Annotated in this window: 45 protein-coding genes, 6 tRNA genes and 1 riboswitch (1 of these 52 cut by a window edge); of the genes, 22 read left to right on the plus strand and 29 right to left on the minus strand. The window is 71.4% G+C overall.

Annotation, left to right across the window (positions count from 1 at the left end; genetic code table 11):
* Positions 1–354: 354 nt before the first annotated feature.
* On the minus strand, positions 355–903 hold the full coding sequence (locus AC07DF_RS11530; protein WP_399028345.1) for a MarR family winged helix-turn-helix transcriptional regulator: 549 nt from the start codon (positions 901–903) through the stop codon (positions 355–357).
* Positions 904–1,025: 122 nt separating this feature from the next.
* Here AC07DF_RS11530 and AC07DF_RS11535 point away from each other — a divergent pair, with 122 nt between their 5' ends.
* Positions 1,026–2,291 (plus strand): MFS transporter, encoded by a 1,266-nt coding sequence (locus AC07DF_RS11535; RefSeq protein ID WP_478970936.1) that lies wholly within the window; start codon positions 1,026–1,028, stop codon positions 2,289–2,291.
* Positions 2,292–2,306: 15 nt separating this feature from the next.
* Here the strand turns inward: AC07DF_RS11535 and AC07DF_RS11540 are convergent, their stop codons facing one another.
* Both AC07DF_RS11540 and AC07DF_RS11545 read right to left on the minus strand, forming a co-directional pair.
* On the minus strand, positions 2,307–3,974 hold the full coding sequence (locus AC07DF_RS11540; protein WP_478969535.1) for an ATP-binding SpoIIE family protein phosphatase: 1,668 nt from the start codon (positions 3,972–3,974) through the stop codon (positions 2,307–2,309).
* 173 nt (positions 3,975–4,147) lie between these two features.
* Positions 4,148–5,527: an NAD(P)/FAD-dependent oxidoreductase gene (locus AC07DF_RS11545; RefSeq protein ID WP_478969537.1), complete on the minus strand. Its 1,380-nt coding sequence runs from the start codon at positions 5,525–5,527 to the stop codon at positions 4,148–4,150.
* Between the two features lie 375 nt (positions 5,528–5,902).
* On the opposite strand from AC07DF_RS11545, the gene AC07DF_RS11550 reads away from it, so the two are divergent.
* Both AC07DF_RS11550 and AC07DF_RS11555 read left to right on the plus strand, forming a co-directional pair.
* Positions 5,903–6,673: a TetR/AcrR family transcriptional regulator gene (locus AC07DF_RS11550; RefSeq protein WP_478969539.1), complete on the plus strand. Its 771-nt coding sequence runs from the start codon at positions 5,903–5,905 to the stop codon at positions 6,671–6,673.
* Between the two features lie 195 nt (positions 6,674–6,868).
* Complete coding sequence (locus AC07DF_RS11555; protein ID WP_478969541.1) at positions 6,869–8,863, plus strand: sigma-70 family RNA polymerase sigma factor; 1,995 nt, start codon at positions 6,869–6,871, stop codon at positions 8,861–8,863.
* Here AC07DF_RS11555 and AC07DF_RS11560 read toward each other — a convergent pair.
* Together AC07DF_RS11560 and AC07DF_RS11565 are read right to left on the minus strand one after the other, a co-directional pair.
* Positions 8,860–12,141: an AfsR/SARP family transcriptional regulator gene (locus AC07DF_RS11560; protein WP_478969543.1), complete on the minus strand. Its 3,282-nt coding sequence runs from the start codon at positions 12,139–12,141 to the stop codon at positions 8,860–8,862. The two genes, AC07DF_RS11555 and AC07DF_RS11560, sit on opposite strands and share 4 nt — an antisense overlap.
* Positions 12,142–12,502: 361 nt before the next feature.
* On the minus strand, positions 12,503–14,617 hold the full coding sequence (locus AC07DF_RS11565) for an asparagine synthase-related protein (RefSeq protein WP_478969545.1): 2,115 nt from the start codon (positions 14,615–14,617) through the stop codon (positions 12,503–12,505).
* A 724-nt stretch (positions 14,618–15,341) separates the two neighbouring features.
* On the opposite strand from AC07DF_RS11565, the gene AC07DF_RS11570 reads away from it, so the two are divergent.
* From AC07DF_RS11570 to AC07DF_RS11585, 4 genes are all read left to right on the plus strand, one after another.
* Entirely contained in the window at positions 15,342–16,766 is a 1,425-nt protein-coding gene (locus tag AC07DF_RS11570; RefSeq protein WP_215120504.1) for an NsdA family TPR-like regulatory protein, read from the plus strand.
* 70 nt (positions 16,767–16,836) lie between these two features.
* On the plus strand, positions 16,837–18,042 hold the full coding sequence (gene lhgO, locus AC07DF_RS11575) for an L-2-hydroxyglutarate oxidase (protein WP_478969547.1): 1,206 nt from the start codon (positions 16,837–16,839) through the stop codon (positions 18,040–18,042).
* Between the two features lie 227 nt (positions 18,043–18,269).
* Positions 18,270–19,133 carry a tRNA (guanosine(46)-N7)-methyltransferase TrmB gene (gene trmB / locus AC07DF_RS11580; RefSeq protein ID WP_478969549.1) on the plus strand — a complete coding sequence of 288 codons (864 nt, stop codon included), beginning with the start codon at positions 18,270–18,272 and terminating at the stop codon, positions 19,131–19,133.
* Positions 19,134–19,190: 57 nt separating this feature from the next.
* Complete coding sequence (locus tag AC07DF_RS11585) at positions 19,191–20,555, plus strand: PrsW family intramembrane metalloprotease (protein WP_478969551.1); 1,365 nt, start codon at positions 19,191–19,193, stop codon at positions 20,553–20,555.
* 27 nt (positions 20,556–20,582) lie between these two features.
* Here AC07DF_RS11585 and AC07DF_RS11590 read toward each other — a convergent pair whose 3' ends face one another.
* The 4 genes from AC07DF_RS11590 to AC07DF_RS11605 form a co-directional block, all read right to left on the minus strand.
* Positions 20,583–21,527 (minus strand): aldo/keto reductase, encoded by a 945-nt coding sequence (locus AC07DF_RS11590; protein ID WP_478969553.1) that lies wholly within the window; start codon positions 21,525–21,527, stop codon positions 20,583–20,585.
* Positions 21,528–21,675: 148 nt separating this feature from the next.
* Positions 21,676–22,710, minus strand: coding sequence for a M23 family metallopeptidase (locus AC07DF_RS11595; protein ID WP_478969555.1), 1,035 nt, complete (start codon positions 22,708–22,710; stop codon positions 21,676–21,678).
* Between the two features lie 11 nt (positions 22,711–22,721).
* Positions 22,722–22,878: riboswitch (cyclic di-AMP (ydaO/yuaA leader) on the minus strand.
* A gap of 294 nt (positions 22,879–23,172) precedes the next feature.
* Positions 23,173–23,246, minus strand: a tRNA-Met gene (locus AC07DF_RS11600).
* 54 nt (positions 23,247–23,300) lie between these two features.
* Positions 23,301–24,428 (minus strand): dihydrofolate reductase family protein, encoded by a 1,128-nt coding sequence (locus AC07DF_RS11605; RefSeq protein WP_478969557.1) that lies wholly within the window; start codon positions 24,426–24,428, stop codon positions 23,301–23,303.
* A gap of 90 nt (positions 24,429–24,518) precedes the next feature.
* On the opposite strand from AC07DF_RS11605, the gene AC07DF_RS11610 reads away from it, so the two are divergent.
* From AC07DF_RS11610 to AC07DF_RS11620, 3 genes are all read left to right on the plus strand, one after another.
* Positions 24,519–25,034, plus strand: a complete 516-nt coding sequence (locus AC07DF_RS11610; protein WP_478969559.1) for a MarR family winged helix-turn-helix transcriptional regulator — start codon at positions 24,519–24,521, stop codon at positions 25,032–25,034.
* A 137-nt stretch (positions 25,035–25,171) separates the two neighbouring features.
* The gene (locus AC07DF_RS11615) at positions 25,172–25,813 is read left to right on the plus strand and encodes a GTP cyclohydrolase II (protein ID WP_478969561.1); all 642 of its coding nucleotides are present in this window, start codon (positions 25,172–25,174) and stop codon (positions 25,811–25,813) included.
* Between the two features lie 117 nt (positions 25,814–25,930).
* The gene (locus tag AC07DF_RS11620; protein ID WP_478969562.1) at positions 25,931–26,431 is read left to right on the plus strand and encodes a MarR family winged helix-turn-helix transcriptional regulator; all 501 of its coding nucleotides are present in this window, start codon (positions 25,931–25,933) and stop codon (positions 26,429–26,431) included.
* Between the two features lie 44 nt (positions 26,432–26,475).
* Here the strand turns inward: AC07DF_RS11620 and AC07DF_RS11625 are convergent, their stop codons facing one another.
* From AC07DF_RS11625 to AC07DF_RS11645, 5 genes are all read right to left on the minus strand, one after another.
* Positions 26,476–27,537, minus strand: coding sequence for a SpoIIE family protein phosphatase (locus AC07DF_RS11625; RefSeq protein WP_478969564.1), 1,062 nt, complete (start codon positions 27,535–27,537; stop codon positions 26,476–26,478).
* The gene (locus AC07DF_RS11630) at positions 27,537–27,980 is read right to left on the minus strand and encodes an anti-sigma regulatory factor (protein WP_382492635.1); all 444 of its coding nucleotides are present in this window, start codon (positions 27,978–27,980) and stop codon (positions 27,537–27,539) included. Before AC07DF_RS11630 ends, AC07DF_RS11625 begins: the two co-directional genes overlap by 1 nt.
* A complete protein-coding gene (locus AC07DF_RS11635; RefSeq protein ID WP_478969566.1) occupies positions 27,980–28,345 on the minus strand; it encodes an STAS domain-containing protein in 366 nt (121 codons plus the stop codon). Before AC07DF_RS11635 ends, AC07DF_RS11630 begins: the two co-directional genes overlap by 1 nt.
* 50 nt (positions 28,346–28,395) lie before the next feature.
* Positions 28,396–29,313 carry an STAS domain-containing protein gene (locus AC07DF_RS11640; protein WP_478969568.1) on the minus strand — a complete coding sequence of 306 codons (918 nt, stop codon included), beginning with the start codon at positions 29,311–29,313 and terminating at the stop codon, positions 28,396–28,398.
* Positions 29,314–29,452: 139 nt separating this feature from the next.
* Positions 29,453–30,622, minus strand: coding sequence for a PP2C family protein-serine/threonine phosphatase (locus tag AC07DF_RS11645; RefSeq protein WP_478970938.1), 1,170 nt, complete (start codon positions 30,620–30,622; stop codon positions 29,453–29,455).
* Positions 30,623–30,806: 184 nt separating this feature from the next.
* Here AC07DF_RS11645 and AC07DF_RS11650 point away from each other — a divergent pair, with 184 nt between their 5' ends.
* The 3 genes from AC07DF_RS11650 (at position 30,807) to AC07DF_RS11660 (ending at position 32,899) form a co-directional block, all read left to right on the plus strand.
* Entirely contained in the window at positions 30,807–31,250 is a 444-nt protein-coding gene (locus tag AC07DF_RS11650) for a MarR family transcriptional regulator (protein WP_454360593.1), read from the plus strand.
* 204 nt (positions 31,251–31,454) lie between these two features.
* Entirely contained in the window at positions 31,455–32,315 is an 861-nt protein-coding gene (locus AC07DF_RS11655; RefSeq protein ID WP_478969570.1) for an RNA polymerase sigma factor SigF, read from the plus strand.
* A gap of 197 nt (positions 32,316–32,512) precedes the next feature.
* Entirely contained in the window at positions 32,513–32,899 is a 387-nt protein-coding gene (locus AC07DF_RS11660) for a peptidoglycan-binding domain-containing protein (RefSeq protein WP_478969572.1), read from the plus strand.
* Between the two features lie 111 nt (positions 32,900–33,010).
* On the opposite strand, the gene AC07DF_RS11665 is transcribed toward AC07DF_RS11660, so the two are convergent.
* From AC07DF_RS11665 to AC07DF_RS11680, 4 genes are all read right to left on the minus strand, one after another.
* A tRNA-Lys gene (locus AC07DF_RS11665) sits at positions 33,011–33,083 on the minus strand.
* Positions 33,084–33,236: 153 nt separating this feature from the next.
* Positions 33,237–35,354, minus strand: coding sequence for a DEAD/DEAH box helicase (locus tag AC07DF_RS11670; RefSeq protein ID WP_478969574.1), 2,118 nt, complete (start codon positions 35,352–35,354; stop codon positions 33,237–33,239).
* Between the two features lie 332 nt (positions 35,355–35,686).
* Positions 35,687–36,220 (minus strand): hypothetical protein, encoded by a 534-nt coding sequence (locus AC07DF_RS11675; protein WP_478969576.1) that lies wholly within the window; start codon positions 36,218–36,220, stop codon positions 35,687–35,689.
* A gap of 87 nt (positions 36,221–36,307) precedes the next feature.
* Positions 36,308–36,658, minus strand: coding sequence for a metallopeptidase family protein (locus AC07DF_RS11680; RefSeq protein ID WP_184593542.1), 351 nt, complete (start codon positions 36,656–36,658; stop codon positions 36,308–36,310).
* Positions 36,659–36,741: 83 nt separating this feature from the next.
* Between AC07DF_RS11680 and AC07DF_RS11685 the strand changes: the two genes are divergently transcribed.
* The 4 genes from AC07DF_RS11685 to AC07DF_RS11700 all read left to right on the plus strand — a co-directional run bounded on the left by AC07DF_RS11685 (position 36,742) and on the right by AC07DF_RS11700 (position 38,688).
* Positions 36,742–38,325 carry a metallophosphoesterase family protein gene (locus AC07DF_RS11685; protein ID WP_478969578.1) on the plus strand — a complete coding sequence of 528 codons (1,584 nt, stop codon included), beginning with the start codon at positions 36,742–36,744 and terminating at the stop codon, positions 38,323–38,325.
* A gap of 80 nt (positions 38,326–38,405) precedes the next feature.
* Positions 38,406–38,478 (plus strand) — tRNA-Glu (locus tag AC07DF_RS11690).
* Between the two features lie 37 nt (positions 38,479–38,515).
* A tRNA-Asp gene (locus AC07DF_RS11695) sits at positions 38,516–38,590 on the plus strand.
* Between the two features lie 24 nt (positions 38,591–38,614).
* A tRNA-Phe gene (locus AC07DF_RS11700) sits at positions 38,615–38,688 on the plus strand.
* A gap of 76 nt (positions 38,689–38,764) precedes the next feature.
* On the opposite strand, the gene AC07DF_RS11705 is transcribed toward AC07DF_RS11700, so the two are convergent.
* Positions 38,765–40,240, minus strand: a complete 1,476-nt coding sequence (locus AC07DF_RS11705) for an FAD-dependent monooxygenase (RefSeq protein ID WP_478969580.1) — start codon at positions 40,238–40,240, stop codon at positions 38,765–38,767.
* A 185-nt stretch (positions 40,241–40,425) separates the two neighbouring features.
* Between AC07DF_RS11705 and hrpA the strand changes: the two genes are divergently transcribed.
* The 3 genes from hrpA to AC07DF_RS11720 all read left to right on the plus strand — a co-directional run bounded on the left by hrpA (position 40,426) and on the right by AC07DF_RS11720 (position 44,930).
* Positions 40,426–44,394: an ATP-dependent RNA helicase HrpA gene (gene hrpA / locus AC07DF_RS11710; protein ID WP_478969582.1), complete on the plus strand. Its 3,969-nt coding sequence runs from the start codon at positions 40,426–40,428 to the stop codon at positions 44,392–44,394.
* 94 nt (positions 44,395–44,488) lie between these two features.
* Positions 44,489–44,563, plus strand: a tRNA-Asp gene (locus AC07DF_RS11715).
* Positions 44,564–44,720: 157 nt separating this feature from the next.
* Positions 44,721–44,930 (plus strand): DUF6274 family protein, encoded by a 210-nt coding sequence (locus AC07DF_RS11720; protein ID WP_478969583.1) that lies wholly within the window; start codon positions 44,721–44,723, stop codon positions 44,928–44,930.
* Between the two features lie 380 nt (positions 44,931–45,310).
* Here AC07DF_RS11720 and bldC read toward each other — a convergent pair whose 3' ends face one another.
* Both bldC and AC07DF_RS11730 read right to left on the minus strand, forming a co-directional pair.
* The gene (gene bldC / locus AC07DF_RS11725; RefSeq protein WP_003949541.1) at positions 45,311–45,517 is read right to left on the minus strand and encodes a developmental transcriptional regulator BldC; all 207 of its coding nucleotides are present in this window, start codon (positions 45,515–45,517) and stop codon (positions 45,311–45,313) included.
* A 597-nt stretch (positions 45,518–46,114) separates the two neighbouring features.
* A complete protein-coding gene (locus AC07DF_RS11730; RefSeq protein ID WP_478969585.1) occupies positions 46,115–46,960 on the minus strand; it encodes a DUF8083 family protein in 846 nt (281 codons plus the stop codon).
* 223 nt (positions 46,961–47,183) lie between these two features.
* Between AC07DF_RS11730 and AC07DF_RS11735 the strand changes: the two genes are divergently transcribed.
* Together AC07DF_RS11735 and AC07DF_RS11740 are read left to right on the plus strand one after the other, a co-directional pair.
* Complete coding sequence (locus AC07DF_RS11735; protein ID WP_478969587.1) at positions 47,184–48,287, plus strand: Leu/Phe/Val dehydrogenase; 1,104 nt, start codon at positions 47,184–47,186, stop codon at positions 48,285–48,287.
* A 322-nt stretch (positions 48,288–48,609) separates the two neighbouring features.
* Positions 48,610–48,864, plus strand: a complete 255-nt coding sequence (locus AC07DF_RS11740; RefSeq protein ID WP_193483495.1) for a DUF3073 domain-containing protein — start codon at positions 48,610–48,612, stop codon at positions 48,862–48,864.
* An 84-nt stretch (positions 48,865–48,948) separates the two neighbouring features.
* On the opposite strand, the gene purM is transcribed toward AC07DF_RS11740, so the two are convergent.
* The 8 genes from purM to purQ form a co-directional block, all read right to left on the minus strand.
* Positions 48,949–50,028: a phosphoribosylformylglycinamidine cyclo-ligase gene (purM, locus tag AC07DF_RS11745; protein ID WP_478969589.1), complete on the minus strand. Its 1,080-nt coding sequence runs from the start codon at positions 50,026–50,028 to the stop codon at positions 48,949–48,951.
* Positions 50,029–50,072: 44 nt separating this feature from the next.
* Positions 50,073–51,602, minus strand: a complete 1,530-nt coding sequence (purF, locus tag AC07DF_RS11750) for an amidophosphoribosyltransferase (RefSeq protein ID WP_478969591.1) — start codon at positions 51,600–51,602, stop codon at positions 50,073–50,075.
* Between the two features lie 63 nt (positions 51,603–51,665).
* Positions 51,666–52,442, minus strand: a complete 777-nt coding sequence (locus AC07DF_RS11755; RefSeq protein ID WP_478969593.1) for an META domain-containing protein — start codon at positions 52,440–52,442, stop codon at positions 51,666–51,668.
* Positions 52,443–52,479: 37 nt separating this feature from the next.
* Entirely contained in the window at positions 52,480–53,277 is a 798-nt protein-coding gene (locus AC07DF_RS11760) for a maleylpyruvate isomerase family mycothiol-dependent enzyme (protein WP_478969595.1), read from the minus strand.
* A gap of 10 nt (positions 53,278–53,287) precedes the next feature.
* A complete protein-coding gene (locus tag AC07DF_RS11765) occupies positions 53,288–54,118 on the minus strand; it encodes a M23 family metallopeptidase (RefSeq protein WP_478969597.1) in 831 nt (276 codons plus the stop codon).
* Positions 54,119–54,146: 28 nt separating this feature from the next.
* On the minus strand, positions 54,147–54,647 hold the full coding sequence (locus AC07DF_RS11770) for an ArsR/SmtB family transcription factor (protein WP_478969599.1): 501 nt from the start codon (positions 54,645–54,647) through the stop codon (positions 54,147–54,149).
* 121 nt (positions 54,648–54,768) lie between these two features.
* Positions 54,769–57,027: a phosphoribosylformylglycinamidine synthase subunit PurL gene (gene purL, locus AC07DF_RS11775; protein WP_478969601.1), complete on the minus strand. Its 2,259-nt coding sequence runs from the start codon at positions 57,025–57,027 to the stop codon at positions 54,769–54,771.
* Positions 57,024–57,511 carry the 3' portion of a phosphoribosylformylglycinamidine synthase subunit PurQ gene (purQ, locus tag AC07DF_RS11780; RefSeq protein WP_107456608.1) on the minus strand. 193 nt of this gene lie beyond the right edge of the window, so the window shows 488 of its 681 coding nt (coding positions 194–681); its start codon lies off the right edge, out of view; its stop codon occupies positions 57,024–57,026. The genes purL and purQ overlap by 4 nt, the downstream gene beginning before the upstream one ends.

Below are 57,511 nucleotides of genomic sequence, written 5' to 3' on the forward strand. Positions count from 1 at the left end.
TTTCCCTTTCCGGCGGTTCCGACTCTATCAGATCCTTTCGGGCCTGATCCCCAGTCAGTGGGGTTTGTCTTTGCGGCTGTTGGGCCGTTCCGACGTGTCCAACCTTAGCGCGGTCTCTCGCCGTTTCCCAAATCGAGTCGATGTCGAGTCGATCAGGCCGTCGAGTCCCAATTCGAATTGAATTCGGGCACGCCGAAATCAACCCCGCTGGGAGCGATCTTGCTAGTGGTTGGGTGCCGCTTGAGCGGCGGAAGTGCTGTCGCAGAACCGTTACGGCTCCGCGGCAACCCGAAGAACTTTACGGATCGGGCAGAGGGGTGTCAAGCCGCCCTTGTCAAGATCTTTTGAGGGACGTCAGTCCAGGTCTGAGAGGCGGCCGCCGGCATCCGGCTGGGCGTCCTCCACCCTGCGCAACAGGCGGGTGAGGACGCCGCCGAGCGCGGTGCGCTCGACGGGGGACAGATCCTGGAGCAGGTCCTCCTCGAAGACCGATGCCAGGCGCATTGCCTCCAGCCACTTCTCACGCCCCTCGGATGTCAGCTCCACGATGACTCGTACGCGGTTGGACTCGTCTCGCTCTCGGGTAACCAGCCCTTCGCCGACCATGCGGTCGATCCGGTGGGTCATGGCGGCCGGTGTGAGACCGAGGCGCTTGGCGAGGTCGCTGGGGCCCAGACGGTAGGGAGCGCCGGAGAGGACGAGGGCCTTGAGGACCTCCCACTCTGTGTTGCTGATGCCGAGGGTCGAGGTCTGACGGCCGTAGGCGACGTTCATGCGGCGGTTCAGGCGGGAGAGGGCCGAGACGATCTGCTCCACCTGGGGGTCGAGGTCCTGGAACTCGCGCTGGTACGCGGCGATCTGTTCTTCGAGGGTCGGCTCACTGGGGCCGGGGGTGTCGCCCATGGCGGCAGTATGGCACGGACCTTCTTTGCCTTGAAGTCCTTGGGTGTGTACTCTTTAGCTTCGAAGTTTAGTTTCGAAGTCTTCACTCCTAACTTGTGAGAGAGGTGAACGTGACCAGGGCGATGGGCGCAGCGATGCGCCGGATTCACGTGGGTAACGCACTCAGCGCGTTCGGGCTCGGCTTCACGGTCCCCTACCTGTACGTCTATGTGGCGCAGGTGCGGGGACTGGGAGCCATGACGGCGGGTCTTGTGCTCGCCGTCTTCGCTGTGGCCGCGCTGGTTGTGCTGCCGTTCGCCGGGCGGGCCATCGTCCGGCGCGGCCCGCTGCCGGTGTTGCTCGTCGCCCTGATCACCGCCGCCATAGGTGCCCTGAGTCTGGGGATCGCGAGCAGTGCGGCGGCCGTGCTGGTGTCGGCTTCTCTGCTGGGGGCCGGGCAGGCCGTGATGCAGCCGGCGCTGGCGACGATGATCGTGGACTGCTCGTCGGCGGAGACGCGGTCACGCGCCTTCGCCACGCAGTTCTTCCTGCAGAACCTCGGGCTCGGTGTCGGTGGCCTCATCGGTGGCCATCTGGTCGACACGACCAGTGCCGCCTCCTTCACCCTTCTCTTCGCGATCGAGGCGGCGATGTTCCTGCTGCTGGTCGTGGTGATGGTGACGGTCCGGGTGCCGCACGCTCCGCGGATCGAAGGCGCGCCCGTGGCGTCGGGGCGGGGCAGCTGGAAGCAGTTGCTGGGCAATCGGGCCATGGTGCAGCTGTGTGTGCTGGGCTTCGTGTTGTTCTTCGCCTGCTACGGGCAGTTCGAGTCGGGGCTGAGCGCGTACGGGGTCGAGGCCGCCGGGATATCGACGTCGGCGCTGGGGACGGCGCTGGCGGCGAACACCCTGATGATCGTCGTGGCGCAGTTCGCCGTGCTGCGGTTCGTGGAGCGGCGGAGGCGGTCACGGGTGATCGCGGCCGTGGGGCTGATCTGGGCCGTGGCATGGGCCGTCGCCGGGTACGCGGGGCTGGGGCACGGGAGCCAGGAGATGGCGACGGCCGCGTTCGTCTCGACGTACGCGTTGTTCGGGCTGGGCGAGGCGATGCTGTCGCCGACCGTGGCCCCGCTGGTCGCGGATCTCGCGCCGGAGGGGATGGCCGGGCAGTACAACTCGGCGTTCGCCCTGGTGAAGCAGCTCGCGCTGGCCGTCGGGCCGGCGGTGGGCGGGCCGCTGGGGGCCTCGCTGCACGCGCCGTACATCGTGGCGTTCCTGTTGTTCTCCCTCGGGATCACCGTCCTCGCCGTGCGGTTGGGGCGGCAGCTGACCGAGGCGCAGGATCAGCCGTGGCTCGTGAAGAGCCGGGTCGTGGCGCGGGGTGGGGCGCCCGTTTCCGCTGACGTCTGATCCACCGGCCGTCGGCTAGGTCGTCCGGGTGCGCGGCAGGGCGAATTCGCACCACACCGCCTTGCCACCGCCCGGGGTGCGTCTGCAGCCCCAGTTCGACGCGATGGTGGCGACGATGGCGATGCCCCGGCCCGACTCGTCGCCCGGTTCCGCGCGGCGGCGCCTGGGGAGGTGGTCGTCGCCGTCGGTGACTTCGATGATCAGGCGGCGGTCGGTGCGGCGCAGGCGCAGTCGCATCGGCGGGGTGCCGTGCTGGAGGGAGTTGGCGACCAGTTCGCTGGTGGCCAGGACGCCCAGGTCGTGCAGGTCGGCGGGGAAGCGCCAGCTGGTCAGGACGCCGGAGGCGAAGGCACGCGCGCGTGGGGCCGCTTCCACGCCGCCGAGGAGTTCCAGGGCGGCGTTGCGGAAGAGCTCGCCTTCCGCACCTTTGCGGGCGGGGTGCTGGAGGACCAGGACGGCCACGTCGTCGTCATGGTCGGGCGTCACGCCCGCCGAGCGGACCAGACGGTCGCAGACGACCTGGGGTGTGCCGGTGGCGCCGGCCAGGGCTCGCTCCAGGGCGGCGATGCCCTCGTCCAGGTCGGCATCGCGGCGCTCCACCAGGCCGTCCGTGTAGAGGACGGCCGTGGAGCCGGGGCTGAGGGGGATCGAGCCGGAGGAGTGCATCCAGCCGCCGGTGCCGAGCGGGGGGCCGGTGGGTTCCTCGGCGCGCAGGACCGTGCCGTTCTCGTCGCGGACGAGGATGGGGAGGTGGCCGGCCGAGGCGTAGACCAGCTTGCCCTCGTTCGGGTCGTGGACCGCGTACGCGCAGGTGGCGATCTGGTTGGCGTCGATCTCGGCGGCCAGGCCGTCGAGGAGCTGCAGGACCTCGTGCGGGGGCAGGTCGAGGCGGGCGTAGGCGCGGACCGCCGTGCGGAGCTGGCCCATCACCGCCGCCGCCCGGACGCCGCGGCCCATGACGTCGCCGATGACCAGGGCCGTGCGGCCGCCGCCCAGGGTGATCACGTCGTACCAGTCGCCGCCGACCGCGGCCTCCGTGCCGCCGGGGTGGTAGGTGGCGGCGACGCGCAGGTCGTCCGGTTCTTCGAGTTCCTGGGGGAGCAGGGATCTCTGCAGGGTCACCGCTGTTTCGCGCTGGCGGCGTTCGCTGGCGCGCAGGCGTTCGGCGGCTTCGGCGTGGTCGGTGACGTCCGTGGCGAAGACCAGGACACCGCGGCTCTCGCTGCCGCCCTCTCCGTCGCCCTGGGCGACCGGGGTGCAGGTGAAGGTGTAGGAGCGGCCGTCGGGGGCCTTGCGGGACTTCACCGTGCGGGGCTTGCCGCTGCGCTGGACCTGGTCCAGGAGGGGGAACAGGCCGAGGGCGTCCAGCTCCGGGAGGACCTCGCGGGCTCGTTCGCCCAGGGGGCGTACGCCGAAGGCGGTCGTGTAGGCGTCGTTGACGTAGGCGATGCGGTGGTCGGGTCCGTGGACGAGGGCGACGAGGGAGGGGACGCGGTCGAGGACCTCGCGCACCCGCAGTTCGTCGACGGCGGGTACGGACGGGGTCTCGTCGGTCAGCTGTTCGACGCGGGCGGCGGGTACGGAGCCGTCCCCCCGCCGGTCCGGGGAGGCCGTCTGCTCGGTCCGCGCTGCGGCGCGGCGCTGCGTTCCGGGGAGCCGGGCGCTCCAGCGCGTGAAGTTCACGAATCCTTGCCTCGTGTAGTCGTCGGCGGCCGGCACCGGAACCGGCCGGGGCCCCGGGGGCCCGCACCGGGGCGAGCGGTGGCACGCCCGCGGTGGTGGACCAGTCTGGCAGTGCGTGGACCGGACCGGCATCCGTCAGACGCCGGGCCGGCCGGTGGAGTTCCTGGGTCCGGTCAGGACGACCCCTTCGGGTTGTGCGGAGGGTCTTGAGAAGGCTTTCCACCGGCCGCGAGTTCGAACTCCGCCCGGGGGTGTTCGAGTGAACCCAGCGAGACGATCTCCCGTTTGAACAGTCCGGCCAGGCACCATTCGGCGAGCACGCGCGCCTTGCGGTTGAAGGTGGGCACGCGGCTGAGGTGGTAGGCGCGGTGCATGAACCAGGCGGGGTAGCCCTTGAGCTTGCGTCCGTAGACGTGGGCGACGCCCTTGTGCAGGCCCAGGGAGGCGACCGATCCGACGTACTTGTGGGTGTAGGTGGTGAGGGGTTCGCCGCGCAGGGCGTGCACGATGTTGTCGCCGAGGACCCGGGCCTGGCGGACGGCGTGCTGGGCGTTGGGGGCGCACTCGCCGCCGGGCTTCTCGGCGGTGACGTCGGGGACGGCCGCGGCGTCTCCCGCCGCCCACGCGTGCGTGGTGCCCTCGATCGTGAGTTCCGGCGTGCACTTGAGCCGTCCGCGGTCGTTGCGGGGCAGGTCGGTGGCGGCGAGGACCGGGTGGGGTTTCACGCCGGCGGTCCAGACGACGGTACGGGTGGGGAAGCGGGCGCCGTCGCTGAGGGCCGCCACCCGGTCCGCGCAGGAGTCCAGGCGGGTCCGCAGGCGTACGTCGATGTTGCGGCGGCGCAGTTCGGTGACGGTGTAGCGGCCCATCTCCTCGCCGACCTCGGGCAGGATGCGGTCCGAGGCCTCGACGAGGATCCACTTCATGTCCTCGGGCCGGATGTTGTGGTAGTAGCGCGCGGCGTAGCGGGCCATGTCCTCCAGTTCGCCGAGTGCCTCCACACCGGCGAAGCCGCCGCCGACGAAGACGAAGGTGAGGGCCGCGTCGCGGATCGCGGGGTCGCGGGTGGAGGAGGCGATGTCCATCTGCTCGATGACGTGGTTGCGCAGGCCGATGGCCTCCTCGACGGTCTTGAAGCCGATGCCGTGGTCGGCGAGGCCGGGGACCGGCAGGGTGCGCGAGACGGAGCCGGGGGCGAGGACGAGTTCGTCGTAGGCCAGCCGCTCTCCGCCGGTGCCCTCCTCCGGGGTGGCGAGGGTGCTGATGGTGGCGGTGCGTTTCGCGTGGTCGACGGCGGTCGCCTCGCCGATGACGACGCGGCACCGGTCGAGGACGCGGCGCAGCGGTACGACGACGTGGCGGGGCGAGATGGCGCCGGCGGCGGCCTCGGGAAGGAAGGGCTGGTACGTCATGTACGGGTCGGGTGTGACGACCGTGATCTCCACCTCGTCCCGGTCCAGTTCCCGTTTCAGTCTGCGCTGCAGGCGCAGGGCCGTGTACATCCCGACGTAGCCACCACCGACAACGAGAATGCGCGCACGTTCCTTCACCATCCCATGACGCACCCGTCGCTTGCGTTTGTCCACAGCCTCGACCAATTGTGTGACCGGAGCGGAAGAGCGCGCGGAGTTGGCCGGATTATCAGCCTGTGAAGGAAACGTGCAGGTCAGCTGGGGTGGTGCGAGGGGCGCGCAGGGGCACATTCAGGACGTATACGGCCCGTACTCCGATCGGTGGGCGCTCCGTGCGGAACCTGCCCCTTCTGAATTGACTCCCTCTCAACTATGTTCGTGTGTCGACGGGGTGTAGGGGGAAGCGCTCACCGGGTCCGCGACGGGCGGGCCTGGGGACCCGGGCCTGTTCCCCCCGTCCCGGCATCGAATGGCGGGGAGTCTCCGGGGGGAGACGTCATTACCGGGGGAATGCGTATGCATGTTCAGGATTCTCATTGGTCGTCCGCGTCCGCTCTCACGGCGGGCGGCGCGACGTTGAGCGCGGCGGTGGGCAGCGGACGCGGGGACGGCCCGCGCACCACACCGCTGCGTGTGGACGCACAGCGCAATCTGGAGCACGTGCTGCGTGCTGCGCGTGAGGTCTTCGGCGAGCTGGGGTACGGCGCGCCGATGGAGGACGTGGCGCGGCGCGCGCGGGTCGGCGTGGGCACGGTGTACCGGCGGTTCCCGAGCAAGGACGTCCTGGTGCGGCGGATAGCCGAGGAGGAGACCTCCCGGCTGACCGACCAGGCGCGTGCGGCGCTCGGGCAGGAGGACGAGCCGTGGTCGGCGCTGTCGCGCTTCCTGCGCACGTCGGTGGCCTCCGGCGCCGGGCGGCTGCTGCCGCCGCAGGTGCTGCGGGTCTCGGTCGAGGAGGACCGTGCCGGTCAGGCGCGGGTGCCGCAGCAGCGGACGCAGCCGGGTACGACGGAGCTGCGGCTGGTTCCGGAGGAGCCGGTGGCGGTAGCCGCGGTACCGGCGGTCGCCGCGGAGGACGACGCCGGGGCGGCGGCGCTGCTCGAGGTCGTGGGTCAGCTCGTGGAGCGGGCGCGTGCGGCGGGTGAGCTGCGGCCGGACGTGTCGGTGTCGGACGTACTGCTGGTGATCGCGACGGCCGCGCCCTCGCTGCCGGACGCGGCTCAGCAGGCGGCTGCCTCGGCCCGGCTGCTGGACATCCTGCTGGAGGGACTGCGCTCGCGGCCGTGAGTGGAGGGGCCCGGAGTGAAGGGGCCCGGAGGCAAAAAGGGGAGCCTTCCCCGAAAGGGTGATGGTTAGTACTGGCGTGCGGTAAATCCCCACGGATGAGTGATCGTCCGAACTCCGGGGTCCTGACCAAGAGCCCCTGTGGCACTCTGACCCGGTGGTCTGGACGGGTTGGGCGGCTGGCGGGGGCTTTCCGCGATGAGCGTTGACGGGCGGGACGAGTCGAGCGGTAGCGGTGACACCACGGCCGGCGGCCCGTTCCCGCCGCACGTACCGAGCCAGGGCGGGCGCGCGAGCGTCCCGCCGGGCGGGCATCCGGCCGACGGCTCGGTCCCTGCACAGCGCGACCGGCACGAGGACGGCGTCCTGCCGCCGCCCCGCGAGCTCCCGCCGGCCGACGCCGAGCTCATCGAGTGGATGCGGTCGGGCGACGACACGGCATACGAGGAGCTGTACCGGCGCCATGCGCAGGCCGTGCGCCGGTACGCCCGGACCTGCTGCCGTGACGCGTACACCGCGGACGACCTGACCGCCGAGGTCTTCGCCCGCATGCTCCAGGCGGTGCGCGGCGGCTCCGGCCCCCAGCACGCCGTCCGCGCGTACCTGCTCACCTCCGTGCGGCGCGTCGCCGCCTCCTGGACGAGATCGGCGCGGCGGGAACAGCTCGTCGACGACTTCGCGGTCTTCGCCGCCCAGTCCGCGCACGGGCCCGACGTGTCCGACGGCGACACGCTCGAACTGGGCGCGGATGTACGGGCCATGCACCAGGCCGAGCGGTCCATGGCCATGCAGGCCTTCCGGTCGCTGCCCGAGCGGTGGCAGGCCGTGCTGTGGCACACCGAGGTCGAGGACGAGTCGCCCAGCGAGGTCGCCACGCTCTTCGGCCTGGACGCCAACGGCACGCGGGTGCTCGCCAGCCGGGCTCGTGAGGGCCTCAAGCAGGCCTACCTCCAGGCCCACGTCAGCGCCACGCTCACCGGCGACGAGGAGTGCGCGCGCTACGCCGACCAGCTCGGCACCTACGCCCGCGGCCGGCTGCGCACTCGTGCCGAGCGGGGGCTGCGCAAGCACCTGGAGGAGTGTGCGAAGTGCCGGCTGGCCGCGAGCCAGATCGCGGAAGTGGCCGGTGGCATCCCCGCCGTCGTACCGGTCGCCGTCATCGGCTGGTTCGGTGCCGCCGGGTACGCCAAGGTGGCCGGGCTCATCGCCGGAGGGGCGGGAGCGGCCGGTGCCGCGGGTGCGGCCGCGACGGCGGGCGCAGGCTCGTCCGGCGCGGCAGCGGGCGCGGGCGCCGGTTCGTCCGGTGGGGCGGGAAGCGGCGGCGGTGCGGCGGCGTCCGAGGGGATCGGCGCGCCCCTGAAGGCCGGTATCGCGGCCGGTGTGGTCGCCGTGGGCGTGGTGGCCGCGGTGGTGATGGCCCTGGCCGGCAACGAGAAGCCGAAGGAGGAAGCGCAGACAGCTCCCCCTTCCCCGGCCTCCCCGACATCACCGGTGGTGCGGCCCGGCGAGCCCACGCCCCCGTCTTCCCCTTCGCAGCGGGAGCCCGGGCCGCGGGCCCCGGGGATCGTGCCCGCGCGCGCGGAGACGCCCGCGCCGACACCGACCACCCCAGAGTCCGGCCCGGAGTCCGGCCCGCGTCCCACCCGCTCCCCGGCCGGGACACCGGCACCGGAGCCCACCTCGCCGCCCACGCCCCCGGGGCCGACACCGCCCTCGGCACCCACGCCCACACCGCCCCCGACCGAGGCGCCGCCCGCCCCGGCCGTCTACCGGTGGAGCGAACTGTCGTACGACATCAGCGGTGACGGCACCGAGCCCGAGATGCGGATCGGGACGAGCAGCTGGGTCTGGAAGCGGTACGGCATGTCGGTCGGCGACCAGCGGTACCCGCACGGCGTCACCGTGCATGGCCGCTCCTCCGTCACCATCGACCTCAACCGGTCCTGCACCTCGTACGACGCGCTCGTCGGTGTGGACGACCTGACGCTGAGACTCGGCAAGGTGTACTTCTCCGTCTACGCCGACGGGGTCCGGCTGTGGCGGTCCGGGCTGGTCCAGGGCGGGGACCCGGCCGTCCCCGTCCATGTGAACCTCGCCGGCCGCAGCACCGTACGGCTGGTCGTGGAACCGCGGGGCGCACTCGACAACGTGGCCCTGGCGGACTGGGCGGAGTCGAGGTTCACCTGCGCCTAGCGCGGCTCGGCGGCGTACGAACTCCGCGCCTCGGCCAGCTCGCGCAGGACGTCGTCAGCGGTGAGGGCCATGCCCCGGGCACGCTCCGACTCGCAGCGGACGCTGCCCAGGGCGGCGCGAGCGGTGGCCGCGGTCCGTTCCGCCTGGGCGTGTTCCGGCATGGGACGGGGACGGCCGGCCCGCCAGTGGTCGCCGGCGCCGAGCAGCCGTGCCGCACGCCTGAAGTCGCCGAGATCGGCCAGCAGTCCCGCCGCGCTGTCCACGACCGTCGCCCGGATCACGTCGGAGCACCGCCGGTCCACGGCTTCGCGCAGGGCTCGGGCCAGTTTGGCCAGGGCGGGCCCCGGAGCGGTCTCGCTCGCCGTGATCACGGCGTCGATCAGATCCAGCATCACCATGAACTGGGGCGGCGGAGTGCCACGCTGGGCCTCCCCGCGCGCCGCCTCGCACAGCTCGCGCGCCCGCGCGATGTGTCCCTCCTCGAACGCCATCTGGGCCCGCAGCAGCAGGACGAACGCCTTGGAGTCCGCCACGACGTACCGGTCGGCGGCGGCGCTCGCCTCGTCCAGCGCCGCCAGCGCGGCCGGGCGGTCTCCCGCCCGGTAGGCGATCTCGGCGAGCCGGGCGATGAGGAACGGTGACTCGGCGTACGCGCCCACCTCGTAGGCGAGCCGCAGGGCCTCCTCGTACTCCCCCTTGGCCTGCTCGAAGCGGCCGCGCGCCATGGCGGCCTCACCGGCCGCGCTGCACACCTGGGCCCGCAGCCAGCGGTCTCCGGAACGGCGGCTGAGGGTGCGCAGTTCCGCGAGGTCGTCGTCGACGCCGTCCAGGTCGCCGGGGGCGTCGACCACCATGTGCGTACGGAACATCAGGGCGACGGCGGTCTCCCAGTCGCCGCCGTGGACACGGCAGTTGGCGACGGCGGAGTCCATGGCGGCGCGGACGTCCGCCAGCTCCCCCACGAAGGAGGCGATCATCGGCCAGACGAGCCCCGGGATCCCGGCCGCCCGCGGTCCGCCGGCCTCGAAGTAGGCCCACACCCGCGTCACATACTGGCGCCGCTCGCCCACGAACGCGTTCATGGGCGTGTCCTCGGCCATGAAGAACAGATGCAGCATGCGCAGTTGCATCCGCAGGGCGTGCAGCGGATGTTCCGCTTCCCCCTCCGGGGCGGTGAGGAAGTGGTCGACGGGGTCGGGCACGCCCGGTCCGCCGCCGGACGGCACCCGCCCCGTGGCATCCATCGCCGCTCCCAGGCGCAGGGTGCGGTCGAGCCACTCCATGCCCTCGTGCCGGTAGGTGCGCAGCCACCAGAACCAGCCCATGGCCAGGGCGAGGGCACCGGCCTCCGCCTCGTCCCCAACGGTGAGGGTTCGGTCGAGGGCCGCGCGGACGTTGTCCAGCTCGGTCTCCAGGCGGGAGATCCAGGGCAGTTGCCCGGCGGAGCGCAGCAGCGGGTCGGCCCGCTCGACGAGCGCGCGCACCCACGCGTGGTGCCTGCGCTCGGCCGCTGCCCGCAGTTGCGGCACTTCGGCGGCACGCTCGACCGCGTACTCGTGGATGGTCTCCAGCATGCGGTACCGCATCCCGGCGGAGCCGTCGCCCTCGCCGGGGGCGGCCACGACGAGGGACTTGTCGACGAGCGCCCCGACCAGCTCGGCGGCGGGCCCGGTGCACACCGCCTCGGCCGCCGCGAGGTCCCAGCCGCCCGCGAACACGGACACCTCGCACAGCGTCGTCCGCTCGGCCTCGTCGAGCAGGTCCCACGACCAGTCGACGACGGCACGCAGGGTCTGCTGGCGGGGCAGGACCGTGCGGCTCCCGGAGGTGAGGAGGCGGAAGCGGTCGTCGAGCCGGTCGGCGATCTGCCGGGGTGTGAGCAGCCGGAGCCGGGCCGCCGCCAGCTCGATGGCGAGCGGCAGACCGTCCAGCCGCCGGCAGATCTCCGCCACGGCCCGCTCGTCACGGAGCGCGGCGTCCGTGTCGGAACGGACGGCGGCGGCGCGCTCCGCGAACAGCCGGCGGGCCTGGTCCGGGCGCAGGGGCTCCACCGGACGGACCAACTCGCCCGGCACGCCCAGGGGTTCACGGCTGGTGGCGAGGATCGTGAGGCCGGGGCAGTGGGTCAGCAGGGTTTCGGCGAGGTGGGCGGCGGCGCCGATGACATGCTCGCAGTTGTCGAGGATCAGGACGTGGCTGCGCGGGGAGCAATACTCCACGAGCAGGGCGACCGGGTCGTCCGGCACGGCCGTCAGCTCGCTGGTCATCAGCACGGTCTCGCGCAGACCGAGCGCGCTGACCACCGCTCCGGGCACCGCCTCCGGCCGGTCGAGCGGGGCGAGCTCGGCCAGCCAGGCCTGCGGAAGCCCGGCGGCGGCCTCCTCGGCGAGACGGGTCTTGCCGGAGCCGCCCGGTCCGGTGAGGGTGACGAGCCGGGCCCTGTGCACATCGGAACGGATGGCGCTGAGCTCGGGTTCCCGGCCGACGAAAGAGGTCAGACGAGGGCGGATGTTGCCGGTGCGCTCGGGCCGTGCAGGCGGGGGTTTCCGGTTCTGCGCTGCCGCGCCGAGCAGCTCTGCGTGCAGGGCGCGCAACCGCGGGCCCGGGTCGGTACCGAGGCCCTCGGCGAGGGCGCGGCGGGCCGACTCGTACGCGGCGAGGGCGTCGGCTTGCCGGCCGGTGTCGCGCAGGGCGCGGATGAGAAGCGCGTGCAGGGGCTCGTCGTACGGGTGCACGGCGGTCAGTTCCCGCAGTTCCGGTACGACGTCCAGTGCGCGGCCGAGCCGTAGGCGGGCCTCGGCCCGGCCCCGGGCGGCCTCCAGGCGGGTGGTCTCCGGGCGGGTCGCGGCGGAGCGGTCGGGAAGGTCGGCGAGGGCGGGGCCGCGCCAGAGGGCGAGGGCGTCGTCGAGGTGCCGTTCCGCGAGGGCGGGGGTGTCGGCGGCGAGGGCGTCGGTGCCTTGCTGGACGAGCCGTTCGAAGACGAAGAGGTCGATGTCGTCCTGCGTGGCGGTGAGGCGGTAGCCGCCGGATGCGGAGGTCGTCACGGCGTTCTTGCCGAGTGCGCGGCGGAGGCGGCCGATGAGGGCTTGGAGGGCGGCGGGGGCGTCCTGGGGTGGGTCGTCCGGCCATACCTCGTCGATCAGCGTCTTGGGTGTGGTGGTGTGGGAGGGGCGTAGGGCGAGGGCGGTGAGCAGGGCGCGGAGGCGGGGGCCGCCGAGGGGGACGGTTGTGCCGTGGTCGTCCTCTGCCGTGGTGGTGCCCAGGATTCTGTACCGCACGGGGTCATTGTCGCTGGGGTGGGGGTGGGGGGCTGGGGGTTTTCGGGGTGGAGTGTTGCTGCCGTGTGTTTCAGGTGCCGTGTGTTGCCGCTGGGGCGGGGTTTTGCGCTGCTCGGCATGAGAAGGTGCGCGGCGTTGGTGCTGGGGCCGGGTGGGTGCGCAGCCCGGCATGAGAAGGTGCGCGGCGTCGGTGCTGGGGCCGGGTGGGTGCGCAGCCCGGCGTAGCGGGGTGCCGCTGCGCCCACCCGTGCCGCCCCTAGCGGCACGCATGCCCGCAGCTCAGCGGCACACACGCCCGCAGCGGGGCGGCACGCATGCCCGCAGCTCAGCGGCAGCAATGCCCGCAGCCAGGGCGGCTCGGCTATGCCCGGCGGCCCCCGGCGCCCGCCCCCAGTGCTCCCCGCTGGGGGGCGATTCCCGCCGGTACCGCTCGTTGGCGGGCCGGGGTGCCCGTCCAGCAGGTGCCGCGGCGGGCCAGGAGGCGGCGGAGCCAGAGTTCGAGGGAGACCAGGTCGGCCAGGCCGTCGAGGGGGAGGGGTTCGCCGGCCGCCGCGGAGCGCAGGGCCTTGCGGACCACTCGGGCCTCGACCAGGCCCGCTTCCGCGAGGAGGGGCGTGTCGAACAGGGTCACCAGGGAGTCCGCCGCCACTCTGAGGCCCGTCCGGGCCGCGGCCGCCTCGGTCGCCTGGGTCGGGACGCCCCACCCGGGCGGCAGTTCCCGCACTCCGGCCCCCTCCAGCACCGTACGCAGGATCGCCGCACGCGCCCCGGGCCGTACCCGCAACGCCTCGGGCAGCGCCCGGGCCGCGCGCACGACCTGGTTGTCGAGGAAGGGCGCGTGCAGCCGCTGGAAGCGGATCTCCGCGGCCTGCTCCAGCACCCGCAGGTCCGCCGCGTGCCGCGCCAGCGCCGCACGCGCGCGGAAGTCACCCGGCCGCTGCCCCGGCCCCACCAACTCCGACCGGTGCGTGGACGCCTGAAGGCGAACAGATACTTCAGCGAGTGCCTCACCGGTCAGCCAGCGCGCGGCCGGCCCGGGTCTGCCCCAGGTCAGCGCGGCGAGCGAGGCCTCCACCGCGCCGCCCGGCGCGTCGAGGCCGTCGTCCGGCCGGTGGTCGAGCAGTCGTTCGGCCAGGGACTCGATACCCGACCGGTACGGCGTACGGGACAGCCGTCGCGCCGCCGCGTACACGCGCGCGGGGACCAGCACCGACCCGTCCGCCTTGGCCAGCGCGGCGACCGGCCGCACGAGATGACGCCGCCTGCGGTCCATCAGCAGGTCGGCCAGCCGGGCCGGATGGGCGTCCAGGACCTGACGGGCCCCGTAGCCGGTGAAGTGGTCCGCGCTGCCGGACGCCAGCCGTGCCCGGTGCCGGGCCGCCGACACCAGGCAGGGCCCGGGTTCGTCGGTCAGCGGGCCGTCCAGGTCGGCGTACGGAAGGGTCTCCTCACCGCCCGCCACGACCACGTGGTGCAGCCGCGGGTTCGCCGCCAGCGCGCCCGCCCGCTCCAGCTCGGCCTCCTGCCCCGCGACGGCGAGGTCGTTGAACGTGACCGCCAGCAGCCGCTCCCCCGCGCCCGTGCCGTGTCCCAGGACCGTGCCCGGCATCCCGGGCAGCCCCGAGGCGAGCAGCGCCAGTGTCCCCGAGGCCGGCCCGCCGGACAGGTCCGCCCCGATGCCCGGGACGGGCATCCCGCGCGCGGCACGCCGCTCGGCGGGTCCCATGCCGGGCACGGGGCCCGGGTCTATGTCCGCCCCGGGGACGTGCCGCGGCGCGGACAGCCGTGTCCGCACGGCCTCCACCAGCGCGTCACGCACGGCGTCGACCGCGCTGTCGGGGTCGGCCGGAGGCGCCGCCACCGCCAGCGAGGCGACGGGCTCGTACCCGGCGATCTCCCGCGCACCGGCGCGCAGGATCAGGGCATGCCCCGGCGGAATGCGCTTCACGCCGTCGTACGGCGTGGAGTCGTGCAGCGCGGCGGGTACGTCGGGGGCGGCCAGCAGCGCGGCGAGGTGCCCGAAGTCGAGGTTGGCCTCGATGAGGTCGGCCAGCGGCAGCGCGGCCGTCGCGTACGCCGTACCGCCGGCCCAGGGCGTGTGGAACACCGGCCGCGCGCCCGCGAGATCGCCGCAGACGGTGAGCCTCCTGCCGACCTGCACGATCGCGGTGTAGCTCCCCGGCCAGGCGGTGAGATGCCGAAGTGCCCCGCCGCGCGCGGCGAACAGCGCGACGCGCAGCTGCTCGTCGGTGGCACCGCAGATGCCGAGGACGGCGATGCGGGTCTGGTCGTCGGCCTTCACGACCCGGACCTCGTCGGGGCGCCAGTCTCCGACCGCCCACAGCGGATCGGGGTCACCCCACAGGAGTTGGGAACCCACCGGGTGCACGGTCTCGCCGTCCCGCCCCGTCGCCCCCGCCGAACCGGCGGCAAGTGCTCCCGCGGCGGTGCTGCTCCATCCCACCAACCACCGCATCGCCGCCTCCACAGGCTGTGGACAACCAGTGCACCGTACGAACCGGTTCACCATGCTGCCATGAAGGAAGCACTCCAGAGGGCCCTGACGCCGCTTGCGCTCCGTCGAATGCGCCCCGGCGGCGACACCCGCACCGCCCCGAACGCCCCGGGCACAGCAAAGACGGCCGGGACGCAAGGCGCCCCAGCGACACGTCTCGCCTGCGACTGCGGCGCGAATGCGCCCTCAATACGCGCCCCGAATACGCCCGATGCGCCCTCAAGTACCGTGGTCGGAGCCCTGATACCCCATGACCGGCGGGGTCGATTTTCGGCCAAATCGCCGTTACGCGGACAGCGTCGAACACGCTCCGTACAGGATCGGCGCACCACCACCCGATCGCGCAGTCCGGGAGACGGAGCACGCCTCCCGGACCGTTCCGCCGCCCGCGGGGATGTAGGCGGCGGTGTCCCCCAGCCCACTGGATCCAGTACAGCGGGCCGACCCACGCAATGACCATGGAACCGCTCCCGCGATGGCTGGAGAAGAGCGCACGGGCAGGCGCACGGCCACACAGTGGGAGCACGCCGCAACAGCCCGTATCTGAACCGCACTTCAGTACGGACCACAATCCCGCCAACCGGAACAATGCCCCTTAACGCTTGGGATGCGGCGAACTACGCTGGGTTTACGAATGCCGCGTGGTTATGCCAGTGCGGCAGCCGTCTGTGTCGAGGGGTGGCTCATGTCCAGGGAGCAACGCGGGCCGAACGAGAAACTCGGCGCCGTTCTCGCCCTCGCGGGAATCAGCAACGCGGGCCTCGCCCGGCGTGTCAACGACCTCGGCGCCCAGCGCGGTCTGACGCTTCGCTACGACAAGACGTCGGTGGCGCGCTGGGTGTCGAAGGGCATGGTGCCGCAGGGTGCGGCGCCGCACCTCATCGCCGCCGCCATCGGCCAGAAGCTCGGCCGCCCGGTGCCGCTCCACGAGATCGGCCTGGCGGACGCGGATCCCGCGCCCGAAGTCGGCCTCGCCTTCCCGCGGGACGTCGGCCAGGCGGTGCGGTCCGCGACGGAGCTGTACCGCCTCGACCTCGCGGGCCGCCGGGCCGGCACCGGCGGCATCTGGCAGTCGCTGGCCGGATCGTTCGCGGTGAGCGCGTACGCGACACCCGCTTCACGATGGCTGATAACCCCGGCCGACAGTTCGGTCGCGCGTGACGTGGGCCCCGGCGAGGGCTCCGGCGCACCGCTCAAAGTCGGCCACAGCGATGTGCAGAAGCTGCGGGAGGCCGCCGAGGACGCACGGCGCTGGGACTCCAAGTACGGCGGCGGCGACTGGCGTTCCTCGATGGTCCCCGAGTGCTTAAGGGTGGAGGCCGCCCCCCTGCTGCTCGGCTCCTACTCCGACGAGGTCGGCCGGGCCCTCTTCGGCGCCTCCGCCGAACTCACCCGGCTCGCGGGCTGGATGGCCTTCGACACCGGCCAGCAGGAAGCGGCCCAGCGCTACTACATCCAGGCCCTGCGCCTGGCCCGGGCGGCGGCGGACGTCCCCCTCGGGGGCTACGTCCTGGCCTCCATGTCCCTCCAGGCCACCTACCGCGGCTTCGGCGACGAGGGCGTGGACCTCGCCCAGGCCGCCCTGGAACGCAACCGCGGGCTGGCGACGGCCCGCACCATGAGCTTCTTCCGCCTCGTCGAGGCACGCGCGCACGCCCGCGCCAGTGACGCCCCCGCGGCCGGCGGCGCCCTGAAGGCGGCCGAGAGCTGGCTCGAGCGGGCCCGTCCCGGCGACAACGACCCGAGCTGGCTCGGCTTCTACTCCTACGACCGTTTCGCCGCCGACGCGGCCGAGTGCTACCGCGATCTCAAGGCGCCCCGCCAGGTCCGCCGGTTCACCGAGCAGGCGCTCTCGAAGCCGACGGAGGAGTTCGTCCGCTCGCACGGTCTGCGCCTCGTCGTCTCGGCGGTGGCCGAACTGGAGTCGGGAAACCTGGACGCGGCGTGCGAGCAGGGGGTGCGGGCGGTGGAGGTCGCCGGGCGTATCTCGTCCGCCCGGACCACGGAGTACGTGAAGGATCTTCTGCACCGGCTGGAGCCGTACGGGGACGAGCCGCGGGTGGTGGAACTCCGCGAACGTGCCCGGCCGCTGCTGGTGGCTCCCGCCTGAGCGCCGGGATCGCCGCCGTCCGCGCGTTTGAAGGCGATGTCAGTGGCGCAGTGCACTATCGAGGTGGGAGGTGGTGCTCGTGCGGTTCGCCCACGACTGTGACGTGCTGGTGATCGGGGGCGGGATCGTCGGTCTGTCGACGGCGTACGCGATCACACGCGCCGCACCGGGCACACGTGTCACGGTGCTGGAGAAGGAACCGGGCCCCGCCCGGCACCAGACCGGCCGCAACAGCGGCGTCATCCACAGCGGTGTCTACTACCGCCCCGGCTCCCTCAAGGCGCGCTACGCGGTGCGGGGCGCCGCCGAGATGGTCAAGTTCTGCGCCGAGTACGGCATCCCGCACTCCGTCACCGGAAAGCTGATCGTCGCGACCGACCGCTCCGAGCTGCCCCGGCTGCACGCGCTCGTGCAGCGCGGCCGGGAGAACGGGATCCCGGTGCGGGAGCTGTGCGCGTCCCAGATCATGGAGTACGAGCCGGAGGTGCGGGGCCTCGCCGCCATACACGTCGGCACGACCGGCATCTGCGACTTCGTCGCGGTCGCCCGCCAGCTGGCCCACGGCTCGGGCGCGGAGATCCGCTACGGCACGCGCGTCGTGCGCGTCGACCGCCGCCCCGAGCTGGGCGTCGCCGCGCTCACCTCGGGCGGGGACGTGGTGCGCGGGCGGGTCCTGGTGAACTGCGCGGGCCTGTACAGCGACGAGATCGCCCGGCTGACCGGGGACGATCCGGACGTCCAGATCGTGCCGTTCCGGGGCGAGTACTACGAACTCGCCCGGCCGGAGCTCGTACGGGGCCTGGTCTACCCCGTCCCCGACCCGGCGTTCCCGTTCCTCGGGGTGCACCTCACCCGCGGCATCGACGGCGGTGTCCACGTCGGGCCCAACGCGGTGCCGGCCCTGGCCCGCGAAGGGTACGGATGGGGCACGGTCCGCTGGCGCGAGCTGGGGTCGACCCTGGCCTGGCCGGGATCCTGGCGGATCGCGCGCCGGCACTGGCGGTACGGGGCGGGTGAGCTGCGGCGGTCGCTGTCCAAGGCGGCGTTCACGGACGCGGTGGGCAGGCTGCTGCCCGGGGTGTCCGAGGACGACCTGGTGCCGACGGCGGCGGGAGTACGGGCCCAGGCCGTGCTGCGTGACGGCACGCTGGTGGACGACTTCCTGATCCGTGAGGGCGCTCGCACGGTGCATGTGCTGAACGCGCCGTCTCCTGCGGCTACGGCGTCCTTGCCGATCGGGCGGGAGGTGGCGCGGAGGGCGTTGAGCGGGCTGTGACGCCGGACACGGATGGTTGTCGAGTGCTCGGGGCGTCGGTGCTGAGGGCGGGGGGGGTCGCAGCCCGGCGTGGCGGGGTGCCTCCCCCACTCTCGGCTTCGCTCGAGCGGGGGGACCCCCACCGCCCACCCGTGCCGCCCCTAGCGGCACGCATGCCCGCAGCGGGGGCGGCTCGCGTGCCCGCGGCTGGGGCAGCTGACCGCGACGGCCGTAAAATCGGCCTCACTGTGTCTGACTCCGTGAATACCCCCGAAAGCCCCCAGCCGCCCACCACCCCCGACGGCGAGCACCCTGCCCATGCGCCCGGTGTGTCCATCCGGCACACCCGGGCCAAGGGAGAGCCGCGCTTTCCCGACGGGCCGAAGGCCGATCCCGCCGGGTCGCACTTCGAGCGGCGGATCCGGAGTTTTCAGCCGCGGCGGAGCCGGGTGACCGCGGGGCAGGCGGACGCGCTGCAGCGGTTGTGGCCCAAGTGGGGACTGGACATCGACGGGCACCCAGGGCTCGACCTCCCCGACCTGTTCGGCAACGACAACCCCGTCGTCCTGGAGATCGGCTTCGGCATGGGCGAGGCGACCGCCCAGATGGCCGCCGCCGACCCCCGCACCAACATCCTCGCCGTCGACGTCCACACCCCCGGCCAGGGCAACCTGCTCAATCTCGCCGACCGGAACGGCATGTCCAACATCCGGGTGGCGAACGGCGACGCGATCATCCTGCTCCGCGAGATGCTCGCCCCGGACTCCCTCGACGGCCTCCGCGTCTACTTCCCCGACCCCTGGCCCAAGAAGCGGCACCACAAGCGCAGGCTCATCCAGCCCGAATTCCTGACCCTCGCCGCGACCCGCCTCAAGCCCGGCGGGACCGTGCACTGCGCCACCGACTGGGAACCGTACGCCGAGCAGATGCTCGAGGTCCTCACCGCACACCCCGCCTTCGAGAACACGCAGGCGGACGGCGGTTTCGCGCCCCGTCCCGACTTCCGTCCGCTGACCCGTTTCGAGGGCCAGGGACTGGACAAAGGACATGTCGTGAACGACCTCCTCTTCCGTCGCGTACAGCACGTGGACCAGCCCCCCGCCGGCGCCTGACCGCCCCCGGCCTCTTCCGCCTGCGGACAGCGCCCATCCGTCGTTAGGGTCAATGCCGTGGCCACCTGCCCCCCACACCCGTCGTACCCCAGCGGTCCCCCCGACGGCGTGCCCCTCACCGGCACCTCCACCGCCGGCCTGCGGCACGCCCACTGGTGGCAGCGCGCCTGGGTGCGCTACGGCGCGCTGTCCACGCTCCTCGTGATCTCCGGCCTCGTCATCCTGGCCCTGGTCCGCGAGGAGACCGGCACGGAGGGGTTCCTGGTCGGGCTCGGGCTGGCCGTCCTCCCGGTGCCCCTGCTCATAGCCGCGTTCCGCTGGCTGGACCGGGTCGAGCCGGGCCCCTGGCGGAACCTGCTGTTCTCCTTCGCCTGGGGCGCCTGCGCGGCGGCACTGATAGCGATCGTCGCCAACAGCTTCGCTACCCAGTGGATAGCGACGGCGACCGCGGACCCGACGAGCGCGGACACGCTCGGCGCGACCGTCATCGCGCCGGTGGTCGAGGAGTCGGCCAAGGCGGCGGCCGTTTTACTGGTCTTCCTCTTCCGGCGGCGTGACTTCACCGGCATCGTCGACGGAGTCGTCATAGCCGGCGTCACGGCCACCGGCTTCGCGTTCACGGAGAACATCCTCTACCTGGGCATGGCCTTCGGCACCGACCAGCTCGCCGGGCACAGCGGCATCGCCTCCGTCACGGCGGCGACCTTCTTCGTGCGGATCGTCATGTCGCCGTTCGCGCACCCGCTCTTCACGGTCCTCACGGGCATCGGCTTCGGCATCTCCGCGCTCGCGGCGGACCGCCAGCACATCCGCCGCGTCGCCTTCCCGCTCTGCGGGCTGCTGCTCGCCATGGGCATGCACGCGATGTGGAACGGCTCGTCGGGGTTCGGCGAGTACGGGTTCTTCGCCGTGTACGCGGCGTTCATGGTGCCCATCTTCGGGCTGCTGACATGGCTGGTGATCTGGACCCGGCAGCGGGAGCTGAGGACCGTACAGGCGGAGCTGCCCGCGTACGCCGTCACCGGCTGGCTGACTCCGGCGGAACCGTACGCGCTCGGCTCGATGCGGGCCCGGCGGATCGCCCGCCAGTACGCCCGCGACCACGCGGGGAAGACCGCGGCGCGGGCGGTGGCGGAGTACGAGTCCTACGCGACGTCTCTGGCGTTCCTGCGGCACCGGGGCCGCCGCGGCCGCGCCGGTGCCGACTTCGTCGTACGGGAGCGGGAGCTGCTGGAGGAACTGTGGCGGCGCCGGGAGGCCGCCCGCCCCGCGCTGGACCACGCGGCGCGGATCACGGCCCCTCCCGTACCGGTGGCGGCCCCGCCCTGGCCGGTGTACGGGGCGTACGGGTACGGCCATCCGACGACGCCGTTCTCCGCCCCGCCGACGCCGTACCCCGCGTACAACCCGTACCGGTCCTAGCCGAGGCGGTCCACCTTCGCGGACCGCTCAGGCCGAAGCCTCCGTGAGCCGGTCCACCTCCGCCTGCGTCAGCGTGAGCTCCCCGACACCGAGCAGCGCCGGCAGCTGGTCCACCGTGCGGGCGGACGCGATCGGCGCGGCCACCGTCGGCCGGGCCGCGAGCCAGGACAGGGCGACCGTGGCGACGGGGACGTCGTGGGCCGCGGCTATCTCGTCGAGGGCGTCGAGGACCCGGCGGCCCCGCTCGGTCTCCAGGTGCTTGGCGGCACCGCCGGCCCGCGCGCTGTCGACGGTCGTACCGGGCCGGTACTTGCCGGTGAGGAAGCCGGACGCGAGCGCGTAGTACGGGACGGCCGCCAGGCCGGAGCGCTCGGCGAGGTCCTGGAGCTCGCCCTCGTAGGTGTCGCGGGAGACCAGGTTGTAGTGGGGCTGGAGCGCCACATAGCGGGCGAGGCCCTCACGGTCGGAGAACTCCAGGGAGGCCCGCAGCCGTTCCGCCGAGATGTTGGAGGCGGCGATGTGCCGCACCTTCCCGGCCTTCACCAGCTCGTCGAGCGCCCCGATGATCTCCTCCACGGGCACGTCGGGCCGGTCGAAGTGGGTGTAGTAGAGGTCGATGTAGTCGGTGCGCAGGCGGCGCAGCGAGGCGTCCGCGGCGGCTTTGATGTTGGCGGCCGACAGGCCCTGGAACTCGGGGTGCTGGCTGACCTTCGTGGCGACGACGACATCGGCGCGGTTGCCGCGCGCCTGAAGCCACGTGCCGAGGACGGTCTCGGACTCGCCGCCCTGGTTGCCGTCGACCCAGGCCGAGTAGACGTCGGCGGTGTCGACGAAGTTGCCGCCGGCGGCGGTGTAGGCGTCGAGGACGGCGAAGGACTGTGCCTCGTCGGCGGTCCAGCCGAAGACGTTGCCGCCGAGGGCGAGCGGGAAGATCTCGAGGTCGGAGGAGCCGAGCTTGCGAAGAGAAGTCATGCCTCTCGTCAACGGCCGTGCCGGAGCGGCTCATTCCAGGTCAGACGCAAAAGTCGTGTAAACGGCCGCCGCACATGCCGGAAACCGGCAGCCCTGACGTCGGGGGGGCGTCGTCAGGGCTGCCGGTGCTTCGACTGGCTTGTGGCGCTTACGGGTTCAGGCCCTTGCCCCGCAGCCACGCCATCGGGTCGATCCCGCTGCTGGAACCGCCGGAGTGAACTTCGAGGTGCAGGTGGGCACCGGTGACGTTGCCGGTGGCGCCGACGCGGCCGATGACATCACCCGTGCTGACCTTCTGGCCGACGCTGACGCCGATGGAGGACTGGTGCGCGTACCAGATCTCCGTGCCGTCATCGAGGGTGAGGACCGTCTTGTAGCCGTACGAGCCGTTCCAGCCCGCCTCGGTGATGGTGCCGCTGTGCACCGCCTTGATCGGCGTGCCCGTGGGGGCGGCGAAGTCGAGACCCGTGTGGTAGCCGGAGGACCAGTAGGCGCCGGCCTGGCCGAAGCTGGAGGTGATGGTGTACGAGGAGGTCGGCAGCGTGAACTGCTTGGCGAGGGCGGCGAGCCGCTCGGCCTCGGCCTTCTTCTTGGCCTCCTCCTCCGCCTTCCTCTTGGCCTCGGCGGCCTTGGCCTTGGCTTCCTCCTCCGCCTTGGCGACGGCTTCGGCGGCCGCCTTCTCTGCGGCGTCGGCGGCGTCCTGCGCGGCCTTGGTGTCGATCTGGTCCTGCTGGTGCTCGACCTGGGCCATGATCCGGGCGCGCAGCGCCTCGCCGGCGTCGGAGGAGCCCTGCTCGGTGTCCGCCGTGGCCGTCGTGCCGAGGCCGCTCAGCGGAGTCGCGGAGCCCGCGGGGGTGTCGTCGTCCGAGATGAGGGAACCCACCGAGGGCAGGTCCGGCACGGAGATGGACACCGGCGGCTTGCCGGTCTGGGCGCTGGCCATGCCGCCCGCGCCCACGGCGGCTATGACGCCGACGCCCAGGACGGTGGAGCTGCGGGCGAGACCTCCGCCGCGCTGCTTGGTGACGCGATGCCGGCCACGGACGGGACGGATGGATTCCTCGGTGGGGTTCCACTCCTGGAACGGGCCCTCGTCGGTGCGCTGACCGCCGTAGCCGAAAGTCTCGGTGTCGCGCTGGTTCTGCGCGAACGGGGCCGCGGGGGCAGGCCGGTTGGACGCCACGTGGGCGTACTCCTTTCCTTCCTTCTCGCCTACCGGGTTAGCTGACGGGTTCGGAGCAGGAAGGTCTCCTACGCGCGTATACCAACCGTGCTTCCACGGCGGTTTACGCCCGATTCACCCCAAGTGGTGGTTCCCCGGTTCCCTTTCGGGATTCGGCGCGTGCGCACGGAGCCGCCTTCTGTGACGGCTGGGACGACCGCGCTGCGTTATCGAACGTTAATAGACCCGGGGAGCGTATTCCAGCGATTCCACTTGATCATTAACCTTTTTCGTGCGGACTTACCTGCCACGACCGGCTTAAATCGGGCGAGTTACCCGCTCCGCAAGTGACTGCTGGGTATTGACGGTGTGTCAGTTGCTCTGCGGAGCGGCGCGCTTCGCTCACGGGCAGTAATCGGGGTGTGGAGAAGCGGAAAACACCGAGGGCCGGAACCCTTTCGGATTCCGGCCCTCGGCCTTCAGTAGCGGGGACAGGATTTGAACCTGCGACCTCTGGGTTATGAGCCCAGCGAGCTACCGAGCTGCTCCACCCCGCGTCGTTGTGATTCCAGTGTACGCCATCCGCGGGACCACTCGTGACCACCCACCCGCTACAGCAGATGGCGGTTCGGGGCCTTGGCCCGGTGCTCGTGCTCTGGGAGGACGACGACCTCCGCCCCGCCGGCCGCCAGGACTCCGCTGCCGTCGGCGCCCTGGACGAAGGTGTCCGGCTCACGCCAGGCCGTGACCACACGGCGTACGCCCGCGTCGAGGAGCAGCCGGGCGCAGGGTGCGGGGCGGGAGGCGCGGCGGGCGCAGGGCTCCAGGCTGCTGTAGACCGTGGCGGTGGCGAGGCGCGGGTCGGACGGGTCGAGCTTCGCCAGGGCCGCCTCCTCGGCGTGCGCTACGGGGTCGCCGCCCTCGCGGGAGTGGCCGCGGGCCAGTTCCGTGCCGTCGGCCGCGACCACCACCGCGCCCACGCTGAACGCCGTGTCCGACGGCGGGCAGAGGTCCGCCAGTTCGCAGGCGAGGGCCAGCCAGTGGTGGTCGGCGGCGGTGGGGAGGGGGCCGGTGCCCGGGGCGGTGGGTTCGTAGCGCATGAGGACCACGTCCTCGATGCGCCGCGTCTCCAGCAGCCGGAGCCTGCCGCCCTGGTAGCCGCCGGGCCCGAAGAGGCGGGGTGCCTTCGGATCGCCCACGAAGAGCGGGGCGAGCACCAGCTGGAGTTCGTCGGCCAGGCCCTGGGTGAGGAGCTGGGTGTGGATCAGACCGCCGCCCTCGACCATGAGCCGCCGTACGCCCCGTACGTCGTGCAGGTGGGTGAGGAGCCGGCGCCAGTCGAGGCCGGTGCCGAGGGGGACCACGTCGGTGGCGAGGCCGAGGGCCCGGGCGCGCTCGGCGCCCTGGTCGGTCGTGTAGAGGACCTTCTCGCCGCCGGTGTGCCAGAACTTGGCGTCCGGGTCGAGGTCGCCGGAGCCGCTGACGGTGACCTTGAGGGGGTACTCCGGTTTCCCGGCGGCCCGGCGGGCGGCCCGGCGTTCCTCGGAGTTCACCAGGAGCCGGGGGTTGTCGGCGCGGATGGTGCCGGCGCCGATCAGGATGGCGTCGACGCCGGCCCGGACCTCGTCGACCCGGTCGAAGTCGGCCGGGCTCGACAGGAGCAGGCGGTCGGGTCCGGTGTCGTCCAGGTAGCCGTCGAGGGAGACGGCTGCGGACAGCAGGACGTACGGGTGAGGCATCGACGCTCCGCGGCTGGTCGGGACGGCGGGACTGGACAAGGTCACCCAGGCGGCCTTGGTTCAAGTTTGAAACAAACCTACACTGACGGCATGACGACTCGCTGGCTCACCCCCGAGGAGCAACGCGCCTGGCGCGCGTACATCGCCTCCTCGCTGCTCCTGGAGGACGCGATCGACCGGCAGCTCCAGCAGGACGCCGGCATGCCGCACCTTTACTACTCCATCCTGTCCGTCCTGTCGGAGTCCCCCGAGCAGCGCCTGCGCATGACCGATCTCGCCGAGCGGCTGAAGATCACGCGCAGCCGCCTGACGTACGCGGTGACGCGGCTGGAGAAGGACGGCATGCTGCGGCGCGAGGCCTGCCGCTACGACAAGCGGGGCAGCATCGCCGTACTGACCGAGGCGGGGTTCGCCGTACTGGAACGCGCCGCGCCCGGGCATGTCGAGACCGTGCGGAGCTTCGTCTTCGACCGGCTCAGCGAGGAGCAGGTGGCGCAGCTGGAGGAGATCTCCGCGGCGATCGCGCAGGGGCTCCAGGAGGACGGGAGCCGGCCGACGTCGGACGACGTGCCGTGGCGGCGGAGGTCGTCATCGGCCTGTTCGTGACTCCCGTCACACCATCCGGCTTCCCAATCTGATTGCTTCAAATTTAAAGCACGGGTAGTGTTCCGAACCGTGGATCTGCTTCAAATCTGAAGCAGACGGCTGTGCAGCCGAACAGGAACGGAACCCGGAGGCCCCGCATGCCCGACACCCCCGACGTCATCGCCACTCAGCGCTCCCGCGTCCGGGTACCGCTGCGCTTCCACGACGGCTACGAGGTCGACGCCGAACTCGTCACCTTCCACGGCCTGGCCGACAACCAGGAACACGTGGCCGTCGTCCTGGGCGAGCCCGGCCCGGTCCCGCTGGTGCGACTGCACTCCGAGTGCCTGACCGGGGACGTGTTCGGCTCGGCCCGCTGTGACTGCGGTCCGCAGCTGCGCGAGGCGGTCGAGCGCATAGCCGACCGCGGCGGCGTGCTCCTCTACCTCCGCCAGGAGGGCCGGGGCATCGGCCTCTACAACAAGCTCGACGCGTACGCCCTCCAGGACGAGGGCCTCGACACGTACGAGGCGAACGCCGCCCTGGGGTTGCCGGAGGACGCCCGCGACTACACGGCGGCGGCCCAGATGCTGAAGGCCCTGGGCATCAAGGAGCTGGACCTGCTCTCCAACAACCCCGACAAGGCGGGACAGTTGCGCACCCTGGGCGTCGATGTGCGCGACCGCGTCCCCACGGGCGTCTTCACCACCGCGCACAACGTCCGTTATCTGCGCGCCAAGGTCCTGCAGACCCAGCACACGCTGCCGCTGGCCGCGTTGACGGAGCTCAGCGCGGGCTGAACGGGGCCCGGCCCGGCCGGGTGCCGAACGGGGCTGCTTGTCCCTCGGCTCATCGGGTACAGCCTTTGAAAGAGAGCGATCTCCGCAGTACCCGGAGCTTATGGAAAGTGACGTTTCGTGACCGATCTCGGCGCCCCCGGCGACTCCCGGGCGAGGGGACCGGGCGACGGACCGGAAACCGTCGCGTCGCAGATCGCCGATGCCGTGGACAGTCTGACGGCCCTGTGGTCGGTCGCCGCCCAGGAGGCGTCCCTGCGCCTGTCGCCGCACCAGCTGCGGGCGCTGCGCACCGTGGAGGCGGGGCCGGGCCTGAACGTCACGGCCCTGGCGGACGAGCTGGACATCGGCCTCCCCACGGCCAGCCGGCTCTGCGACCGGCTCGCGGCGGCCGGCCTGCTGGAACGGGCCCCGCACCCGGGCACCCGTCGTGAGGTACAGCTGTGGCTCACCCCGCACGGCCGGCATGTCCTGAGCGATGTCGCAGACCGCCGGACCGAGGCCCTGGCCACGGCTCTGGCGGCGATGGAACCGGCGGAACGGGTGGCTCTGAGCCGGGGGTTGCGGGGATTCCTGGCGGCACGGGACGCTGCCGCGCCGCATCCTGACGGAACCGAGTGAGTCAGGCCCCCGAGCCGTGCCGCATCCTGACGGAATCGAGTGAGTCAGGCCCCCGAGCCGTGCCGCCCTCCACCACCGGCGCCCAGTACGGCCACACACGTGTCGTCCCGCACCGGAAGGGCCGCGCTCCCGGCGTCCCGCAGCACCGCGACGGCCACCACCGCCGGGTCGCAGGAGAGGAGCACGCCGTCGTCCGGCGGCGTCCAGCGGCTGGGCAGCCCGTCGCTGTGCAGGACGAGCAGGCTGTCCTCCCGCCACGGAACGCGCTGCACGGGCACGGACGCCGGGGCCTGCGCGCCCACGATGCCGGGGTGGGACAGCAGCGGCTTCCAGGCGCCGCCGGTGCGTAGCCGGCCGCCGACGTTGCCGATCCCGGCGAAGCTCAACTGCGCGGACCGGAGGTCGAGTTGGGCCACGGCGACGGCCGCGCCCCGGGTGGGCCGCAGGGCCCTGCCCAAGTGCCGCAGGATCTCGGCGGGCGGCAGGTCGGCCACCCCGCGCAGTCCGGCCACGGCGGCGCCGGACGCCTCGGCGGCCTTGGGCCCGTGGCCGAGCCCGTCGGCGAGCAGGAGGGTCACGCGGTCGCCGCCGTACACCCGGCTCCACGCGTCACCGGAGTACTCGGCCCGGCCGAGGGGGACGTTGACGCCGCCCACCCGCGGGCCCGGCACGGGCCGCGCCCCTCTGACGGCCCGCTCGTGGCCGATGCGGGCCACGGCCACGGTGCCCCGTCCGGGTGCGCTGTGCAGGTCGAAGTCGTTCGCTATGCGCCGGCACGTGCCGAGGCCGGCGCCCAGGGAGGACGCGGTGGTGTAGCCGTCGCGCATGGCCGCCGCGATGTCCGGGATGCCCGGTCCGTGGTCCAGCGAGACGATCTGCACGGACGTCTCCGGGGTGCCGTCGCGGCCGCGCTCGACGAGGTTGATGACGACGCGCCCGCCGTCCGCGTGCCGCAGCAGGTTGGTCGCCAGCTCCGTCGCCACGAGCGCGGCGGTCGCGGTGCGGGGCTCGGGCAGCCCGGCGCGGGCGCTGGCCTCCTCGGCCGCCACCCGGACGTCCCGCACCCGGGTCGAGTCGTCCACCGGCACGTCCCACACCCTGCTCATCAGGCCCCCGGCCGGGACGGCGGTACGGCGGTGGCCCAGGCGGTGACGGTGACGGTGGTCCCCTCGCCGGGCCGGCTCTCCACCTCGAACTCGTGCACCAGCCGCTTGGCCCCGCTCATGCCGAGACCGAGCCCGCCGCCGCTGGTGTAGCCGTCGGTCATCGCCTGGTCGAGGTCGCGGATGCCGGGCCCGTTGTCGACGAAGGCCAGCCGCAGTCCGCTCGACGGCCCGAGGCCCAGCGGGGTGATCTCCACATGGCCGCCCCCGCCGTGGACGAGGGTGTTGCGGGCCAGTTCGCTGGCCGCCGTGACGAGCTTGGTCTGCTGAACCAGCCCGAAGCCGAGCTCGGCGGCGGCCTGCCTGACCTGCTGCCGCACCCAGGCCAGATCGGCGTCCGAGCCGATGGGCAGGCTCGTCGGCGCGGCATGGCGGGAGGCCTGCATCAGGGACTCCCCTCACTGTGACGCTCGCCGGCGGCGAGCAGCTCCATCGCGCGTTCGACGTCCAGGGCCGTACGCAGGCCCGGCAGGGTGAGCCCCAGTTCGACCAGGGTGATCGCCACCGCCGGGCGCATCCCGGCCAGCACCGTACGGGCGGCCAGCAGTCCGGCTCCGGCGGCGATCTCGGCGAGGACCCGCCCCAGGAAAGAGTCGACCATGTCGACGCCGGAGATGTCGATGACCACTCCGGTCACGCGCGTGTGCGCGATCCGGGCCGTGATGTCCTGCTGGAGCTGCTCGGCCATCCCGTCGTGCAGCTCTCCCTGGAGGGTGACCAGCAGGGTGTCGCCCAGCTGGAGGACCGGCACCGTGAAGGCGTGTCCCCCCGCGGATCCGGGCACCCCCGGCCCGAGCCCGGTCACCGCACGCCCGCGTCGGCCGCCGGGCCGGCCGACCGGAGCGGCGCGATCTCGACGCCCTGCCGGCTGAGCGCGTAGGCCAGCGCGTCCTCCAGGCTCGCGCGCGTGAGCACCGTGCCGAGGTCGATGCCCAGGTGGACGATGGTCTGCGCGATCGCGGGCCGGATCCCGGAGACGATGCACTCGGCGCCCATCAGCCGGGCCGCCGCCACCGTCTTCATCAGGTGCTGGGCGACCAGCGAGTCGACCGTGGGCACACCGGTGATGTCGAGGATGGCGAACCGGGCGCGCTCGGCGACGATCGCGTCCAGCAGGCTCTCCATGACCACCTGGCTGCGCGCGCTGTCCAGCGTGCCGATCAGCGGCACGGCGACGGTGCTCTCCCAGAGTTTGATCACCGGGGTGGCCGCTTCGAGCAGTTGCTCGCGCTGCCGTGCGATCAGTTCCTCGCCCGCGCTGACCAACGTCTCCATCACGACCATGCGCAGCGTGCCCATGAGCACGGTCAGGGCCAGCACGCTCTCCTGGGCCTCGGGGGCGTACGGGTCCGGGAACTCGGCGCGGAGCAGTTCGGTCACCGGTGCGCGCAGGGCGGCCACCTCGTCGGCGACCCCGTCCGGGTCGGTTCCCGTACGGGCACGGGAGGCCGCCATCCGGCCCAACTGGTCGCGCACCGGCTCGAATCCGGGCGCCCGGATGTCCTCCGTCCGGCCGGAAGCCGCCACCGCCGCCAGCGCGGCGGCCACGGACCGGCCCGCCTCCACGGCCTCGTCCCGTGAGACGGTGAAGACCGTGCGGAACAGCGCGGCGTCCGCCCATCGTTGGGCGATCTGCTCCCGGCGCTGCTCGAGGAAGGCGCTCACCTGGTAATGGGCCGGCTCCTGTTCCGCGTTCCGTTCCGATTCCGACACTTGCATCGCTCCCTTGCACGGACCGGACCGAGGCCGCGCTACGGGACCCCAGCCATTACTTGCCGTATGACAAACATTAGTGCCGATGCGGGGCGACACCAAACAACTGCCCCTCGCCGCCCCTGGCCTGCGCCTTCCCCGTCCCTCATCGACCACGCCAGTCCAGGCACACCACCAGGGCGTCGTCGTCCGCGACCGGCCCGCCGCGATGGCCGCTCAGTTCGCGCAGCACGGCCCGGGGCACATCGGCGGCCGGGAGCAGCCGGGTCGACTGGATCGCCCGGGCCAGGGCGGTGGCGCCGTACGCCTCTCCACCCGGGGAGGCGACGTCGTACACCCCGTCGCTGACGAAGACGAGCCGGTCGCCGGGCTCGGCCCGGAACTCCTGGGCCACGTAGTCGGTCTCCTCGAACATGCCGAGCGGCAGCTGGGCGTCGAAGTCCACCCGCTCCACCGCGCCCCGGCGCAGCCGCAGCAGTTGCGGGGAACCGGCGTCCACCGCCCGGACCCGCCCGGTGGCCAGATCGAAGTCGAGCATGAGCACGGACAGATAGCAGCGGCCCCGGTAGTGCGCGTACACCGCCTGGTCGGCCAGGGCGGCCTGGTCGGCGAGAGGGAGACCGGCCCGGCGTGCGTTGCGCAGGGCGTTGATCGCCAGGTTCGTCAGCAGGGAGGCCTCGATGCCCTCGCCCATGCCGTTGGTGACGTAGAGGCTCAGCCGGTCGGCCGTGGCGGACCAGTCGAAGTTGTCGCCGAAGATCGCGTAGGCCGGTTCCAGCTGGGCGCCCAGCTCGTACTCGGGGCGAACGCAGGAGCGGCCCGGCAGCAACTGCCACTGCATCTCGGCGGCCAGGGTGAGGCGGCCCCTGCGGCGAGCCTGGAGGTACAGGTCGGTGTCCCGCTCGGCCACGACCACCTCGTGTGCCAGCACCTGGGCGATCTCGGCGAGTTCGCCGAGGCAGCCGTCGGCGTGCTCACCGCCCGGCAGGACCACGGTCAGTACGCCGAGCCGGTCGCCGCGCACGGTGACGGGCAGATGCGCGCGCACCTTGTCCACCGGGTCACCCGGAAGGGCCTCCACCCAGGGCTCCTGAGCCCCGAAGGCCCGGCCCGCCGGGCTGTTGTGCACGGACACCGGCTGCAGGGTGTGCGGCAGCACGGACACCGGCTGGAGCACCGTCAGTCCGTAGTCGGCCAGGAAAAGCTCGACGGAGTCCGCCGCGTACTGATCGGTCAGTACACGACGGACCGCGTCCAGCAGTTGATGGGGTGCCGCCGTGCGCAGGGCGCGCTCGGCGGCCACGAATCTGTTCACGATCGTCGTCACGATGGTCGACACACCAATCCTTGGTCCGAATGCGCGGTAGGCGGTTGTGACCCTCGCCCGGGCCACCCCCGGTCCCCCGCGCGCCTAGTACGCTGACGGCCACCCCGGTGCCTGCGAGAGTGTGACTGTGACTTCCCTCCGACCCCGCCCTGAGCCAGCAGAGGTCGCACGTGTGACCTCCACGGCCGCGGAGTTGCTGGAAGTCCTCTGGGGCCGGGCCTCGACGGCACCCGCCTCCGCCTCCCAGCTGCGCGTGCTGCTCATCCTCGAGCACCACGAGGGCATCAACCTGCGCACCCTCGCCGACTCCCTGGCCTCCACACCGCCCTCGACGAGCCGGCTCTGCGACCGGCTGCAGGCGACCGGGTTCGTCGAGCGCGTGGTGAGTCCGGTGGACCGCCGCGAGGTGCGCCTGCGCCTCAGCGGCCGGGGCCGTACGTTCCTCGCCGATCTGCGCGTACGACGGGAGCAGGCGCTGCGCGAGGTGCTCGACCAGATGCCCGCGGCCAAGCGGGTCGCGCTGCTGCAGGGGCTCGAGGCGTTCTGCGACGTGGCGGCGGCCCGGATACACGACGCCTCCGACGACTCCGGCTCGCCCGGCACCCGGACTGCCTGAACTCCTCCCCGCCACGCCGCCCCACCCTCCTGTCCGTACCGTCGCAGACTTTTGTGGGTACCCCGACACCGCCCCGACCTGCACCGACTGTGGTCAACGTCTCGATGGGGCATATGCGGGGCATGAGCCGGGCGACTGCGGGTAGCGGCGCTGGAGGTGGCCTGTCGGGGGATGGAAGCGGGCCGGGACTACGAGGGAGGGCCCGTGACGGCGACCACACGCATCGGCACGACGACGGATTCCGGTACCGAGACCAGTGAGGTGCTGCCCCGGATCGCCGAGCCGCAGAAGCTCGCCCCGCAGGACGCGCGCGAGCTGACCGGACAGTTCCTGGACCGGCTCGCCGTACTGGAGGAGGGCACTCCCGAGTACCAGTACGCGCGCAACACGCTCATCGAGATGAACATGTCGCTGGTGCGGTTCGCGGCCCGCCGGTTCCGCGGCAGCGGCCAGGCGATGGAGGACGTCGTCCAGGTCGGCATCATCGGGCTGATCAAGGCGATCGACCGCTTCGAGGTCTCCCGCGAGGTGCAGTTCACCAGCTTCGCGGTGCCCTACATCATCGGCGAGATCAAGCGGTTCTTCCGTGACACCTCTTGGGCCGTGCACGTGCCGCGCCGCCTCCAGGAGGCGCGTACCGAACTCGCCAAGGCCACCGAGGAACTGGCCTCACGCCTCGGCCGCGCGCCCCGGGTCGCCGAACTGGCGGCCCTGATGAACCTCACCGAGGAGCAGGTCGTCGAGGCCCAGGTCGCGGCGAACGGCTACCTCTCCTCCTCCCTCGACGCGACGGTCGGCGGCGACGCGGACGAAAGCGACGCGACGCTCTCGGAGTTCATCGGTGAGGAGGACCCGGCCCTCGAACTGGTCGAGGACTTCCACGCCCTCGCCCCCCTGGTCGCCGAACTCGACGAACGCCAGCGCCTCATCCTCCATCTGCGCTTCGTGGAGGAACTCACCCAGGCCGAGATCGGCGCGCGCCTAGGCATCTCCCAGATGCACGTCTCCCGCCTGATCTCCCGGACGGTGGCGCGACTGCGGGCGGGAATGCTGACGACGGGCTGAGCCGCCCCGGAATCGACCTGAGCCCCGGTCCGGACGCTGTCCGGACCGGGGCTCTTCGGTGGTTCCGCCCCGAACCCGCCGCATACGCCAACGCCCGCTCCTGGGCGGCCCCTCGGAGCTTCCTGCGTCGAGATGCGACCTGGGAGGCACCAGCGCACGCTGGAGACACGTGCAGCACCTTCGGGAGGTGGTTGAGGATGCGACGAGCGCACGTGATCGCTGCGGCTGTTCTCCTTTCCGCAGGCCTGATCGGAGGTCCTGCTGCGGCGGCGCCGCAGGTCATCCCGGAACGCACCGAACGCGTCGTAGCGCAGGGGCCGGACGACATATGCGACTTCACGAATCGTCGGCCCACCCTCCAACAAGGTTCATCCGGGGCGGTTGTCCAGCAAGCCCAGTGCTATCTCAATGAGGCTGTAGGAGCCGGGCTGGACGTGGACGGAGACTTCGGCGGGCAGACGCGAAGCGCGGTGACGGCCTTCCAGCGATGCGCCGAAATCGTCGTCGACGGACGTATCGGAGCGCAGACCTGGTCCTTCCTTTCCTTCTGGGCCAACGACCCGGGCCGCCCCTTCTTCTGCTGACACTCGGCGAGGCGGGAGCAACGGTTGAAAACGCAGCAGCGCCCGACCCGGCCGAAGCCGACTCAGGCGCTGCGTAGCAGGTCAGAGGGCATATCCCCTGCCTACCAGCCGTAGGCCCTGTGGGACTCGAACCCACAACCAATGGATTAAAAGTCCACTGCTCTGCCAATTGAGCTAAGGGCCCAGGTGATGTTGCCCCCACGAGCATAGCCGCAGGACGGCGAGTCTCCGATCGGGTATCGGAACGTGACGGTCACACACCACCGTACGGGACGCAAAGCAGAGCGCCGTGGTCCGCCCGTCGGGGCGGGACCACGGCGCTCCACACTGCTATGCGTCAGCCGTTGCGCTTCCAGCGCGGCTTGTCCTCGCGGCGGCCGAAGGAGCCCCCGCCTCGGTGGTCGTCACGACGGCCGTTCGGGCGGTCGTGCCCGCCGGAGCGGTAGCCCGGACGGTCGTCCCGGCGGTCCCGGTTGAAGGGACGGTCGCTGCCACGGTGCCCACCGCGCTCGTCGCGGCGGAAGCCGCCACGGTCACGGTCCCGGTTGAAACCGCCCCCACGCTCGTCACGCCGCTCGAACGAACGGCCGCCACGGTCACCACCGCGGTCACGGTCGAAGGACCGCCCGCCGCGGTCGTCACGCCGGAAGCCCCCGCGCTCGCCCCGGTCACCCCGGTCGTCCCGACGGAAACCACGGTCGCGGTCGAAGGAACGCCCACCACGGTCACCACCGCGGTCACGGTCACGGTCCCGGTTGAAACCGCCCCCACGCTCGTCACGCCGCTCGAACGAACGGCCACCACGGTCGCCACCGCGGTCACGGTCGAAGGACCGGCCACCACGGTCGCCACCACGGTCACGGTCGAAGGACCGCTCCCGGTCGGCGTACCGGTCACGCCCGAAGCCGCCGCCACGCTCCTCGCGCCGCTCCCGGCGCTCGTACGACGGGGAGGACTCGGCGCGCTCCTCGCGCGCGACGTCCTGCGCGGTCGGCTGCTCCGGCACCGAGACCTCGACACCGGCCGGAACGTCCACGGCCGAGCCGGACTCACCGGCGGCCGCGGGCTCCTCGCCCCGCTCACGCGCGACCCGCGCGAGCAGCCGGTCGGCCTCCTCACGCAGCTCGGTCGCACGCCGCTGCGCCCGCTCCAGCTCCTTGGTGAGCTGGGCCACCTCGCGCTCGGCCTGCTGCGCGGAGTTGCCCACGGACTCGGCCTGGACCTCGGTCATCGACCGGGCGCCGGTGATCTCGGCGACCTCCGGGTCGAAGGCCGCGCCGCCCTGGATGATGTGGCGCGTGGCGTCGACGCCCGCGTCCTCCATCAGCCGGAAGATCTGACGCCGCTGGTGCGGGAGCGAGAGGGAGACGACGGTGCCCGTGCGGCCGGCACGCGCCGTACGGCCCGCCCGGTGCAGGTAGTCCTTGTGGTCCCCGGCCGGGTCCACGTTCAGCACCAGGTCGATGCCGTCGACGTGGATACCGCGCGCGGCGACATCCGTGGCGACCAGGACGTTGACGTAGCCGTCCTTGAAGTCGGCCAGCGTCCGCGTCCGCGCGCCCTGGGTCATGCCGCCGTGCAGCGCGTCGGCCTTCGCACCGGCGTCGCGCAGCTGCTCGGCGACGCGGTCGGCGCCCAGCTGGGTGCGGACGAAGATGATCGTGCGGCCCTTGCGGGAGGCGATGGCCGCGGTGACCGGCGCCTTGTCCTTGGGCTTCACGATGAGGATGTGGTGCGACATGGTCGTGACGGCGCCCTGGGCGGCGTCGACCTCGTGGCTGACCGGGTTGTTCAGGTACCGGTCGACCAGGGTCTTGATCTCGTTCTCCATGGTCGCGGAGAACAGCATCCGCTGGCCGCCCGCCGGAACCTGGTCCAGCAGCTCGGTGACCTCGGGCATGAAGCCCAGGTCGGACATCTGGTCGGCCTCGTCGAGAACGGCGATCTGCACGTTCTCCAGCGAGCAGGCGCCGCGGTTGATGATGTCGCGCAGCCGGCCCGGGGTGGCGACCAGGATGTCGACGCCCCGCTCCAGGGCGTAGATCTGGTTGCCCATCGACGTACCGCCGCAGACGACCTTCATCTTCAGCCCCATGACATCGCCGTAGGGCTGGAGCGCGTCGGCGACCTGCATGGCGAGCTCACGGGTCGGCGTGAGGATGACGGCGCGCGGCTTGTGCTTCTCGGTGCGGCCGCCGGCGAGCGTCGCCAGGGTCGGCAGACCGAAGGAGAGGGTCTTGCCGGAGCCGGTGCGGCCACGGCCGAGGATGTCCTTGCCGGCCAGGGCGTCCGGAATGGTCGCGGCCTGGATGGGGAAGGGGGTGGTCACGCCGTTCTGTGCGAGCTTGCGCACGACGCCCTCGGGCAGGCCGAGGTCGGCGAAAGTCACTTCGGGGGTGACGTCGGCTGCCTCGTTCTCGGGCACGACGACGTGATCAGTACTGGCGATGGACATGCGAATGCGAAACCTTCCGGAGTCTCGATCGGCACGCGCCCGTCAACTCCGTGATTCGCGATTCGCAATACGACCGCCTCAATGCGGTCCACCACGGCAAAGGAGAGTACGCGCCACACGGCGCGCTCTGTAGTGGCGCCGGGCAAGAATGGGATCAAACGATCTGCCACCATACGCACTCCGGGCCCCGCAAGGCAAACCGGACTCCACAGGAGACAGACCGGGACGCCCTCCGTCGGCCACTGGCCCGGAGAACCTCCCGCCGTTTCCAACCCACCACCCCCACACCCTGTTCCCGCCAAGTCCCCGCCGTGACGCAGCTCACCGCAGTGCTACGCCGGTTCGCCCGCCTCCGGGGCCGGCTCCCGCTGCGCCAGCTGCGGCCCGGGCGGCTCGTGCGCCGACGACGAAGGCTCCGGAGTCGGCTCGGGAGATGCCGTCGGCTCGGGCGGTGTCGGAGTGGGCTCCGGTTCGACCGTCCGGGTGGGAGTGGGCGGCGCCGGCGGCTTCGGCGTCGGCTTGGCGGGCTTCCCCGGCTTGCCGCCGCCCGGCGCGGACGCGCTCACCGCGGTGGACGGCGACGCCTCGGGAGCCGCCGACTCCCCGTGCCTGCCGCGCTCGCCCTTCCCGCCCTTCTTCCCCTTGCCCCGCCCGTGCTTGCCGTCGGCCGCCGCCGCATCGGCCCCGCCAGCGCCGCCCGACACCGCCGGCCCGCCGTCGGGCGCCTCCCCGCCGCGCTGCCCCGCGGAGTGCGACGGCTTGGCACTCCCGCCCGCGCCGTCGTCGCCGACGCTCATGCAGCCGGCGGCAGCGGCGACGGCCACGACCGTGGCGGCCAGGCGGACGGGTACGTACAAGGGGCGCACGGGGCCACCTCCGGGAAGGGTGATGGAGTCAACACCTTCAACTCCCGCCGCCCACAAGAGGACACGCGCCCCGCGTTCACATCACGCTCAGCCGTAGCCCAGGGCGTGAAGGCGCTCGTCGTCGATGCCGAAGTGGTGCGCGATCTCGTGCACCACGGTGACCTCCGTCTCCGCGACGACGTCCTCCCGCGACTCGCACATCCGCAGGGTCGGGTTCCGGTAGATCGTGATCCGGTCCGGCAATACACCGGCGTACCACTCCCCCCGGTCGGTCAGCGGGGTCCCCTCGTACAGCCCGAGCAGCTCGGGATCGTCCGCCGGCGGCTCGTCCTCGACGAACACCGCGACGTTGTCCATCAGTCGGGTCAGCTCCGGCGGAATCCGGTCGAGCGCCTCGGCGACCAGTTCCTCGAACTCCTCGCGCGTCATCTCCAGCACAGGCCCATTGTCGGCCACGACCCGGCCGTACGAGAGCCATCCGGCGTCGCATATCAGGCCCGGGACTTGGGCATACGGGATCAATGGCCCGCGTCCCCGCCGCAGTCCTGAGTGTCCTGAACCCGATCCGCAAGCCCGCGCGCGCCCTGGCCCGTCGCTACCGCTCCCGCCAGGCGCCCACCACGATCGAGCTCGTACGGCAGCCGCATCCGTGGGCCCGGGCGGCCGGACTCGTGGCCGTCGTCCTCCTCGGCGCCTGGCTGGGCCTGCTGGTCGTGGGCAACGTCCGGGTCCCGGTCGGCCCCATGAACACCACCATGACCCTGCGCCCCTCCTTCACCGGCGGCACCAAGATCAACGTCTCACCGCTGGGCGCCCTGGCGCTGGACAGCCACAACGCCCCCGTCCGCCTGGACGTGAACGTCGACCAGCTCGACCCGGATCGCTCGCAGGCCTTGGTCGACCACCCCGAACGGCTCTCCGGCCTCCAGGACGAGGTCACCGAGGACGTCGGCCGCGGCACTCTCGACCTGGCCGTCCGCTCGAGCGTCGCCGTCGTCGCCGGCGCCACCGCCCTCGGCCTCGCGGTCTACCGCCGCCCCCGCCGCGCCCTGGCCGCGGGCGGCCTCGCCCTCACCCTCCTCGCCGCCTCGGGCGGCACGGCCTACGCCACCTGGCGCCCCGACTCCGTCCTGGAGCCCAAGTTCTCCGGCCTGCTCACCTCGGCCCCCTCCCTGGTCGGCAACGCGCGCAGCATCGTCACCGAATTCGACGTCTACCAGAAGGAATTGGCCCGCCTGGTCACCAACGTGACCAAGCTCTACGACGCCACCTCGACACTCCCGGCCTATGCGCCCGACCCGTCCACCATCCGGGTCCTGCATGTCTCCGACATCCACCTCAACCCGGCGAGCTGGAAGATCATCGCCTCGCTCGTGGAGCAGTACAAGGTGGACGTGATCGTCGACTCGGGCGACACGATGGACCACGGAACGGCAGCCGAGAACGGCTTCCTGGACCCCATCGAGGACCTCGGGGCGCCCTATGTCTGGGTCCGCGGCAACCACGACTCGATGCTCACCCAGCGCTATATGGAGGACCTGAAGAACGTCCACGTCCTGGACAACGGCCGGGCGACGACGATCAAGGGCCTGCGTTTCGCGGGCATCGGTGATCCGCAGTTCACTCCGGACCGCTCAAAGCAGCTCGGCGCCGCACAGTCCCAGGAGCTGGCGGGTGCCCGGCTGGCGACGGCCCTGCGCGACCAGCGCACGGCCGGCACCCCGGTGGACGTCGCCGTCGCCCACGAACCGGCGGCGGCCCGCGAGGTCGACGGCGAGGTCCCCCTGGTCCTGGCCGGTCACTTGCACCACGACGAGACGGAGGTCCTGAAGTACGGCACCCGACTGCGCATCGAGGGCTCCACCGGCGGCAGTGGCCTGCGCGCCATCGAGGGCAAGCATCCGGACCCCATCGAGGCGTCGATCCTGTACTTCGACCGGGACTCCCGCCACCTCCAGGCCTGGGACGAGATCGAGCTGGGCGGCCTCGGCCTCACGACGGCCGAGGTCAGCCGCCATCTGCCGGAGGAGAACCAGCCCGGCGCGAGCCCGTCACCGAGCTCCCCGAGCACCCCCACGGAGGGCACCCCCTCCGCCTCCCCCTAAACCGTTTTGGCGATAGCTCCCGCCATCCCATATGCTTCTCACGTCCCCGACGCGCTGAGAAGCGCGCAGGCGGGCCGATAGCCCTCATCGTCTAGCGGCCTAGGACGCCGCCCTTTCAAGGCGGTAGCACGGGTTCGAATCCCGTTGGGGGCACGCACCACCATGTGCGACACTGTCGTACGACACGCTTGGTCCTGTGGAGCAGTTTGGAGTGCTCGCCACCCTGTCAAGGTGGAGGCCGCGGGTTCAAATCCCGTCAGGACCGCTGAGGTTTCACGTGAAACCTCGTGGCTGGGTAGCTCAGTTGGTACGAGCGTCCGCCTGAAAAGCGGAAGGTCGCCGGTTCGACCCCGGCCCCAGCCACCGCAGCCCTTCAAGGGCATGAGCCCCCTCCAGCATCGCCGGAGGGGGCTCAGTCATGTCCTGCTCCTGGCCTGGCTCATGTCGACGCCACGTCCTGCCGAGGGCCGGCCCAGGTGGTCAGGGCGGTCAGCAGTGCGTCGTGGTCGTGGTCGTCCGCGGCCCACGCGATGTAGCCGTCCGGCCGGACCAGCAGCACCGCCGGGGCCTTCGAGCGGGCGGCCGGGGTGACGGTGATCGTCCGGCCCTCCCAGCCCGTCACCTCGGGAAAACTGCTGATGAGCACGAAACGGCAGGCGCGCAGTGCCTCGTACAGCCGCGTAGGCGAGCCGGGGCCGGGGCTCGGGGCCAGTTCCAGGTCGGGAGCGCGGCGGCCGGTGAGCGGGTGGGCACCGGAGGGTGCCGGGTAGGAGATGGCGAGACCCGTCGCCTTGGCCGCCAGACGGTCGGCCACGGGTGGAATGGCGGCGGCGGCACGCGAGAGCAGGTTCATGGCGGTGCTCAGCACGGGCGAATGGATCAGCGCCAGCCGCATCATCCTGCCGCTGTCCCGGATCACTTCCCGCCCGATCGGGTGCCGCTCGGCCTGATAACCGTCGAGCAGCCGCTCCGGCGCCCACCCGCGTACCACCGCCGCCAGCCGCCAGGCGAGATTGGCGGCGTCCTGCAGGCCGGTGTTCATGCCCTGACCACCGGCCGGAGAGTGCACATGCGCGGCGTCGCCCGCGAGCAGTACCCGCCCGAGCCGGTACCGCGGCGCCTGGCGTTCGTCGGTCTGGAAGCGGGAGAGCCAGCGCGGGTCGTGCATGCCGAAGTCGGTCCCGAGGGCCTTGCGGGTGATCGTCCGTACGTCCTCCAGATCGAGAGGAGCCTCGACCGGCAACTGCCTGTCGCGGTCCCAGGCGACCACCCGGTGCCAGCCGTCGCCCAGCGGGGAGACGAAGGCGATCCCCTCCCGGACCGCGTTCGCCACCGGCATGGCCTGCGGCACGGCCAGCCGGACATCGGCGAGCATCACCGAGCGCAGGGCGGCCCGGCCGGGGAACGGAAACCCCAGCTCCCGCCGCACGACACTGTTCATGCCGTCCGCGCCGACCAGGTAACGGGCGCGGCGAGTCCGGGGTGCGCCGTGGGACCGGCGCACGGTGACGCTCACGCCGTCGGCGTCCTGCTCGACCCCGGTGACCTCCGCGCCGGCCACCACCTCGGCCCCGAGCGCCTCGGCCCGTTTCGCCAGCACCGCCTCGGTCGCGTACTGAGGGGTCAGCAGCATGAACGGGAATCTGCTCGGCAGCCGCCGCAGATCCAGCTGAGCGTCCCCGATCATCTGGAGCTTGCCGATCTGGACACCGCCGGCGACGAGTTCGTCGGCGATGCCCCGGGCGTCCAGCAGCTCCAGCGTCCGGGCATGGACCGCGAAGGCGCGGGTCAGCCGCGACCTCTCGGTGCGGCGCTCGAGCACGGTGACGGAGACGCCCGCCGCGGCCAGGTCTCCGGCGAGCATCAGACCGGTGGGACCGGCACCCACGATCAGGACTTCGGTGGCTTTGGACATGGGACGGGAGGCCCTCCCATCGTGAGCGACTGCCGTACGGCCTCCCCGCCATGCAATCCCCGCCCGAACGAGAAACGGTCAAACCTCACTCCGCGCCGGACACGGAGGGCCGGCCGTCCCCTGCCGCGGCGCCGGGACAAAACTGTTCGCCACGGATTTCCCGGGGATGAGATCCTGGATCCCGTATGTCTACGCACTCCGCCCCCGCCCTCGGCGCCCTCGCCCCCCGCCTGACCGAGCTGTCCCTGCGCGACGCGCACCGGCTCGGCCGCAGGCTCGAAGGTGCGCGCAAGATCCGTAAGCCGGAGGCCCAGGCCGCCGTGCTCGCCGAGATCGAGGCGGAGGTCGCCAAGGCCGAGGAGCGCATGGCCGGGCGGCGCACCCGTGTGCCCGAGGTCACGTACCCCGAGCAGCTGCCGGTCAGCCAGAAGAAGGACGCGATCGCCGACGCCATCCGCGACCACCAGGTCGTGATCGTCGCCGGTGAGACCGGTTCCGGGAAGACCACGCAGATCCCGAAGATCTGCATGGAGCTCGGGCGAGGCGTCCGCGGCATGATCGGGCACACCCAGCCCCGTCGTATCGCCGCCCGCACCGTCGCCGAGCGCGTGGCGGAGGAGCTGGACACCCCGCTCGGCGGGGCCGTCGGCTGGAAGGTCCGTTTCACCGACCAGGTCGACCCGGAGGCCACCTTCGTCAAGCTGATGACGGACGGCATCCTGCTCGCCGAGATCCAGACCGACCGCGAGCTGCGCGCCTACGACACGATCATCATCGACGAGGCCCACGAGCGGTCCCTCAACATCGACTTCCTGCTGGGCTACCTGGCCCAGCTGCTGCCGAAGCGGCCCGACCTCAAGGTCGTCATCACCTCGGCCACCATCGACCCCGAGCGCTTCTCCCGGCACTTCGGCGACGCCCCGATCATCGAGGTCAGCGGCCGTACGTACCCCGTGGAGGTGCGCTACCGGCCGCTCCTCGAAGAGGACTCCGACGACGCCGACCGCGACCAGATCACCGCGATCACCGACGCCGTCGAGGAGCTTCAGAGGGAGGGCAAGGGCGACATCCTCGTCTTCCTCTCCGGCGAGCGGGAGATCCGGGACACGGCCGACGCGCTGACGAAGAAGCAGTACAGATTCACCGAGATCCTGCCCCTCTACGCCCGGCTGTCCCACGCCGAGCAGCACCGTGTCTTCCAGCCGCACACCGGACGCAGGATCGTTCTGGCGACCAACGTCGCCGAGACCTCCCTCACCGTCCCGGGCATCAAGTACGTCATCGACCCGGGCTTCGCGCGGATCTCCCGCTACAGCCACCGCACCAAGGTCCAGCGCCTCCCCATCGAGCCGGTCTCCCAGGCCAGCGCCAACCAGCGCAAGGGCCGCTGCGGCCGTACGTCCGACGGCATCTGCATCCGCCTCTACAGCGAGGACGACTTCAACGCCCGCCCGGAGTTCACGGACGCGGAGATCCTCCGTACGAACCTCGCCTCCGTCATCCTGCAGATGACCGCGGCCGGCCTCGGCGACATCGAGAAGTTCCCCTTCATCGACCCGCCGGACCACCGCAACATCCGCGACGGCGTGCAGCTCCTCCAGGAGCTCGGCGCCTTCGACCCGGCCCAGAAGGATCTGCGCAAGCGGCTCACGCAGACCGGCCGCAAGCTCGCCCAGCTGCCGGTCGACCCCCGGCTGGCCCGAATGGTGCTGGAGGCCGACCGCAACGGCTGTGTCCGCGAGGTCATGGTCATAGCCGCCGCGCTGTCCATCCAGGATCCGCGCGAGCGCCCCTCCGACAAACAGGCGCAGGCCGACCAGCAGCACGCCCGTTTCAAGGACGAGACCAGCGACTTCCTGGCCTTCCTCAACCTCTGGCGCTACGTCCGCGAGCAGCAGAAGGAGCGGGGCTCGTCCTCCTTCCGCCGGATGTGCAAGCAGGAGTACCTCAACTTCCTTCGCATCCGCGAATGGCAGGACATCTACAGCCAGTTGCGCACGGTCGCGAAGCAGATGGGCATCCACCTCAACGAGGACGACGCCCCGGCCGACCGCATCCACGTCTCCCTCCTCGCGGGCCTGCTCTCCCACATCGGCATGAAGGACGTGAAGGACGCCGGTGGGGAGGGCGGGAGGAACACAGGCAAGAACGAGTACCTGGGGGCGCGGAACGCCAAGTTCGCGGTCTTCCCCGGCTCGGCCCTCTTCAAGAAGCCCCCGCGCTTCGTGATGTCCGCCGAACTGGTCGAGACGTCCCGCCTCTGGGCCCGCGTCAACGCGAAGATCGAGCCCGAGTGGGTCGAACCCCTCGCCGCCCACCTCCTCAAGCGCACCTACAGCGAACCGCACTGGGAGAAGGACCAGGCCGCGGTGATGGCCTACGAGAAGGTCACGCTGTACGGCGTACCGATCGTGGCGCAGCGCAAGGTCAACTACGGCCGGATCGACCCGGAGGTCAGCCGCGAGCTGTTCATCCGGAACGCGCTCGTCGAGGGCGACTGGCGCACGCACCACAAGTTCTTCTCGGACAACCGCAGGCTCCTCACCGAGGTCGAGGAGCTGGAGCACCGGGCCCGGCGCCGGGACATCCTGGTCGACGACGAGACGCTGTTCGACTTCTACGACCAGAAGATCCCCGAACACGTCGTCTCCGGCGCCCACTTCGACTCCTGGTGGAAGCGCAAGCGGCACGAGCAGCCCGACTTCCTCGACTTCGAGCGCGAGATGCTCATCAACGAGAAGGCGAGCGAGGTCACCAAGGCCGACTACCCGGACTCCTGGCGCCAGGGGAACCTCAAGTTCCGTGTGACGTACCAGTTCGAGCCGGGCGCGGACGCCGACGGCGTGACCGTCCACATCCCGCTCCAGGTCCTCAACCAGGTCACGGACGAGGGCTTCGACTGGCAGATCCCGGGCCTGCGGGAAGAAGTCGTCATGGAGCTCATCCGGTCCCTGCCCAAGCCGATCCGCCGCCACTACGTCCCCGCGCCGAACTACGCGAAGGCGTTCCTGGACAGCGCGGTCCCGCTCCAGGAACCGCTCACGACCACGATGACCCGCGAACTGCGGCGCATGGTCGGCGTCCCGTTCGAGGCGGACGACTTCGACTGGTCCAAGGTCCCCGACCACCTCAAGGTCACGTTCCGGATCGTCGACGAGCGGCGCCGCAAGCTCGCGGAGGACAAGGACCTGGAGGCACTGAAGCTGCAGCTGCGGCCGAAGGCCCGCAAGGCCCTCTCCCAGGCCGCGGCGGCCACCGCGGAACGCCAGGGCGGCGAGTCCCTGGAGCGCCAGGGCCTCACCGACTGGACGATCGGCACGCTCACCCGTGTCTTCGAGACCCGGCGGGCCGGCCAGCCGGTGAAGGCGTATCCGGCGCTGGTCGACGACGGTGACACGGTCTCCGTACGCCTCTTCGACACGGAGGCGGAGCAGGCACAGGCCATGTGGAAGGGCACGCGCCGCCTGATCCTCCGCAACATCCCGGTGAACCCGGCGAAGTTCGCCTCCGAGAAGCTGACGAACGCGCAGAAGCTGGCACTGTCGGCGAATCCGCACGGCTCCATCCAGGGCCTGTTCGACGACTGCGCGATGGCGGCCGCCGACAAGCTGATCGCGGACTTCGGCGGGCCGGCGTGGGACGAGGAGTCCTACCGGAAGCTGTACGACAAGGTCCGCGCGGAGATCGTCGACACCACGGTCCGTACGGTGGGCCAGGTGCAGCAGGTCCTGGCCGCCTGGCAGGCCTGTGAGCGCCGTCTGAAGGGCGTACGCAGCCCGGCGCTGCTGCCGAACCTCCAGGACGTGCGCAAGCATCTGGACGCCCTCGTGAAGCCGGGTTTCGTGACGGAGGCGGGGCTGCGGCGCCAGCCGGACCTGATGCGCTATCTGGTGGCGGCGGACCGGCGGCTGCAGCAGATGCCGGCGAACGTCCAGCGGGACACGACGCGGATGCAGAAGGTCCACGAGATGCAGGACGAGTACGCCTGGCTGCTGGAGCAGATGCCGCAGGGCCGGCCGGTCCCCTCGTCGGTCCTGGACATCCGCTGGATGATCGAGGAGCTCCGGGTCAGCTACTTCGCCCATGCGCTGGGGACGGCGTACCCCGTCTCCGACAAGCGGATCGTCAAGGCGATCGACGCGGAAGTGCCGTAATCGCCCGTGCACGTGGGGTGAGTTCGCGCAGGGCCCCACCCCTCCTGTACAGTCTCTTCTCGCAGCGCAACGCAAGAATCGCACTGCGAAACCTGGTCCTGTGGAGCAGTTTGGAGTGCTCGCCACCCTGTCAAGGTGGAGGCCGCGGGTTCAAATCCCGTCAGGACCGCAGTAAAGAGCCCGGATCTTCGGATCCGGGCTCTTTTTCGTGCGCCCTGGCCTCCGTGAAAGCCACTCGGGCTCCCTCACGCCGTCTTGACGGGCTCTCGTTCGCTCGGTACCCAGAAACCAGGGCCGTTCCCCGTGCGGCCTCCTGGAGGTGGCGTATGGCGGCATCGGCTAGGCACGAGACGCGGGCCCTGCTCCGCGCGCATCTGTCGGCCGCGTCGTCGTACCGGCACCTCACACGTCACTGCCCGATCTGCCACCACCTGCTGCGGCTGGCGATGGAGACCGCTCCGGGCCGGCCCCAACACCCGTCTGAGCATGGGGTGCTGGAGCCGGAGGCTCCACTACCGCACCCGCGTCAGGCCTAACAAGCCGATTGGTATGTGACGGGTGTCACTGCATGAGTTTTGGAAAGTGCGGTATTTACACCCCACCTACAACAGGTCAATTTAATATGTGCAATTGCACCCCACCCGGAGTGCCGCACACAGGAGATCCGACACCCCTCCCCAGACTCCGACAAGGCCACTCACAGCAGGCCCGGCAGACCGGCGGTCGGCGCACAAAAAAGATCGCGCTGGACCCGGCGGAGTCCAACGCGATCTACGACGCACCCTGTTACGTGCCTGCGAAGCTCTGACTGGCTTGGGCGTGGGGCCTGTTGGGGCAGGACCCGCGTCGCTTGGAGCTAGGGTTCCGGACGCCGCGGCCAGTGGGGGACCAGCCGGTTTGTCCGGTATTCAATTGTTCAGGCCTCGCTGCGCTGCTGCGGAATGCCCGCGAGCAGAGCGCGGACCTCAGCCTCGCGGTAGCGCCGATGCCCGCCGAGCGTGCGGATCGACGTGAGCTTGCCGGCCTTCGCCCACCGCGTGACCGTCTTCGGGTCCACACGGAACATGGTGGCGACCTCAGCCGGGGTCAGCAGCGGCTCGGCATCAGGGGTGCGAGCGGTCATGAGCGGCCTCCTCGGGAGAACCGAACCTTCTCGGTTCTTTCCTCTAAATTCTGCACCTTGACCCGCGTTGCCCGAAATGGCGGACGCGAGTCGAGTCGGTTATAGGACGAACGGCTTGTCCTCGGCACTACAACTACACCATCCGTCCAGCCTCGTCGGCCAAACCGATGGAATTGCCCCTCCAGGTGTTCATCAGCGACGGAAGCCGATGGACCATGCCATAGCGGACAGTCACGCCGCTGTGACGATCAGTCACAGCGGCGATCAGGAGTCACAAGACCCCCCAAAGCGTGCAATGCTGAGATTCCGCCCATAGTGCAGCACTACGGGACGGAAGGAGCCCCCCGGACTCCTTGTCCTATTTTGGCATGAGGAGGGGCAAGGGGCGCAAGAGCCACGTACGTGTAGTCCGTCACGCTTGGCCAACTTGAGAGGTACGCCCGGATCGGGTCCTACGTCCCTTGTTGACGAAGCCTCAGGAAACGCACAGTCCGCTTCAGGAAGTCGGTGCGAGGACAAAACCTCAAATCGGGCGGTTCGTCAAACGTCAGTTCGTGACCGACCGCGAGCCGTCCGTAGGGATCACAAGGTCAGAGGTCAGTTGGCCGACCGAAGATCCCGCACGGAACGCCACCGCTCGACCAGCCGCGCGTACGCCGCCCCCGCGGCCGTCCCGTCGCCCCGGCGCAGCGCGGCGATCCCCTCGGCCACGTCCGCCGCCGAGTGGTCGTCCTCCAGCGCCCCGGCGGGCACGGCGTGCACCAGACCGCCGTAGTCCAGCTCCACGAGCGAGCGCGGGTGGAACTCCTCCAGCCAGCGTCCGACGTCCACCAGGCCGTCGATCAGCGGCCCCTCGTCCATGGCCTCCTTCAGGGCCCGCAGACCCCGGGCCACGCGCCGCCGGGCCTGGACCATCGGGGTGCGGTAGCGCAGCACGGGCGGGCTGTCGACCGAGGCGCCCTTGTCGTACTCACGCTCCTCGTCGGAGACCAGCACGAACCAGTTGATCGGCACCTGCCAGGTCGCCGTACGGATCCACGGCCGGGCGTCCGGGTTGATCGCCAGCCAGCGCTCGTAGTCCTGGGTGGCCTGGTCCCGCAGGAAGGGCGGCAGGACCGCGTCCAGGACCGGCTGCGGGAGCTCCTCGGAGAGCTCGTCCAGGGCCTGCCAGCCGCGCAGCCGGGTGCGCCAGGGACAGACGCAGACGACGCCGTCGACGTCGAGCACGAAGGCGTCCTCGCTCTCGTGCACCGGCACCGGGACCGGCGGGGTGGGCGCCAAGTCGGCCAGGGCACGACGGAGTTCGTCCTGGTACGAGGGACGGTCCGTACGGCGCGCGTAGCGGGCCCAGTGGCCGCGCTCCGGTTCGGGGAAGGCGGCCAGCGGTTCGTACACGCGCAGGTAGGTCGCGTAGGGGACGATCACCGAGGACACCTTGGGCACGCCTGCTCCCTCCCCCGCGCTCCGTCGCGAAAACCTGCCGAACCCACTCACGAACGCACGGGAAGACTATGCAAATCGTCGCACGGCTGTACTCCGCACGGAGGGGATCCTGTGCGCGGTGCCTCCGATGGGCGCACCAGGCTCTAATCTCATGCTCAACAGCTCCCGCCACCCATACGGGAGCCCAGCCCCACCCGCCGCAACTTACTCAGGAGTCACCACAGTGACCGACGTAGCCGGCGCGCCTGCTGATGTACTGCACACCCTGTTCCACTCGGACCAGGGGGGTCATGAGCAAGTCGTGCTCTGCCAGGACCGCGCGAGCGGCCTCAAGGCCGTCATCGCCCTCCACTCCACCGCCCTGGGCCCCGCGCTCGGCGGTACGCGCTTCTACCCGTACGCCAACGAGGCCGAGGCCGTCGCCGACGCGCTGAACCTCGCGCGCGGGATGTCGTACAAGAACGCCATGGCCGGTCTCGACCACGGCGGCGGCAAGGCCGTGATCATCGGCGACCCGGAGCGGATCAAGAGCGAGGAGCTGCTGCTCGCCTACGGCCGCTTCGTGGCCTCCCTCGGCGGCCGCTACGTCACCGCCTGCGACGTCGGTACGTACGTCGCCGACATGGACGTCGTGGCCCGCGAGTGCCGCTGGACGACCGGCCGCTCCCCCGAGAACGGCGGCGCCGGGGACTCCTCCGTCCTCACCGCCTACGGCGTCTACCAGGGCATGCGCGCCTCCGCCCAGCACCTGTGGGGCGACCCGACGCTGCGCGCGAAGCGGGTCGGCATCGCCGGTGTCGGCAAGGTCGGCCACCACCTGGTGGAGCACCTGGTGAAGGAGGGCGCCGAGGTCTTCGTCACGGACGTGCGCGAGGACGCCGTGCGGCGGGTCACCGAGCGGCACCGGGACGTGATCGCCGTCAAGGACACCGCGGAGCTGATCCGGGTCGACGGGCTGAGCATCTACGCCCCCTGCGCGCTCGGCGGCGCCCTGGACGACGACACCGTGCCCGTGCTGACCGCCGAGGTGGTCTGCGGGGCCGCCAACAACCAGCTCGCCCACCCGGGTGTGGAGAAGGACCTCGCCGACCGCGGGATCCTCTACGCGCCGGACTACGTGGTGAACGCCGGCGGGGTCATCCAGGTGGCCGACGAGCTGCACGGCTTCGACTTCGAACGGTGCAAGGCCAAGGCGGCGAAGATCTACGACACGACGCTGGCCATATTCGCACGTGCGAAGGAGGACGGCATTCCGCCGGCCGCCGCGGCCGACCGGATCGCCGAGCAGCGGATGCACGACGCGGCCATGGCCCGCCGGGCGCGCTGAACCGGAGGCGGATACGGGACTGACCCGGAGGGGTCTCGTACGTTTGGCCGGTACCCGTCGGTGGGCAGTTAGAGAGAACTCTCACTTCTACCGGCGGGTCGACCGCCGATAAGTGGTTAAAATCGCGGTTGACCAGCGAGGACGGGGCGCCTCGAGGGTCCTGGGCGCGGGCACGTCATGCGGGCGACGTACCGTATGGGCGCGGGCTCAGGTACCGTGGAAGCCCTACGGACACGGTCTCTCCGCGGAGAGTCCGTGCCGGACCATGAACGCGTGTCAAGACTCTGGGGCCGTCGAGCCCCGTCGTTGAGGGGGTCGAGCCATGGGGCGCGGCCGGGCCAAGGCCAAGCAGACGAAGGTCGCCCGCCAGCTGAAGTACAACAGCGGTGGGACTGACCTCTCACGCCTGGCCGAGGAGCTGGGTGCATCGCCTTCGAATCCGCAGCCGCCTAACGGCGAGCCGGTGGTTGAAGACGATGATCAGGATGAGGACCTGTACGCACGGTACGCCGACCTCTATGAGGACGACGACGAGGACGAGGACGACCAGTCCTCGCAACACCGTCGCGGCGCTTGACCCTGCACTGAGCACTCACCCGGTCGGTGACTCCGGTCACCGACCGGGTTCTGTGCTGCCCGCAGGGTTACCACCCCCGGTGCCTCAGTTCGCGTAGTCACCGATCAGGGCGGCGCCGGTGGTGTGCTCGCCCCGGTCCGTGATCTCGCCTGCCACCCAGGCGTCCACACCGCGGTCGGCCAGGGTCGCCAGGGCCACGTCCGTGGACTCCTGCGGCACGATCGCGATCATGCCCACGCCCATGTTCAGGGTCTTCTCCAGCTCCAGGCGCTCGACCTGACCCGTCCGGCCGACGAGGTCGAAGATCGGGGCCGGGGTCCAGGTGGAGCGGTCGACGATCGCGTGCAGGCCGTCCGGGATCACCCGGGCGAGGTTCGCCGCGAGTCCGCCGCCGGTGATGTGGCTGAAGGCGTGCACCTCGGTGGTGCGCATCAGGGCCAGACAGTCCAGCGAGTAGATCTTCGTCGGCTCCAGCAGCTCCTCGCCGAGGGTGCGGCCGAGCTCGTCGATGTGGGTGTCCAGCGCGAGACCGGCCTGGTTCAGCAGGACGTGGCGGACGAGGGAGTACCCGTTCGAGTGAAGACCGGAGGCCGCCATGGCGATCACCGCGTCACCCGTACGGATACGATCCGCGCCCAGCAGCCGGTCGGCCTCCACGACACCCGTACCGGCGCCGGCGACGTCGAAGTCGTCCTCGCCGAGCAGGCCCGGGTGCTCGGCGGTCTCGCCGCCGACCAGGGCGCAGCCGGCCAGCACACAGCCTTCGGCGATGCCCTTGACGATGGCGGCGACGCGCTCGGGGTGGACCTTGCCGACGCAGATGTAGTCGGTCATGAACAGCGGCTCGGCGCCGCAGACCACGATGTCGTCCATGACCATGGCGACCAGGTCGTGGCCGATCGTGTCGTAGATCCCGAGCTGGCGGGCGATGTCGACCTTGGTGCCGACGCCGTCCGTGGCGGAGGCGAGCAGGGGACGCTCGTAGTTCTTCAGAGCGGAGGCGTCGAAGAGGCCGGCGAAGCCGCCGAGGCCGCCGAGGACCTCGGGGCGCTGGGCCTTCTTCACCCACTCCTTCATGAGTTCTACGGCGCGGTCGCCGGCTTCGATGTCGACGCCCGCGGCTGCGTAGCTGGCGCCGCCCTCGGCACTGTGGGTCTCAGACATGGCTGTGAGAGCTTTCCTGTCGTACGGCAGGTGATACGGGCTGACTACGGGCGGCGGATCGCGTCGGCGGCGGCCGTGGCGGCCGGGCCGGCGGCCAGCTCGGTCTCCAGGAGCTGCTTGCCGAGGAGCTCGGGGTCCGGCAGCTCCATCGGGTACTCACCGTCGAAGCAGGCGCGGCAGAGGTTCGGCTTGGCGATGGTGGTCGCCTCGATCATGCCGTCGATGGAGATGTACGCCAGGGAGTCGGCGCCCATCGAGGTGCCGATCTCGTCCACGGTCATGCCGTTGGCGATGAGCTCGGCGCGGGTGGCGAAGTCGATGCCGAAGAAGCAGGGCCACTTCACGGGGGGCGAGGAGATCCGGATGTGGACCTCGGCGGCGCCGGCCTCGCGGAGCATGCGGACCAGGGCCCGCTGTGTGTTGCCGCGCACGATCGAGTCGTCGACGACGACCAGGCGCTTGCCCTTGATGACTTCCTTCAGCGGGTTCAGCTTGAGGCGGATACCCAGCTGGCGGATGGTCTGCGAGGGCTGGATGAACGTACGCCCGACGTAGGCGTTCTTCACCAGGCCGGATCCGAAGGGGATGCCGGACGCCTCCGCGTAGCCGATGGCGGCGGGGGTGCCGGATTCCGGGGTCGCTATGACGAGGTCGGCCTCGGCGGGGGCTTCCTTGGCGAGCTTGCGGCCCATCTCCACGCGGGAGAGATAGACGTTCCGGCCGGCGATGTCGGTGTCCGGGCGGGCCAGATACACGTACTCGAAGACACAGCCCTTGGGCTTCGCTTCCGCGAATCGGGAGGTGCGCAGGCCGTTCTCGTCGATGGCGACGAACTCGCCCGGCTCGATCTCGCGGACGAAGCTGGCGCCGCAGATGTCGAGGGCCGCGGACTCGGAGGCCACGACCCAGCCGCGCTCCAGGCGGCCGAGGACCAGCGGGCGGATGCCCTGCGGGTCGCGGGCCGCGTACAGCGTGTGCTCGTCCATGAAGACGAGCGAGAAGGCGCCCTTGACCTGCGGGAGGACGCTGTGGGCGGCCTCCTCGATGGTCAGCGGCTTGCCGTCCTCGTCCGTCTGGGCCGCGAGGAGCGCGGTGAGCAGGTCGGTGTCGTTCGTCGCCGCGACGCGCGGGGTGCGGCCGCCCTCCTGCTTGGGCAGGTCGGCGACCATCTCGGCGAGCTGGGCGGTGTTGACCAGGTTGCCGTTGTGGCCGAGCGCGATGGAGCCGTGCCCGGTGGCACGGAACGTCGGCTGGGCGTTCTCCCACACGGAGGCACCGGTGGTCGAGTAGCGGGCGTGTCCGACCGCGATGTGTCCCTGGAGCGAGCCGAGGGAGGTTTCGTCGAAGACCTGGGAGACCAGGCCCATGTCCTTGAAGACAAGGATCTGAGAGCCGTTGCTGACCGCGATTCCCGCGGATTCCTGGCCTCGATGCTGGAGGGCGTAGAGCCCGAAGTACGTGAGCTTGGCGACCTCTTCGCCCGGAGCCCAGACACCGAAGACGCCACAAGCGTCCTGGGGGCCCTTCTCACCGGGGAGCAGGTCGTGGTTGAGTCGTCCGTCACCACGTGGCACGTCATCGAGTGTAGGCGAGGTCGACCACTGGTCCGAATTGGGGATAACGGACTTATTGGTGGATCACTGCTCGGCGACGGCTCGCACGCTCGTTCCGTTTTCGCTGGTCAGCGTCAGAGTTCGATGATCGACTCCGTACTTCAGCTTCCCGTCGAAAAGACGCAGCAGGGTCTTCTCGCCGGCCATGAGTGAGTCTTCGCACATCATGCGGGTCGTGGCCGGAGGGCCCAGGGTGATGCTGCCGTCGCGCACGGTGGCCTTGGCGTTGACCTTGTTGCAGCCGAGGCTTCCGGAGACGGTGCCCTTCTTCTCGTCGAAGGTGAGGTGGGCGCGGCCGTCGGCCTTCGGGGTCGTGACGGTCCACTTGGTGCCGCTGAGCTCGGCGTCCTTGGCCTTGGTGAGTCGGACGGTGTCGCCCTTGCCGGTGGTGAGGGTGAGGCGGTCGCCGTCCACCTTCGCCTTGAACTCCTGGTCGGAGAGCGTGCGCGCGAGGGTCTCCTCGAAGTCCATGGGCTTGTTCTCGCAGGCCATCTCCGTGGCCATGGTCTTGCTGAGCCGGATGCGGTCGCCGTCGACGGTGGCGTCGGCGCCGAAGTTGTTGCAGCCGAAGCTGCCCTCGGCCCGGCCCTTGTCGATGGTCACGTGGGCGCCGGTGGGTGCCTTCTGGGTCTTGCCGTCCGCGGTGACGCTGTCCACGCTCCATCGCATGCCGGTCACCGCCGGCTTGTCGGCACCGACCGAACCGCTGCCGCTGTCCGCCTTCTCACTGCCGCAGGCCGCCATGAGCGGGACGAGCATGGCGGCGGCCGTCAGGGTCATGCGCTGCTTCTGCCTGTCCATGCCACTTCGACGGGGGACCCGGGGGGATCGGTTCCCCTTATGTCATCAGTGGCAGGTGGGGGGACAGGTCCGCGCGCTCGCCGCTGGCGCTGAGCCGCGCGTCCTCGAGTGCCTGTTTCCAGGCCAGCCGCCCGGTCGCCAGCCGGATCCAGGTGAGCGGGTCCGTCTCGACGACGTTGGGCGGGGTGCCCCGGGTGTGCCTCGGACCTTCCACGCACTGCACGACCGCGTACGGCGGCACCCGCACCTCCGTCGAGCCGCCGGGCGCCTTCGCCGCGAGCGCGTCGGCGAGCAGCCGGGTGCAGGCGGCGAGGGCCTGACGGTCGTAGGGGATGTCCAGGCCCGGGACGGCGGCATTGAGATCGTCGGTGTGGACGACGAGTTCGACGGTGCGCGTGACGACGTAGTCGGCCAGGGGCAGGGCGCCCGCGCTGGTGGGGAGCAGCCGGCCGGCGGGGTGGGCGTCGAGGTTCGCGGTGAAGCGGTGCCCGGCGCCGGCGAGGTGGGCGTCGAGGTCCGGGTGCTCCTCGGCCAGGCGGCGGGCGGTGCCGGCGATGGCGGGGGCGTCGTCGGCGATGGCGAAGGGCCAGTCGAGCAACCGGCCGTCCTGCCGCGCGGGCTCGGGTTCGCCGAGCAGCCGGTCCACGGCGTCCAGGGCCATGGCGCAGTGGGCGGCCAGTTCGCGCACGGTCCAGTCGCCGAGGCGCGTGGGCAGGGCCAGCCGGTCGGGGCCGAGGGTGGCCACGGCCCGGCGTATGTTCCCGAACTGGGCGAGCACGGCGGCTCGGGTCTTGGCGGGGTCGTAGGCGCGGGGGCGCTTCTTGGCCGGGGGCATGAGGGGCAGCCTAGGCGCGGGCTGTGACAGTGGGCGTCTCGAAGGTCTCGCCGTTGCGGGGCAGGCCGATGCCGCTCCAGGTGAAGGGGAGCCCGCGGGCCGCGTCCGGGTCCGGGGCGTCCATCAGCTGGAAGTGGAGGTGCGGCTCGGAGGAGTTGCCGGAGTTGCCGCAGCGGGCGAGCGGTTGTCCGGCCCGGACGCGGTCGCCCTCGCGGACGGTGAGGGAGCCGCGTCGCAGGTGGGCGTAGGCGGCGTAGGTGCCGTTGCCGAGGTCCAGGACGATGTGGTTGCCGAGGATGCGGCGGACGCCGGCCATCTCTCGTACCGAGCCTTCGACGAGCATCAGGTACAGCAGCCCGGGCAGTGAGTTGCGGCTGAGGTGGTCGCGCTGCCCGTCCGCGGCCCGTACGACCGTGGCGTCGGCGACCGCGAGGATCTCGGCGCCGAAGGCCGGGAAGTCCTGAGGCCGGCGGGCGAGCGGCCACAGCCACCGGAAGGCGGGGCGGGAGCCCGGCTCGGGCTCGGCGAGGATGTCGATGGCGTACGTCTGCCCGTGGACATGGACCCCGTGGCTCGGGGTGCGGTCGGCCGGGCTGTTCAGCGCGGACCAGCGGCCGGTCACGGGCGGGGCGACTTCGAGGGGTTCCCGGGCCCGGCGCGAGCTGTCCGGGGCGCCGCCCCACCGGTTGGCGACGGTGACGACGGCGTACGCGAGGAGCAGCAGCAGGCAGTTCCACAGGATGGGGTAGCCCCAGCCGAGGCAGATGTGGGCGATCACCAGGCCGATGAAGGCCAGTTGCAGGCCCTGGAGGGCCACCGTGCCGAGTTTGTGTGCGGACATCCCGTCCCCCGTTTCCTCTTCCTCGCCGCTACGGCCTGGCCGTCGCCACCGCCACCAGCAGCGGTACGACGCGCTGGGCCGGCACCTCGTAGCGGCCCCGGCCGGTGGTGTGCAGCCAGCCGGTGCCGGTGAGCTGGCGCAGGTGGTGGTAGATCTGGCCGGTCGTGCCGACCTCGTCCAGCTCGGCGAGTTCGGCCGCGGTGCGCCGGCCGCCGAGGATCTCGCGGAGCAGCCGGAGCCGGACCGGGTGGCCGAGCGCCGCGAACGACTCGGCGGCCGCCGTCCAGTCCTCCTCCAGCAGCCCCTCCGTCAGAGCTCCCATCTGCCACGCGTACGGCTCGCCCGTCGGCAGGCGCACGGAGCCGGTGTAGAGGACGCCCCCGTCGGTGGCCCCCAGCTCGGCCAGCTGCTCCCGCAGCCCGTTCAGGGCCCAGAAGTCGCCCCCTTCGATGCGGGGGCCGGTGCTGCGGGTGCCTTCCAGGGCTGCCAGCCGACGTTCGAGGTCTGCGACACGTTCTTCCAGTTCCACTCCGCAGATATTACGGAACTACGTAATTACGTGCAAGAGGCAGGAGTGCGGAGGTGGTCTCCTGAACACGGCGAAGCCCCCGCCCGGCGGACCGGACGGGGGCTTCTTGACGCAGGGCGGCTTAGGCCAGCAACGCCGGGATGGTGCCCTCGTGCGTCTCACGCAGCTCGGACAGGGAGAGCGCGAATTCGCCCTGGACGTCCACGGAGTCACCGTCGACGACACCGATGCGGGTGGCCGGGAGGCCCCGCGCGCCGCACATGTCGTTGAAGCGGAGCTCCTCGGAGCGCGGCACGGCCACGACCGCGCGGCCCGCCGACTCGGAGAAGAGGAAGGTGAAGGCGTCCAGACCGTCCGGGACGATCAGACGGGCGCCCTTGCCGCCCAGCAGCGCCGACTCGACGACCGCCTGGATCAGACCGCCGTCGGACAGGTCGTGCGCGGAGTCGATCATGCCGTCGCGGGAGGCGGCGATCAGGATCTCGGCGAGCAACCGCTCGCGCTCCAGGTCGACCTGGGGCGGCAGACCGCCGAGGTGGTCGTGCACGACCTGGGACCAGGCCGAGCCGCCGAACTCCTCACGCGTGTCGCCGAGGAGGTAGAGCAGCTGGCCCTCCTCCTGGAAGGCGACCGGCGTGCGACGGGCCACGTCGTCGATGACGCCGAGGACCGCGACCACCGGGGTCGGGTGGATGGCGGCCTCGCCGGTCTGGTTGTAGAGGGAGACGTTGCCGCCGGTCACCGGGGTGCCCAGCTGCTGGCAGGCGTCCGCCAGACCGCGCACGGCCTCCGCGAACTGCCACATCACCGCCGGGTCCTCGGGCGAACCGAAGTTCAGGCAGTCGGAGACGGCGAGCGGCTTGGCACCGGTGGTGGCGACGTTGCGGTACGCCTCCGCCAGGGCCAGCTGGGCGCCGTGGTACGGGTCGAGCTTGGCGTACCGGCCGTTGCCGTCCGTGGCGATGGCCACGCCGAGGCCGGTCTCCTCGTCGATCCGGATCATGCCGGAGTCCTCGGGCTGGGCGAGGACGGTGTTGCCCTGCACGAAGTGGTCGTACTGCGAGGTGATCCAGGACTTGGAGGCCTGGTTCGGGGAGCCGACCAGCTTCAGGACCTGGTCCTTCAGCTCGGCGGCGGAGGACGGCCGGGGCAGCTTGTTCGCGTCGTCCGCCTGGAGCGTGTCCTGCCAGGACGGGCGGGCGTACGGGCGCTCGTAGACCGGGCCCTCGTGAGCGACCGTGCGCGGGTCGACGTCGACGATCTTGCCGCCGTGCCAGTAGATCTCCAGGCGGTCGCCGTCGGTCACCTCACCGATGACGGTGGCGATGACGTCCCACTTCTCGCAGATCTCCAGGAAGCGGTCGACCTTCTCCGGCTCGACGACCGCGCACATGCGCTCCTGCGACTCGCTCATGAGGATTTCCTCGGGCGAGAGCGTCGAGTCGCGCAGGGGGACGTCGTCCAGGGTGACGCGCATGCCGCCGGAGCCGTTCGAGGCGAGCTCGGACGTGGCGCAGGACAGGCCGGCCGCGCCGAGGTCTTGGATGCCGACGACCAGCTTCTCGGCGAAGGCCTCCAGGGTGCACTCGATGAGGAGCTTCTCCTGGAAGGGGTCGCCGACCTGGACGGCCGGGCGCTTCGACGGCTTGGCGTCGTCGAAGGTCTCGGAGGCCAGGATCGACGCGCCGCCGATGCCGTCACCGCCGGTCCGGGCCCCGTACAGGATGACCTTGTTGCCCGCGCCGGACGCCTTCGCGAGGTGGATGTCCTCGTGCCGCATCACACCGATGGCACCGGCGTTGACCAGCGGGTTGCCCTGGTAGCAGGCGTCGAAGACGACCTCGCCGCCGATGTTGGGCAGACCCAGGCAGTTGCCGTAGCCGCCGATGCCGGCGACGACACCCGGCAGCACACGCTTGGTGTCCGGGTGGTCGGCCGCGCCGAAGCGCAGCGGATCGACGACGGCGACCGGCCGCGCACCCATGGCGATGATGTCGCGGACGATGCCGCCGACACCCGTGGCCGCGCCCTGGTAGGGCTCCACGTACGACGGGTGGTTGTGCGACTCGACCTTGAAGGTGACCGCGTAGCCCTGGCCGACGTCGACGACACCGGCGTTCTCACCGATGCCGACGAGCATCGCGTCGGACTGGGGGGCCTTCTCGCCGAACTGGCGCAGGTGGACCTTGCTGCTCTTGTACGAGCAGTGCTCCGACCACATCACCGAGTACATGGCGAGCTCGGCCCCGGTGGGCCGGCGGCCGAGGATCTCCACGACCCGCTCGTACTCGTCCTTCTTCAGGCCGAGTTCGGCCCAGGGCAGCTCGACGTCGGGGGTCTCGGCCGCGTGCTCGACCGTGTCCAGAGGCGTCCGGCTCATGCGTTGACCAGCTTCTTGAGGATCGAGGTGAAGAACGGGAGGCCGTCGGTACGGCCCGTACCGATCAGCGGCTCGACGGCGTGCTCGGGGTGCGGCATGAGACCGACCACGTTCCCGGCCTCGTTGGTGACGCCGGCGATGTCCCGCTGGGAGCCGTTGGGGTTGAAGTCGAGGTAGCGGAACGCCACGCGGCCCTCGGCCTCCAGCTGGTCGAGCGTGTAGGCGTCGGCGACGTACTGCCCGTCGTTGTTCTTCAGCGGGATGTGGATCTCCTGGCCGGCCGAGTAGTCGGTGGTCCAGGAGGTCTCGGCGTTCTCCACGCGCAGCTTCTGATCACGGCAGATGAAGTGCAGGTGGTCGTTGCGCAGCATCGTGCCCGGCAGCAGATGGGCCTCGGTGAGGATCTGGAAGCCGTTGCAGATGCCGAGCACCGGCAGACCGGCCTTCGCCTGCTCGAGCAGGGGCTCCATCACCGGCGAGAAAC

The sequence above is a fragment of the Streptomyces sp. NPDC044719 genome, from assembly GCF_056433405.1.

Bases quoted from the DNA above. Each gene is read 5' to 3' on its own strand.
- AC07DF_RS11530 (WP_399028345.1), bottom strand. From the start codon at position 903: ATGGGCGACACCCCCGGCCCCAGTGAGCCGACCCTCGAAGAACAGATC.
- AC07DF_RS11535 (WP_478970936.1), top strand. From the start codon at position 1,026: ATGGGCGCAGCGATGCGCCGGATTCACGTGGGTAACGCACTCAGCGCG.
- AC07DF_RS11545 (WP_478969537.1), bottom strand. From the start codon at position 5,527: ATGGTGAAGGAACGTGCGCGCATTCTCGTTGTCGGTGGTGGCTACGTC.
- AC07DF_RS11550 (WP_478969539.1), top strand. From the start codon at position 5,903: ATGCATGTTCAGGATTCTCATTGGTCGTCCGCGTCCGCTCTCACGGCG.
- AC07DF_RS11555 (WP_478969541.1), top strand. From the start codon at position 6,869: ATGAGCGTTGACGGGCGGGACGAGTCGAGCGGTAGCGGTGACACCACG.
- AC07DF_RS11565 (WP_478969545.1), bottom strand. From the start codon at position 14,617: ATGCGGTGGTTGGTGGGATGGAGCAGCACCGCCGCGGGAGCACTTGCC.
- AC07DF_RS11570 (WP_215120504.1), top strand. From the start codon at position 15,342: ATGTCCAGGGAGCAACGCGGGCCGAACGAGAAACTCGGCGCCGTTCTC.
- AC07DF_RS11590 (WP_478969553.1), bottom strand. From the start codon at position 21,527: ATGACTTCTCTTCGCAAGCTCGGCTCCTCCGACCTCGAGATCTTCCCG.
- AC07DF_RS11605 (WP_478969557.1), bottom strand. From the start codon at position 24,428: ATGCCTCACCCGTACGTCCTGCTGTCCGCAGCCGTCTCCCTCGACGGC.
- AC07DF_RS11610 (WP_478969559.1), top strand. From the start codon at position 24,519: ATGACGACTCGCTGGCTCACCCCCGAGGAGCAACGCGCCTGGCGCGCG.
- AC07DF_RS11615 (WP_478969561.1), top strand. From the start codon at position 25,172: ATGCCCGACACCCCCGACGTCATCGCCACTCAGCGCTCCCGCGTCCGG.
- AC07DF_RS11625 (WP_478969564.1), bottom strand. From the start codon at position 27,537: ATGAGCAGGGTGTGGGACGTGCCGGTGGACGACTCGACCCGGGTGCGG.
- AC07DF_RS11630 (WP_382492635.1), bottom strand. From the start codon at position 27,980: ATGCAGGCCTCCCGCCATGCCGCGCCGACGAGCCTGCCCATCGGCTCG.
- AC07DF_RS11640 (WP_478969568.1), bottom strand. From the start codon at position 29,313: ATGCAAGTGTCGGAATCGGAACGGAACGCGGAACAGGAGCCGGCCCAT.
- AC07DF_RS11660 (WP_478969572.1), top strand. From the start codon at position 32,513: ATGCGACGAGCGCACGTGATCGCTGCGGCTGTTCTCCTTTCCGCAGGC.
- AC07DF_RS11670 (WP_478969574.1), bottom strand. From the start codon at position 35,354: ATGTCCATCGCCAGTACTGATCACGTCGTCGTGCCCGAGAACGAGGCA.
- AC07DF_RS11685 (WP_478969578.1), top strand. From the start codon at position 36,742: ATGGCCCGCGTCCCCGCCGCAGTCCTGAGTGTCCTGAACCCGATCCGC.
- AC07DF_RS11705 (WP_478969580.1), bottom strand. From the start codon at position 40,240: ATGTCCAAAGCCACCGAAGTCCTGATCGTGGGTGCCGGTCCCACCGGT.
- hrpA (WP_478969582.1), top strand. From the start codon at position 40,426: ATGTCTACGCACTCCGCCCCCGCCCTCGGCGCCCTCGCCCCCCGCCTG.
- AC07DF_RS11720 (WP_478969583.1), top strand. From the start codon at position 44,721: ATGGCGGCATCGGCTAGGCACGAGACGCGGGCCCTGCTCCGCGCGCAT.
- bldC (WP_003949541.1), bottom strand. From the start codon at position 45,517: ATGACCGCTCGCACCCCTGATGCCGAGCCGCTGCTGACCCCGGCTGAG.
- AC07DF_RS11740 (WP_193483495.1), top strand. From the start codon at position 48,610: ATGGGGCGCGGCCGGGCCAAGGCCAAGCAGACGAAGGTCGCCCGCCAG.
- purM (WP_478969589.1), bottom strand. From the start codon at position 50,028: ATGTCTGAGACCCACAGTGCCGAGGGCGGCGCCAGCTACGCAGCCGCG.
- AC07DF_RS11755 (WP_478969593.1), bottom strand. From the start codon at position 52,442: ATGGACAGGCAGAAGCAGCGCATGACCCTGACGGCCGCCGCCATGCTC.
- AC07DF_RS11760 (WP_478969595.1), bottom strand. From the start codon at position 53,277: ATGCCCCCGGCCAAGAAGCGCCCCCGCGCCTACGACCCCGCCAAGACC.
- AC07DF_RS11765 (WP_478969597.1), bottom strand. From the start codon at position 54,118: ATGTCCGCACACAAACTCGGCACGGTGGCCCTCCAGGGCCTGCAACTG.
- purL (WP_478969601.1), bottom strand. From the start codon at position 57,027: ATGAGCCGGACGCCTCTGGACACGGTCGAGCACGCGGCCGAGACCCCC.